The following is a 54131-nucleotide window of genomic DNA, read 5'->3' on the forward strand; positions in this document are numbered from 1 at the left end:
GCCACTAATCAGACCGAGCAAGCTCGGTCGTCATCGTTCGACTTGCATGTGTTAAGCACGCCGCCAGCGTTCGTCCTGAGCCAGGATCAAACTCTCCATGAAAAACATGAAAAACTATAAACCTGACAAAAAACAAACAACCAGCATGTAACTGCTAATCATCCGTATATTCTGCCAATCAAATATTGGCATCAACAAATAGACACGCTATTGAGATATCAAGCAACACGCGCACTCAGTATCAGAACCCTTCCGAGTTCCTCGCTCCGAGGCAACCCCTATAACTTAGGGGATCCGGTTCTCCATGTCAATTCGATGCGGTGTGAACCGCGCCTCATCAGTTCTGAAGTTATCCGAAGCGCCTGGTGGGAGTCGATTTCGCGTTCCGCCACTGCTGGCCTTCCCGCTGTCCCGATCTCCCGGGCACGAGGAAGAACATTACGTGGATCCCCGGGTCCGGTCAACTTGAGAGGCCCCATTTCGGAGTGGCCTCGGCCACTTTCCTCTCGCCCTCGGTATCACCGCAGGTCAGAGGGCGATCCGAGTCCTGAACCGGCTCGGCGGAGGGGATGATCCGGGTCCTCGCCCCGCTGCGGGTGCCCGCCACGGGGAACCATCGTCGCCACCGCCGGCGCCCGCACCCCTGCATGCCGGCACGTCCGGCCCGGCCGGCAGCTCCTCAGAGCGCCTGCGGTGCCCCGTCGGACGAGGAGCCCGTCGGCCCCTCCCCCGCGGTGGGGACGTACCCGCGGTGCAGCGCGACGATCCCCCCGGTGAGGTTCCGGTAGCGGACGTGCTCGAGACCTGCCTCCTGGAACCAGCCGCGCAGCTCCTGCTGATCCGGCCAGTCGAGGATCGACTCGGCGAGGTAGTCGTAGGCGTCCGAGCTCGTGGCGAACCGGGAGGCGACCACAGGGAGGGCACGCAGCAGGTAGCGCTCGTAGACCGTGCGCACGAGCCGCGCCGTGGGCGTGGAGAACTCGCAGACCACGACCCGGCCTCCGGGGCGCACCACGCGCGTCATCTCCGCGATCCCCCGGCGGGGGTCCTGGACGTTGCGCAGGCCGAAGGAGATCACTGCCGCGTCGAAGGAGTCGTCCGCGAAAGGGAGGTGATGCGCATCGGCCCCCACGAACGGAACCGGCGCGCCGCGGCGCCTGCCCTCGGTCATCATGCCGAGGGAGAAGTCTGCGGCCACGACTCGGGCCCCCGCTCGGGCGATCGCGGTCGAGGAGGTGCCGGTGCCCGCGGCGAGATCGAGGACGGCGCCCCCGGCATCGAGCTCGAGGGCGTCCACCATCAGCTCGCGCCACATGCGCACCTGGCCGAGCGCCGCCAGGTCGTTCATGAGGTCGTACCGCCCGGCGATGCTGTCGAACATCCCGGCGACGTCGTAGGGCTTCTTGTCCAGATCGGCACGGCTCATGCCCCGATCATGCCAGGGAATCCTCCACGTCGATGCCGGGCGCACCGCGGCCCGCAGCCCGGACCGGCCGCGGCGATCGTGCCCCGCGCTGGCAGGATGGGCCTCGACCTCGGCCCGCCCCGAAGAGCATCCGGGCCGACGACACGGAGGAGCACATCCATGACCGATCCCCGCACCGCCCGCGCCGAGGCGATCCGCGCCCTGAGCATCCCGTCCTCGCTGCTGCCCGCCGACGGCCGGTTCGGCTCCGGTCCCTCCCGGCTGCGCGACGAGCAGGTGGACGCGCTCGGCACGACCTACCGCGGCGTCCTCGGGACGTCCCATCGTCAGAAGCCCGTCAAGGAGCTCGTCGCCCGCACGCGTCGCGGGCTGGCGGAGCTCTTCTCGCTCCCCGAGGGCTACGAGGTCGTCCTCGGCAACGGCGGCTCGACCGCGTTCTGGGACGTCGCGGCGATCTCCCTCGTCGAGCGACGCTCCGAGCACCTCGTGCTCGGCGAGTTCTCGCAGAAGTTCGCGACCGAGACCACGAACGCCCCTCACCTGCTGGACCCGCTCGTCGTCACCGCGGAGCCGGGGAGCCTGCCCCGCCCCGTCGTCGACGAGGACGTGGACGCCTACGCGTGGCCGCACAACGAGACCTCCACCGGGGTGATGGTCCCCGTGGAGCGTCCCGCCGGTGCCCGCGAGGACCAGCTCGTGCTCGTCGACGCGACGTCGGTCGCCGGTGCGGCCCAGGTGGACGTCTCCCAGACTGACGCGTACTACTTCGCGCCCCAGAAGGCCTTCGCCTCCGACGGCGGGCTCTGGCTGTCGCTCCTCTCCTCCGCAGCGATCGAGCGCGCGGGCCGGCTCGAGGCGCAGTCCGACCGCTGGGTCCCCGGCTTCCTCTCCCTGCAGGCCGCGATCGACAACTCCCGCAAGGACCAGACGCTCAACACGCCTGCCGTGGCGACGCTCGCCCTGCTCGCCGACCAGGTCGAGTGGCTGCTCGAGCAGGGCGGTCTCGCCTGGTCCGACGCCCGCACCCGGGCGACCTCCGGTCTCCTGCACCAGTGGGCGGAGCGTCGACCCGAGGTCACGGCCTTCGTGAGCGATCCGGCCGCCCGCTCCCAGGTGGTGACGACGCTCGACATCGACGAGTCGATCGACGCCACCGCGATCACCTCGGTGCTGCGCGCCCACGGCGTCGTCGATGTCGAGCCGTACCGCAAGCTCGGGCGCAACCAGCTCCGCATCGCCACCTTCCCCGCGGTCCCCGAGTCCGACGTCGAGGCCCTCGTCGCCGTGCTGGACCACGTGCTCGACGCGACCGCCTGAGATTTCCGGGCATCGCGCCCTCCCCGCACGACGAACGGCCGGCCCCCTGAGGGGCCGGCCGTTCGTGCATCCGGGCGCGGGACGTGACCCGGGAGGAGTCTGCTCCTCAGCGGGGGCCGACGAGGGTGCGGCGCAGGATCGCGACCGCCTCGCCGAGCGTGCGCCGCTCCTCGTCGGTGATCTCCCCGATCCGGCCGCGCAGCCACTCGTCCCGCTCCTCGCGGCCGCGTCGCACGAGCTCCGACCCGGTCGCCGTGAGCGAGACGAGGACCTGACGGCCGTCCTGAGGATGGGCGCTGCGGGCGACCAGGCCGGCCTCCTCGAGCCGCGCGAGGATGCGGGTCATCACCGGCGGGGAGACGTGCTCGAAGCTCGCGAGCGCCCCGGGGGTGGACTCCCCCGAGCGCTCGAGGTACGCGAGGACCGAGTACTGGGAGGCGGAGACCTCGTCCGAGGCCGTGTGCGAGCGCAGCACACGCGAGGAGACCAGCAGCACGCGGCGCAGCTCCGCCGCGAGCTGCTCGTCGCCGACCCCGGGGGTCCCCGCCTCCGCGCTCACAGCAGCAGACCCTCGATCGCGCCGCGCAGGAAGTACACGACGAACATCGCCGCGATGACGTACATGAGCCAGTGCACCTCGCGGACCTTGCCGCGCACCAGGCGGATGAGCACGTACATGACGAACCCGGCGCCCATGCCGACGGTGATCGAGTAGGCGAAGGGCATGAAGATGATCGTCAGGAAGGCCGGGATCGCGATCTCGGGATCCGTGAAGTCGATCGAGGTCACGTTGGTCATCATGAGGAAGCCGACCATGACCAGCGCCGGGGTCGCCGCCTCGTAGGGCACGGCCGCGACCAGCGGGGACAGGAAGGTCGCGAGCAGGAACGCGACGCCCGTGACGACCGAGGCGAGGCCCGTGCGGGCGCCGTCGGCCACGCCGGAGGTGGACTCGACGAAGCTCGTGTTCGAGGAGACGCCGCCGACGCCTCCGCCGAGCGCCGCGAGGGAGTCGACGACGAGGATGCGCTGGGAATGGGGGATGTCGCCCTTCTCGTCGAGCAGGTCGCCCTCGCCGGCGACGGCGACCATCGTGCCCATCGTGTCGAAGAAGTCGGCGAGCAGCAGGGAGAAGACGATGACGGAGGCGCCGACGACGCCCGCCGCCTGGATCCCGCCCCACGGGTCGACCTGGAACAGCGTCGCGAAGTCGGGCAGGGCGATCGGGGAGCCCTGGAGCGCCGGGACGTTCATGCTCCAGCCCTCGGGGTTCGCGGCGCTGAGGGTGCCGTCGGAGTAGGCGCCGATGCCCGTGACCGCCTCGATGATCGTCGCGAGCACGGTCGCCGTGACGATCGAGATGAGGATCGCGCCGGGCACCTTGCGCACCCAGAGCACGAGCATGAGCACGAGGCCCACGACGAAGACGAGGGTCGGCCAGCCGGTGAGGGAGCCGTCGTTGCCCAGCTGCACGGGCGTGCCCGCGGCGTGGGTGATGAAACGGGCGTTGTACAGGCCGATGAAGGCGATGAACAGGCCGATGCCCACGCTGATCGCGGTCTTCATGAAGGCCGGCACGGCGTCGAAGACCGCCTTGCGGAACCCGGTGAGCACGAGGACGAGCACGAGCACGCCCTCGATCGCGACGAGGCCCATCGCCCCGGCCCAGGTCATGCCCGGCAGGGAGACCACGGAGTAGGCGAGGTAGGCGTTCAGCCCCAGGCCCGCCGCGAGCGCGAGCGGAAACTTCGCCCAGGCGCCCATGAGGAGGGTCAGCACACCGGCCACGAGAGCGGTGCCGGCGGCGACCGCCGCGAGGTTGGGCTCGGTGCCGCCGCCCAGGTAGTGCCCGGTCGAATCGGGCACGGTGCCGATGATGAGCGGGTTCAGCACCACGATGTAGCACATCGAGAAGAAGGTGACGAGGCCGCCGCGCACCTCGCGCGCGACGGTCGACCCGCGCTCGCTCAGGTGGAAGTAGCGGTCCAGGGGGGATCGGGTCGCGACGCTCGCTGCGCCGCCGGAGGAGGGATCAGCCTGCATGCAGGAATCGTATCGGCCACGTCCTCCGCTCCCCCTCTCGGGACCGCCCGGGGCCCCGAACTGTGACCAGCCTCCGCCCGCGCCCGGGACGGCGGCCGTCCTGGGCGCGGGCCCGCCGGTCAGCGGGCGGCGCGGTAGTCCTCGGCGAGCTCGAGCCGGGACGCGGCCGCCTCGTCCACGACCACGGTCACATGCGGGTGCAGCTGCAGCACGGTCGCCGGCCAGCGGGCGCTCACCGCGCCCTCGACGAGCTGGGCGACAGCGGCGGCCTTCTGCTCCCCCGTGGCGGTCAGCACGATCCGGCGCGCCTCGCGGATGGTGCCGAGGCCCTGGCTGAGAGCGTGACGTGGGACGTCCTCGGCGCGGTCGAAGAAGCGGGCGTTCGCCTCGATCGTCGAGCGCGTGAGGGCGACGACGCGGGTGCGGGAGGCGAGCGAGCTGCCCGGCTCGTTGAAAGCGATGTGGCCGTTGACGCCGATGCCGAGGATCTGGAGGTCCACTCCCCCGGCGGCGGCGATCGCGGCGTCGTAGCGCTCGGCCTCCTCGGCGGGGTCCGCCGCGGCGCCGTCCGGCGAGATCACCGTGGAACTGTCGAGGTCCACGTGGTCCACGAGCTGCTCGCGGATGAAGCGGTGGTAGCTCTGCGGGTGGTCCGCGGGCAGGCCCACGTACTCGTCCAGGAGGAAGGCGCGCGCGCCCGCGAAGGAGAGGCCCTCCTCCCGGTGGCGGCGGATCAGCTCCGCGTAGGCGGCGACCGGTGAGGAGCCGGTCGCGAGGCCCAGCACCGCGCCGTCCCCGGCCCGGAGGACCTGCTCGAACTCGTCGGCCACGGCGCGTGCTCCGGCGGCTGCGTCCTGCGCGATGACGATCTCCATGGCCGTTCTCCCTCTCCCCACCCGAGATGACCGTTCATGCTCGGGTGCTGCGTCTGCTGATCACATTCGGTCACAGCATAGCGCGTCCCGTCGCCCGCGGGCGCCGGAGGTGACCGACGGGACGCGGGCACGGCGAAGGGCCCCGGACACGAGGTCCGGGGCCCTTCACGAGCGGCGCCGACGAGGTCGACGGGGTGGGCGGCTCTGCCGCCCTGCGGTCACTTCTTCTTGGGACCGGAGTTCGCGGCGAGCTCGAAGGCCGCGCGGGGATCGGCCGACTGCGGGATGCCGATGATGTCGCGGCGCGAGACCAGGTTCGAGGCCCAGCCCGCGAGCACGGCGGCCTTGCGGCCCAGGGTCGGCATCGCGTACACGTGGTACGCACGGGCCATGGCCCAGGCCGGGAGACCGCGCACGTCGATCTCCTTGTCGCCCAGCATGAGCCGGCCGACGCCCTTGTACATGCCCAGCGTCGCCATGACGCCGAGGTTCTTGTGGTAGTAGTCCACGAGCGGGCGACCCTGGACGGAGCGCGCGACGTTGTCCGCGATCCGCTTGCCCTGACGCGTCGCGTGCTGGGCGTTGGGCGGGCAGAACTTGCCCTCGCCCGAGGCGAGATCCGGCACCGCGGCGCAGTCGCCCCCGGCGAAGACGTTGTCGATCGGGCCCTCGGCGCCGTTCACGCGGAGGTCCGCGAGGGTGTCGAGCTTGCCCATGAGCGGGCCGCGCTCCGTGACCACGGGGAGGTCCGAGGACTCCTCGTCCATGAGGATCGGGTTCGGCTTGACGCCGGCGTTCCACACGAGGAGGTCGGTCTCGAACTCGTCGCCGTCGGACGTCTTGATGACGCCGTTCTCGGCGGAGTTCAGGAAGGTCTCGAGCTTGACCTCGATGCCGCGCTCGCGCAGCTGGTTCAGCACGTAGGCGCGCTGGTCCTCGGTGAGCTCGGGGAACACGAACGGGGCCGCGTCGATGAGCACGAAGCGGATGTCCGAGGCGTGCAGGTCGGGGTAGTAGCGCAGTGCGTCGCGGACCATGTCCTCGGCCTCGGTGACGGCCTCGCCGCCGGCGAAGCCGCCGCCGATGTAGGTGAAGGTGAGCAGGCGCTTGCGGACCTTCGGGTCCTTCGTCGAGGCGGCCTCGGCGAGGTTCGCGAGGATCTTGTCGCGGACCGTGATGGCCTCCTCGACCTGCTTGAAGCCGATCGCGTTCTCGGCGAGGCCGGGGATCGGGAGCAGACGCGGCACGGCGCCGAGGCCCACGACGAGGTAGTCGTACGCGATCTCGAGCTGGGCGCCGTCCTCGGTCGTGACGACGACGGTGTTGTCCGCGCTGCGGATCGCCGAGACGCCGCCGGTGACGACCTTGGTGCCGGGGAGGATCTTGCGCAGCGGCGCGAGGACGTTGCGGGGATCGATGCTGCCCGCGCCGACCTCGGGGAGGAAGGGCGCGTAGGTCATGTAGGGGCGCGGGTCGACGATCGTGATCGCCACCTCCGTGCCGAGGGTCTTGCGCAGCTCGGACGCGGTCGTCAGACCGACGGATCCGCCGCCGAGGATCAGGACATGGGGCTTGCCGCCGAAGGTGGTGTTCATGTCGCCCAGCCTAGAACCGTCGGGCCCCGGTTCCAAAACGGGTGCACTCCTCGGACGTCTGCTCAGCGCTCCCGGGCCTCGACGCGGTCCAGGACGTCCAGGGCGATCCCGTCGAGGATGTCGTGCTCGCTCGTCACCGTCGTCGTCACCGCGGAGAGGTCGGCGACCCGTCGGAGGATCCGCGCCCAGATGAGCGCTCCGGCGCCGATGACGTCGATGCGGCCGGGGTGGATGATCCCGAGCTCACCGCGCTCCTCCCGGGTCATGGCGAGCAGGCGCTCGCACACGGCGATCGCGTCGCCGATCGACCGCGAGGCGCCGTGGACGACGTCCGGCCGGTACTCGGTGAGCCCCTCCGCGACCGCCGTGACCGTCGTGACCGTGCCGGCCGTGCCCACGAGGGATGTCGCCTCCTGCAGCGGCAGCCGCTCCGCGGCCGTGTCCAGCAGCGCGTCGACGTCCGCCGCCGCGGCCGCGATCTCCTCCGCGGTGGGCGGGTCCGAGCGCAGGTGCCGCTCCGTGAGCCGCACGGAGCCCATGTCCAGGCTGATCCGCGCCTCCGGCTCCTCGGTGCCGAGCACGAGCTCCGTGGAGCCGCCGCCGATGTCGACGACGACGCGCGGGCCGGCGGGAAGCTGCGGCAGCGTGCTCACGGCGCCGCGGAAGGAGAGCGCCGCCTCCTCCTCGCCGCTGATGACCTCGACCTGCACGCCGAGGATCTCGCGGATGCCGTCGATGAACACGTCGCGGTTCGCGGCGTCGCGGGTCGCCGAGGTCGCCACGAAGCGCAGCTCCCGGGCCCCGTGCTGCGCGATGAGCGCCGCGTAGCCGCGCGCCGCCTCGAACGTGCGCTCCACAGCGGCGGGGTCGAAGCGGCCGGTGCGGTCCACGCCGTACCCCAGGCGGACCATCTCGAGGCGTCGCTCGAGGTCCACCATTCCGCCGGTGGACGGGTCCCGACGTGCGATCAGCAGGCGGATCGAGTTGGTGCCGCAGTCGATCGCGGCGACGGGGGCGCTCATGCGGTGGCTCCCTCGGTGCCGGCGGCGTCGGCCTCGTCCTCCGCGGAGGCGCAGCGGCAGACCAGCTCCGGGAGCACCCCGGGGATCCCCGCGAGGATCTCGTCCGCCACGGGGTTCACCCCGGGCCCCTCGGCGAGGGCCTGGCCGGCGAGCGCGTGGAGGCACTTCACACGGGTGGGCATGCCGCCCGCGCTCACGCTCGCGACCTCCTCGGCGCGGCCGACCTCGTCGCGCCGCGCGATGTAGCGCTCGTGGGCGCGCGCGTAGCCCGCGGCGAGCTCGGCGTCCTCGCCGAGCCGCTCGGTGAGCTCGGCCATGCGCCCGGTGGCCTCGATCCGGGAGATGTCCAGGGTCAGCCACGGCAGCGTCAGGTACAGCGAGGTGGGGAACGGCGTGCCGTCCTCGAGCCGGGGCCGGGTGCGGACCACCGCGGGGCGGCCGCAGCCGCAGCGCCGGGCGATCGAGACGACGCCGCGCATGTCGCGACCGAGCTGCTCGCGCATCGCGGCGAGGTCCTCGGCGGTCGCGGGCGACTCGAAGGGGAGCGGCGGCAGGGCCGCGGCGTCGGGGGCGGGGGCGGTGGTCACGGGGTGGCGTCCTCGGTGCTGCTGGGGGTCGGGGTGTCGGCGGGATCCGCGGGATCGGTGGTCTCGGCATCCTCCGGGGAGTCCGATCCGGTCTCGTCGGGGATGTCCTCCGCGGTGAGCCGGCTCGCGCCCTCGAGGCTGTCCCAGAGGGTCGAGAACCACTCACCGCTCGCGGAGGCCTCCACGGCCTTCTCGTCCTCGGTGAGGGGCACGTCCCGGCCGGAGGTGTCGGTGAGGCGGTACTGGGTCTCCCCCGGCATCGCGAACAGGAGCCGCTCGCGGGCCTGTGCGGCGACGAAGGCCGGGTCCTGCCAGCGGTCGACCTCGGACTGCAGCTCGTCGACCTCGTCCTGCTGCTGCGAGACCTGCTCGTGCAGGGCCGCGAGCTGCTGGCGCTGCGCGACGTAGGAGTTGATCGTCGGCACGAGCGCGGCGAGGGCGACCACGACGAGGGTCACCAGCACGAGCGTGCGACGCGTGATCGTGATGCCCGGACCGTCCTCCGCCGCGGCGCAGGACGAGGTGGTGCGGGGTCGGGAGGCCGCGGCGGGGCCGCGATGGCGGTCGCTGGTGGTCCCCGCGGAGGAGGCGCGGCCCGATGCCCGGGAGCCCCGGGCGGACGGGCCGGCGCCGGGCGCGCCGCCGGCGCGTCGGCCCCCGGACGCAGGGACCGGGCGCCTCGCTGATCGCGGGGCGCCCGGTCGCTTCGAGGTCATGCCCGAAGGCTACCGCCTCGACCTGAGGGCTCAGCCCTTCGCGGGCGTGAAACGCGGGAAGGCGGCGGCACCGGCGTAGGTGCCCGCCTCGTCCAGCTCCTCCTCGATGCGGAGCAGCTGGTTGTACTTGTTGACGCGCTCGCCGCGGGCGGGCGCACCGGACTTGATCTGGCCGCAGTTGGTGGCGACGGCGAGGTCCGCGATGGTCGTGTCCTCGGTCTCGCCGGAGCGGTGGGACATCATCGCCTTGAAGCCCGCGCGGTGCGCGAGCTCGACGGCGTCGAAGGTCTCCGTGAGCGAGCCGATCTGGTTGACCTTCACGAGGAGGGCGTTGGCGGCGCGCTCGTCGATGCCGCGGCCCAGGCGCTCCGGGTTGGTGACGAAGAGGTCGTCGCCCACGAGCTGGACCTTGTCGCCGAGCTGGGCGGTGATGGTCTTCCATCCCTCCCAGTCCTCCTCGTCCAGCGGGTCCTCGATCGAGACCAGCGGGTAGGAGGCGACGAGCTCGGAGTAGTACGCGGCCATCTCCTCGGAGGACTTCTTCGCGCCCTCGAAGGTGTAGGCGCCGTCGGAGAAGAACTCCGAGGCGGCGACGTCGAGCGCGAGCGCGACGTCCTTGCCCGGCACGAAGCCGGCCTTCTCGATGGCCTCGACGATGAGGTCGAGCGCCGCGCGGTTGGACTCGAGGTTCGGCGCGAAGCCGCCCTCGTCGCCCAGCCCCGTGGACAGGCCGCGCTCCTTGAGCACGGACTTCAGCTGGTGGTAGACCTCGGCGCCGGTGCGCAGCGCCTCGCTGTAGGTCTCCGCGCCGATCGGCGCGATCATGAACTCCTGGATGTCGACGTTGGAGTCCGCGTGGGACCCGCCGTTGAGGATGTTCATCATCGGGACGGGCAGGACATGGGCGTTCGGGCCGCCCAGGTACTGGTAGAGCGGGACGCCGGCGGAGTCCGCGGCGGCCTTCGCGACGGCGAGCGAGACGCCGAGGATCGCGTTGGCGCCGATCTTGCCCTTGTTGGCGGTGCCGTCGAGCTCGAGCATCGCCTGATCGATCGCGCGCTGCTCCTGCACGTCGAAGCCGACGACGGCCGGGCCGAGCTCGTCGATGACGGCCGCGACGGCCTGCTCGACGCCCTTGCCCAGGTAACGGCCCTTGTCGCCGTCACGACGCTCGACGGCCTCGAAGGCGCCGGTCGAGGCGCCGGAGGGGACCTCGGCGCGGGCGAAGGTGCCGTCGTCGAGGAGGACCTCCACCTCGACGGTGGGGTTGCCGCGGGAGTCCAGGATCTCGCGGGCGTGGACGGCATCGATCAGAGCTGCCATGTGCTGTTCCTTCCATCGGATGAAGTTCCGTCATGGCCGGTCGACGCTGACCCACCGCCGGACAGTCTAGGCGGTCCCGTCCGCATGCGTCCCGCGTGCCCGGGCGACCCGCGCATCGGCGCGGGCGAGCAGCGAGCGCAGCGCCGTCTCCGGGTCGGTGTCGCGCTCCTCCGCCGCGACGACGAGGTCGAGCAGCGCACGCGCGAGCTCGTCGTCCTCGGCCGCGGTCCCGGGCTCGCCGGGGTCCGAGGACCCCGCTGCCACCTCGGCGTCCGCGGCGGCGAGCAGCGCGTCGAGGGCCCCGGCGGAGCGGGCGCGGTGCACCATCTTGGCTCCGCGCTGGAGCGCCGGCAGCGCGGCCGGGATCCCCTCGGACCAGGCGCGCCGGGGGTCCGTGCCGTCCGTGGTGCCGTCTGCGTCCCTCGAGGCGGCGGCCTTCTCCTGCGCCTTCACCGCATGCCACTGCGCGATGATCGCCTCGACGTCCGCCGGGTCCTCGAGCGCGTCCTCCCGCCCCGCCCCGAACACGTGGGGGTTGCGGCGCTCCATCTTCGCGACGAACGAGCGGGCCACGTCGTCGACGTCCCAGGCGGGCTCCTCCTCCTGCCCGATCCGGGCGTGGAAGAGGATCTGGAAGAGCAGGTCGCCGAGCTCGTCGCGCAGCGCCACGGGGCCGTGCGCCGCGGGGTCGTCGATCACCTCGAGGACCTCGTGGGTCTCCTCGAGCAGGTAGCGCGCGAGCGAGGCATGGGTCTGCGTGTGCGACCAGGCGTCGCCGTCCGGGGCACGAAGCGCCTCCATGACCTCCACCGCCCGCAGCAGGGCGGCACCCCGCGGAGCACCCTCCCGCGGGACGGAGTGCCTGCCGGGGGTCTCGGGGGACGGTGCGGCCGGGGTCCGGTCTCGGTGCTCGCTCACGTCCCCGAGGCTACCCGCGGCGGATCACTCGCCGTCGGACCGCGAGATCTGCTCCGCGGCCGACGGCACGAGGGTGCGCAGGACCTCGCGCGCCCAGTCCAGCAGCGCGTGGTCGCGCAGCTCCGTGCCGCCGAAGCGCGCGGTCGTCGGCCGCGGCACGAGCACCTGCCGCACGGCCGGCTTGAGCATCGTGCCGGGGTACAGCCGCTTCATGCGCATCGCGACCGAGTCCGCGGGCTCGACGTGCGCGAAGCGGATCATCTTGCCCTGCGCCTGCACCTCGTCGATGCCTGCGGCGCGGGCGTCGATCCGGAACCGCGCGACGTCCAGGAGCAGGGACACCGGCTCCGGCAGCGGGCCGTAGCGGTCCACGAGCTCGGCCGCGACCTGCTCGATCTCCTCGACCTCGCGCACGGCCGAGAGCTTCGAGTACGCCTCGAGGCGCAGCCGCTCGGAGGGGATGTAGTCGTGCGGGAGGTGCGCGTCCACGGGGAGCTCGACGCGGATCTCCTTCTCCGGCGCGGTCGTCTCGCCGCGGAAGGCCGCGACGGCCTCCCCCACCATCCGCACGTAGAGGTCGAATCCCACCCCGGCGATGTGACCGGACTGCTCGCCGCCCAGCAGGTTGCCCGCGCCGCGGATCTCGAGGTCCTTCATCGCGACCCGCATGCCCGCGCCGAGGTCGGTGTTCGTCGCGAGGGTCGTGAGCCGGTCGTGGGCCGTCTCGGTGAGCGGCTTCGTGGCGCTGTAGAGGAAGTAGGCGTACGCGCGCTCGCTCGAGCGGCCCACGCGGCCCCGCAGCTGGTGCAGCTGCGAGAGGCCGAAGCGGTCCGCGTTCTCCACGATGAGCGTGTTCGCGTTCGCGATGTCCAGGCCCGTCTCCACGATGGTGGTGCAGACGAGGACGTCGAACTCCCGCTCCCAGAAGTCGAGGATGACGCGCTCGAGCTGGTGCTCGTTCATCTTGCCGTGGGCGACCTGGACGCGTGCGTCGGGGACCAGCTCCCGCAGGTGCGCGGCGACCCGGTCGATGTCCTCGACCCGGTTGTGCACGTAGAACACCTGGCCCTCGCGCAGCAGCTCGCGCCGGATCGCGGCGGTGACCTGCTTGTCCTCCTGCGCGCCGACGTAGGTGAGCACAGGGTGGCGCTCCTCCGGCGGCGTCGCGAGCGTCGACATCTCCCGGATGCCCGTGACGGCCATCTCGAGCGTGCGCGGGATCGGAGTGGCGGACATGGCGAGCACGTCGACGTCGGTCCGCAGCGCCTTCAGGGTCTCCTTGTGCTCGACGCCGAAGCGCTGCTCCTCGTCGATGATGAGCAGGCCGAGGTCCTTGAAGCGCACCTGCCCGGTGAGCAGGCGGTGGGTGCCGATGACGACGTCGACGGAGCCGTCGAGCAGGCCGTCGATCGTCGCCTGGGAGTCCGCCGCGGACTGGAAGCGGCTGAGGCCCTTCACGGTCACGGGGAAGCCCGTGTACCGCTCGGTGAAGGTGTCGAGATGCTGCTGGGCGAGGAGCGTCGTCGGCGCGAGCACGGCGACCTGCTTGCCGTCCTGCACGGCCTTGAAGGCCGCGCGCACCGCGATCTCCGTCTTCCCGTAGCCGACGTCGCCGAGGATGAGCCGGTCCATGGGGACCGACTTCTCCATGTCGCCCTTGACGTCGTCGAGGGCGGAGAGCTGGTCCGGCGTCTCGATGAACTCGAAGGCGTCCTCGAGCTCCCGCTGCCACGGTGTGTCGGGGGCGAAGGCGTGGCCGGGTGCGGACTGCCGCGCCGAGTACAGACGCACGAGCTCGTCGGCGATCTCCCGGATCGCCTTGCGGGCGCGGGACTTCGTCTTGGCCCAGTCCGCGCCGCCCATGCGGTTGACGCTCGGCTCCTCGCCGCCGACGTACTTCGTGACCTGGTCGAGCTGGTCGCTCGGGACGTAGAGGCGGTCGCCGGGCTGGCCCTTCTTCGAGGCCGAGTACTCGATGACGAGGTACTCGCGGGTCGTGGCCTTCGCCCCGGAGCCCACGGTGCGGCTCGTCATCTCGACGAAGCGGCCGACGCCGTGGTGGGAGTGCACGACGAAGTCGCCGGGCCGCAGCTGCAGCGGGTCCACCACGTTGCGTCGGCGCGAGGGCATGCGCCGCTCCTCGCCGCGGCGGGCGCCGGACTTTCCCGTGAGGTCGCGCTCCGAGGCGAGCAGGACCTTCGCGTCCTCGTCGACGAGCCCCTCGGGGAACGGGCCGACGGTGACGACCGCCTCGCCCTCGGCGACGGGGCCCTCGAGGTGGTCCGCATAGACGGCGGGCAGGCCCTCCGCGCGCAGGTTCTCGCTCGCGTGGCGGGCGGATCCCTGGCCGGTGAGCGTCGCGACGATGCGCCAGCCGTCCTTGCGGCGGCGCTCGAGGTCCTGGGCGGCGTCCCCGGGCTTCCCCGAGTAGCCGGGGTGCGTGGTCGCGGTCGTGGCCGTGAGGTCGACGTCGCTCTCGAGCCCGAAGGCGGCGAGCGTGAACCAGGGCCGGCCGCCCGCGCGGGCATGGCCCTTCGCCTCGGAGAGCGGGACGAAGCTCGCGGCGCCGACGTCGATCGGGAGCCCGCCGCCGGCGGCGGCGCTCGACCAGGCCGCCGCGAGGAACTCGTCCGTCGTCGCGACGAGCTCCGCGGCACGGGCGCGGATCTTCTCGGGGTCCATGAGCAGGAAGCGCGCGCCGGCGGGGAGGACGTCCGCCACCTGCTGCATCTCCTCGACGAGCACGGCGCTGAGGGACTCCATGCCGTCCACGGCGATGCCCGCGGCGATGCGCTGGAGCATCTCGGCGACGCCGGGGAGATCCTCCGCCATCGCCCGGGCGCGCTCGCGCACGGCCGGGGTCAGCAGGATCTCCCGGCAGGGCGGGGCGTCGAGGCCGTGCGGGGCCGGGTCCAGGGAGCGCTGGTCGGCGACGGAGAAGTAGCGGACATCGTCCACCTCGTCGCCGAAGAGGTCCACGCGCACCGGGTGCGGCTCGGTGGGCGGGAAGACGTCGAGGATGCCTCCGCGCACGGCGAACTCCCCCCGCTTCTCCACCATGTCCACGCGCGCATAGGCGGCGTCGACGAGATCCTGCTCGAGGTCCTCGAGGGCATAGGTGTCCCCCACCGCGGCGCGGACCGGCCGGAGGTCGCCCAGGCCCGCGGCGATCGGCTGGAGCAGGGAGCGCACGGGCATGAGCAGCACGTGCACGGGACGCTCGGTCTCGGGATGGGCGATCCGCCGCAGCGTCGCGAGGCGCCGGGCGACGGTGTCCGCGCGCGGCGAGAGCCGCTCATGGGGAAGGGTCTCCCAGGCGGGGAGCTCGGCGAGGTGCTCGGTGCCCACGAGGGAGCCGAGCGCGGAGCGGAGGTCCTCGGCGGCGCGCGTCGTCGGGGTGACGACGACGAGCGGGCTCTCGGCGCTCGAGGCGCGCGCGAGGTCCGCGACGGCGAAGGGGAACAGGCCCGTCGCCGCGACCATGTCGCCGCCGCTGCCGTCGGCCGTCCCGGAGGCGACGAGCTCGCGGATCGCGGAGAGGTCGCGCCCGCCGGCGAGCAGGTCGAGCAGGGGGGCGAGCGGGGCGGTGGGGGTCATCGGGCCTCCGGGGAGTGGAATCGCTGCTGGGCGGCGGTGAGGCCCTGCAGCACGAGCGCCTCGACGGCGTCCGCCGCGTCGGAGACGAGCATGTCCAGGCTCTTGCGCTCGGTCGAGCTGAACGGGGAGAGCACGAAGTCCGCGGTGTCCTTGCTGCCCGGGGGCCGGCCCACGCCGACCCGCACGCGCAGGTAGTCCTTCGTCCCGAGGGCCTTGGTGATGTCGCGCAGGCCGTTGTGGCCGCCCTCTCCGCCCCCGCGCTTGAGACGCACGGAGTCGAAGGGGATGTCCACCTCGTCGTGGACCACGACGACCCGCTCGGGCGGCACGTCGTAGTAGGACGCGAGCGCCTTGACGGGGCCGCCCGAGGTGTTCATGTAGGTGGAGGGCTTCGCGAGCACGACCCGCTCGTCCGCACCGGGGAGGCCGAGCCTGCCCTCGACGACGACGGCCTGGGCGCGGCGGGCGGCGGAGAACCGCGACCTCGTCGCGGCCGCGATGTGGTCCAGCACCATCTGGCCCACGTTGTGGCGGGTCGCGGCGTAGCGGTCCCCGGGGTTGCCGAGGCCGATCACCAGATACGTGCCCGCGCTGCGGTCGGACGTGCTCACGTGCTCCTCCTGAACATGACGAGAGGGGCCTCCGGCATACCGGGGCCCCGGGAGAAACCTACCGGGGCGCCGCGCTGCTGCGCGACGCCCCGGCGGGTCGGTGTGATCCGAGGATCGTCACTCCTGCTCGGAGGACTCCTCCTCGGCACCCTCGGAGTCGGTGTCCTCGGCGCCCTCGGCGTCCTCGGCCTCCGGCTCCTCCTGGACGCGCGGGATCTGGATGGCGACGACGAGCAGCTCGGCGTCGGTGACCAGCTCGGCACCCTCGGGGAGGGTGACGTCGCCGGCGAAGACCTGGTCGCCGTCGACCTTCTCGTCGACGGAGATCTCGACGTGCTCGGGCACGTGGAGGGCGTCGACCGAGAGGGTGAGGGCCTGGAGGTCCAGGACCGAGATCGCCGGGGCGACGGGCTCGCCGGTGACGGTCACGGGCACGTCGACCTCGACCTTCTCGCCGCGCTTGACGATGATGAGGTCGAGGTGCGCGAGGGTCCGGTGCAGCGGGTGGCGCTGGATCTCCTTGATGAGCGCCAGGTGCGAGGTGCCGTCGGCCAGCTGGAGGTCCAGCAGGGCGTTGGAGTTGCGGGCGGCCAGCGCGGTCTCGTGGCCCGGGAGCACCAGGTGCAGGGGGGCCTCGCCGTGGCCGTACAGGACGGCGGGGATCTTGTGCTCGGCGCGGATGCGGCGGGCGGCGCCCTTGCCGAACTCGTCGCGCAGCTCGACGTTCAGGGTCTCAGCCATGGGGGTTCTCCTCGTGATCGGGGGTCGTGCATCGCGGGGCGAGGACACGACGGACCCGATCCGGCGCCGGGCGCCGGAGGGACCGCACCGCGTCGATCACGGGACGCCCGGGGCGTCCCCTCGCCGAAGTGACCTCGAGAAGATAGCACGCACCCGCGCCCGGTCCGCACGGGAGGTGACGACGATCGCTGCTCGGGTGCCCGGCGCACGCGCTCCGGGCAGGGACGCTGGTCCCGCCGAGCGGCCGACGGAGCTCCCTGGTCTCGATCACGTCAGCGACAGCCGACGGAGCGAGTCTCCGTCCCGACACCGGGAAGACCATGACCACCGCCGCCCCCTCCTCCTCCACCACGTCCGCCCGCGGCACCGCCGCCCCCGCCCGCGCGGGCCTCACACTGCTCGGCGCGGTCCGCATCCTGCTGGGCCTCACCTTCCTGTGGGCGTTCCTCGACAAGACCTTCGGCCTCGGCTTCGCGACTCCCGCGGACCGCGCCTGGATCCGCGGCGACTCCCCGACCGCCGGCTTCCTCGGCGGGGCGATCGAGGCGGGCAACCCGTTCGCGGGGCTGTGGCGGTTCTGGCTGTCCCTGAACCCCGTCACCGACGTGCTGTTCATGGCGGGCCTGCTCGGGATCGGGCTGGCGCTCGTGCTCGGGATCGGCATGCGCATCGCCGCCGTCTCCGGCGCCGCGATGTTCGCGCTCATGTACCTCGCCTCGTTCCCGCTCACCACGAACCCGGTGATCGACGAGCACCTCGTGCACGGCGTGCTCGTCGTCGCCCTCGCCGCGATCGGCGCGGGGGACCACCTGGGCCTCGGCGCCACCTGGAGGCGGCTCGTCGGCGACCGGGCGCGCTGGCTGATCTGAGCCGCGCACCCGCCGGACCGGGCACGGCCCGGACGGCGGGAGGGCCCGCATCCCCGGGTGGGGATGCGGGCCCTCCCGCGCGGCGGCGGTCCCGGGCGGGGCCTCAGACCTCGCCGTCGAAGAGGCTCGTCACCGAGCCGTCGTCGAAGACCGCGCGGATCGCCCGGGCGATGAGCGGCGCGATCGAGAGCTGCGTGAGCTCCTCGAACTGCTTCTCCTCGGGGATCGGGAGGGTGTTGGTGCAGACCACCTCGCGCACACCGGAGTCGCGCAGGCGCTGCGCGGCCGGGTCGGAGAGGATCGGGTGCGTCGTCGCGATGACGACCGAGGAGGCGCCGTTCTTCGTGAGCGCCTCGACGGCCTGCACGATCGTGCCTGCGGTGTCGATCATGTCGTCCACGAGGATGCAGGTCTTGCCGGAGATGTCGCCGATCACGCGCTTCGCGACGGCCTGGTTGGGCCGCTTCGGGTCGCGGGACTTGTGGATGAACGCGAGGTTCACGCCGCCCAGGCGCTTGGCCCACTGCTCCGCGACGCGGATGCGCCCGGCGTCCGGGGAGACGACGGCGATGTCCTCGGAGCCGTACTTCCGGCTCACGTAGTCCGCGAGGATCGGGAGCGCCATGAGATGGTCCACCGGCTGGCTGAAGTAGCCCTGCACCTGCGGGGCGTGGAGGTCCACGGACATCATGCGGTCGATGCCGGCGGTCTCGTAGAGGTCCGCCATGAGGCGGGCGGAGATCGGCTCGCGGCCGCGGTGCTTCTTGTCCTGGCGGGCGTAGGGGAAGCTCGGCGAGATCGCGGTGATGCGCTTGGCGGAGGCCCGCTTGAGCGCGTCGATCATGATCAGGTGCTCCATCACCCAGGTGTTGATGGGCGCCGGGTGGGACTGCAGGACGAAGGCGTCGCTGCCGCGCACGGACTCGCCGTAGCGCACGTAGATCTCGCCGTTGGCGAAGTCCCAGGCGTCCATCGGGAGGACCTCGACGCCGAGCTCCTGGGAGACCTCCTGCGCGAGGACCGGGTGGGCCCTGCCGGAGGCGAGCACGAGCCGCTTCTCCCCCGTGGTGACGATTCCGCTCATCGCTGCCCCTGCTCCTTGCTGTCGTCGCTGTGGCCCTCGGCCGTTCCGGACGCGGCGTCGGCGGCGGAGGCATCCGCACCGTCGAGGGCGGCACGAGCCGCGGCCTCGGCCGCGGTCCCCGCACGGCGTCGCAGGGTCCATCCTTCCACGTTCCGCTGCGAGCCCGCGTTCACGGCGAGCGCCCCCGGCGGCACGTCCTTGCGCACCGTGGTGCCGGCGCCGGTCGCCGCCCCGTCGCCGATGGTGACGGGGGCCACGAGCACGCTGTCCGAGCCGACCCGGACGTGGCGGCCGACGGTGGTGCGGTGCTTCTCGACGCCGTCGTAGTTCGCGAAGATCGTCGCGGCGCCGATGTTGGTGCCCTCGCCGATCTCCGCGTCCCCGACGTAGCTGAGGTGCGGGACCTTCGCACCCTCGCCGATCCGTGCGTTCTTCGTCTCGACGAAGCCGCCGATCTTGCCCTTCGCGCCGAGCGAGGTGCCCGCGCGCAGGTAGGAGAACGGGCCGACGGTCGCACCGGGTCCGATCTCCGCGAGCACCGCGTGGGAGCGCAGCACGCTCGCCCCGGCACCCACCTCGGTGTCCCGCAGGGTCGTGTCCGGGCCGATCTCGGCGTCCTCGCCGACGTCCGTCGCGCCGTGGAGCTGGACGCCGGGGCGGATGATCGCGTCCTGACCGATCGTGACGTCGGCGTCGATCCAGGTGGTGGCCGGGTCCACGATCGTCACGCCGGCGCGCATGTGGCGCTCGAGGATGCGGCGGTTCATCTCCGCGCCGAGCTGCGCGAGCTGTACTCGGTCGTTGACGCCCTCGACCATCATGAGGTCGGAGGTGACGAGCGCGCGCACCGAGCCGCCGTCCTCGCGGGCGATCGCGAGGACGTCCGTGAGGTACATCTCGCCCTGGGCGTTGTCCGTCGTGATGCGGCCCAGCGCGTCGCGGAGGACGGCGAGGTCGAAGGCGTAGATGCCGGAGTTGATCTCGTCGATCCCCCGCTGCTCCTCCGTGGCGTCCTTGTGCTCGACGATCCCGAGCACCTCGGCGCCGTCCTGGCTGCGGAGGATGCGGCCGTAGCCGGTGGGGTCGGGGACCTTCGCGGTGAGCACGGTGACCGCGGCGCCCGCCTGCTCGTGGGCGGCGACGAGCTCGCGCAGCGTGCCCGCCTCGAGGAGCGGGACGTCGCCGTAGGTGACGAGCACGGTGCCGGTCGCGGCGGCGACCTTCTCGAGACCGCACTGCACGGCGCGGCCGGTCCCGGGGACCTCGTCCTGGTCGGCGACGGTGACCTCGGGGGCGTGGTCGGCGAGGTGGGCGGCGACGCGGTCGCGCTCGTGGCGGAGCACGACGACGAGCTCACCGGGCCCGGTGCCCTCGGCGGCGGTCACGGCGTGGACCAGGAGCGAGCGGCCCCCGATCTCGTGCAGGACCTTGGGGGTCCGGGACCGCATGCGGGTTCCGGCCCCGGCGGCCAGGACCACCACGGCGGCGGGTGCGGGGTTTTCCACGGGGGCTGCTCCTCGGGATCGACGACATCTCCATCCCCGGACGGGGAGGCGGAGGGCGTTCCGCCATCAGGATTCGAACCTGAAACATCAGAACCAAAATCTGAGGTGTTGCCGATTACACCATGGCGGAAGGACGCGCACCGGACGGTCCGCGAGCGGGCCGCAGGGGACTCCCTGCGGGGCCGACGGCGACCGGCGCGAGGCCGCACCGATCCTATCCGCCGCGGATCCCGCCCGCCGCCGGGAGCGCGCGGCCTGTGCCAGACTCGCCCCCATGGCGAACGACCAGGCCCCGCGCCCGCGCTCCGTCCGGATGACCGGCCGGGAGCGTCGTGAGCAGCTCGTGGCCGTGGGTCGTCGCCTCTTCGCGGAGAAGGGGTACGACGCCGCGAGCGTCGAGGAGATCGCCGCCCGCGCGAAGGTCTCCAAGCCCGTCGTCTACGAGCACTTCGGTGGCAAGGAGGGTCTGTACGCCGTCATCGTGGACCGCGAGGTGGGAGCGCTGCTCGCTGCCCTCGAGCAGTCCCTCCAGGACCAGCGCTCGCACCCCCGGGTGCTCATGGAGCGCGCGGCGCTCGCCTTCCTCTCCTACATCGACGACAACGAGGACGGCTTCCGCATGCTCGTGCGGGACTCCCCCGTGAGCCAGAGCGGCGGCACCTTCTCCTCCCTGCTGAGCGACGTCGCCCGCCGCGTCGAGGGGATCCTGGCCGCCCAGCTCAAGCTTCGCGGCTACCCCACGAAGGACGCCCCGGTGTACGCGCAGATGCTCGTGGGCATGGTGGCGTACACGGGCCAGTGGTGGCTCGAGACGCACAAGCCGTCCAAGGAGGTCCTGGCCGCGAGGCTCGTGAACCTCTCCTGGTTCGGGCTCGCGGCGATGGAGAAGAAGCCCGAGCTCCGTGGCGGCGCCGGCTCCTGAGCGGAAGCGGCGCGGGTCGCCCTCTAGACTCACGCCCATGTCCTCCGCCTCCACCGAGCACTCCGAGACGCCCGGAGCGGCCGCACCGACCGCCCCGTCCGACGAGGTGGAGCGGATCGTGCGCGGGTGGGCGAGCGCCCGGCCGGACCTCGACACCCGACCCCTCGAGGTCTACTCGCGCATCTCGCGCCTCGCCCGCCATCTCGAGAGCGCGCGCCGTGAGGCGTTCGCCGGGGCAGGGCTCGAGGGCTGGGAGTTCGACATGCTCTCCGCCCTGCGCCGCAGCGGGGACGACGCGCTCTCCGCCGGGGCGCTCATGCAGCAGACCCTCGTGACCTCCGGGACCATGACCGCCCGGCTCGACAAGCTCGTCGCCAAGGGCCTCGTGACGCGGGCCCGCTCCCCCCGGGACGGTCGCGCGGTCGAGGTGCGCCTGCATCCCGAGGGCGCCGCGCGCGTGGACGCGGCGATGGAGAGCCTGCTCGCGGCGGAGCGGGAGCTCCTGGCCCCGCTCGCCGACGGCGAGGAGGACCTGCTGATCCGGCTGCTGCGCGAGCTGCTGCTCACCTTCGAGGCGGACGCCCGCCCCGGGGACTGACCTCCCCGGCCCCGCGGCTCCGCTCGACACCACCCCGTCATCACCCCGTCACTTCGTCCCTGAGGACCCTCCTGCATGGCCCATCTGCTCGGCACCCAGTTGCTCCACCTCGCCCTCCCCGACCGCGTCCTCCTGGACGACGTGACCCTCGGCATCGACGAGGGCGACCGCATCGGGGTCGTGGGGCGCAACGGCGACGGCAAGTCCACCCTGCTGCGTCTGCTCTCGCGCGAGCGCACCCCCGACTCCGGCCGAGTCACCGTGCGCGGCGGGGTGCGCGTCGGCGTGCTCGACCAGCAGGACGAGGCCGCCCCCGGGGTGAGCGTCCGCGACCGCGTCGTGGGCGACCGCCCCGAGCACGAATGGGCCTCGGACCCGCGGATCCGCGACGTGCTCGCGGGGCTGCTCGGCGGCATCGACCTGGACCTGCAGCTCAGCGCCCTCTCCGGCGGCCAGCTGCGGCGCGTCCACCTCGCCGAGCTGCTCGTGGGCGACTGGGACGTGCTGCTGCTGGACGAGCCCACCAACCACCTCGACGTCGAGGGCATCGCCTGGCTCGCCGAGCACCTGCGCCGGCGCTGGTCCGTGCGCGACGGCGGGCTCGTGGTCATCACCCACGACCGCTGGTTCCTCGACGCCGTGTGCACCCGCATGTGGGAGGTGCACGACGGCGTCGTCGACCCCTTCGAGGGCGGCTACGCGGCGTACGTGCTCCAGCGGGTCGAGCGCGACCGGCAGGCCGCGGCGATCGAGTCCAAGCGCCAGAACCTCATGCGCAAGGAGCTCGCCTGGCTGCGCCGCGGCGCCCCGGCCCGCACGTCGAAGCCGAAGTTCCGCATCGACGCGGCGAACGAGCTCATCGCCGGGGAGCCGCCCGTGCGCGACACCGTCGAGCTCACGCAGCTCGCGACCTCCCGCCTGGGCCGGGACGTCATCGACGTCCTCGACGTGACCGCCGGCTACGACGGCACGCCCGTGCTCGAGGACGTGACGCTGCACATCGGCCCGGCGGACAGGATCGGGATCCTCGGCCCCAACGGTGCCGGGAAGTCCACGCTGCTGGGCCTCGTGCGCGGCACGGTGACCCCGATGAGCGGGCGGGTGAAGCGCGGGAGGACCGTCACGGTGCGCCAGGTGTCCCAGCGCCTCGAGGGGCTCGCGGATCTCGGCGAGGAGCGCATCAGCGACGTCGTCGGCCGCTACCGCACGACCTTCCGCGCCGGGAAGGACGAGGTCTCCCCCGGGCAGCTGCTCGAACGGCTCGGCTTCACCACCGCCCATCAGAAGGTGCAGGTCAAGGCCCTCTCCGGTGGTCAGCAGCGACGGCTGGACCTGCTGCTGACCCTGCTCGAGGAGCCCAACGTGCTCGTGCTCGACGAGCCCACCAACGACATGGACACGGACATGCTCGCGGCGATGGAGGACCTGCTGGACACCTGGCCGGGCCCGCTGCTCGTCGTCTCGCACGACCGCTACCTGCTCGAGCGCGTCACCGATCAGCAGTACGCCGTGCTCGACGGGCACGTGCGCCACCTCCCCGGCGGCGTGGAGCAGTACCTCTCCCTGCGCGAGCAGCAGGAGCGGACGGCCGAGGAACCGCCCGCCGCGCGAGCCGCCGCGGGCAGCCCCGACCCCGCCGGGTCCCCGGCCGCCCCGGGGCTGAGCGGCAAGGAGCTGCGGGACGCCCAGAAGGAGCTCTCCGCGCTCGAGCGGCGGATGGGGAAGCTCGCCACGCAGCGGGAGGCGCTCGTGTCACGGATGGCCGAGCACGACCAGTCCGACTACACGGGGCTCGCCGCGCTCACGGCGGAGATGAGCGACCTGCAGGACGAGAACGACCGGGCGGAGGAGCGCTGGCTCGAGCTCTCGGAGCAGCTGGGCTGAGCTCCCCCGCGGGTCAGTCCTGCGCGAGCACCCGGGCGCCGGGCGCGCCGCCACGGGCGAGGAGGCACTGCTCGACCACGCCCGCGCCGTGCACGCGCTCCGCGATCGCGCGGGCGTGCCGCTCGTCCCGGGCGAGGGCGGCGAGCGTGGGCCCCGATCCGGAGACCAGAGCGCCCGGGGCGCCCGCGTCCCGCAGCGCGTCGAGCACCGGGGCGAGCCCCGGGTGGAGGCCCAGCGCCGCCTCCTGCAGGTCGTTGGAGAGCGTCGCGGCGAGCAGCTCCGTGTCCCCCGCCGCGAGCGCGTCGAGCTGACGGGCATCGACCTCGGGACGCGCGGGCAGGGCGCGCCCGGTGGCCTCGGCGATCTCGTCGGCGCGCCGGTACACGGCCGGGGTGGAGAGGTGACCGCCGGGGACGGCGAGCACCCACCAGGGATCGCCGCCCGTCCGCAGCGGGGTGAGGTCCCCGCCCGTCCCGCGCCCCAGGGCGGTGCCGCCGAGGAGGGCGAAGGGGACGTCGGCCCCGAGCTCCCCGGCGAGCTCCGTTAGCGCGGCGGGGCCGAGGGCCAGCCCCCACAGGGCGTCGAGGGCGACGAGCGCCGCGGCGGCGTCGGCCGAGCCGCCGCCCATGCCGCCGGCGACCGGGACGCGCTTGTCGACGTGCAGCGCCGCGCCGCGCCGGGTGCCCGTGCGCTCGCGCAGCAGGGCCGCCGCGCGCAGGGCGAGGTTGGTGCCGTCCAGCGGGACGTCACCGGGGACCCTCGAGTCCACGGCCAGGGTGAGCTCCGCGCCGTCCACGGCGCGCGCGGTCACGGTCTCCAGGAGATCCACGGCGTGGAACACCGTCGCGAGCTCGTGGTAGCCGCGGCCGTCGACGGCCCCCACGGCGAGGGAGAGGTTGATCTTGCCGGGGGCCTGCACCACCACGCGGCGCGGCGGGGCCGCCGGGACGGTCATCGGGCGATCACCGCGTCGGCGCGGGCGATCGCGCGGAATCCGTCCACGTCGAGCGTCTCGCCACGGGCTCCGGGGTCGATCCCGGCCTCCCGCAGCACGGCCTCGGCCCGGGCGGGGCTGCCCGCCCAGGTGCCGAGCGCCGCGCGGAGCGTCTTGCGGCGCTGGGCGAAGGCGGCGTCGACGACGGCGAAGACGGCGATCCGCTCCGCGTCGTCCCCCAGCGGCACCTCGTGCCGGACCAGCCGCACGAGCGCGGAGTCGACGTTGGGGACGGGCCAGAAGATCTGCCGGGAGATGCGGCCCGCGAGCTCCGCCCTCCCGTACCAGGCGGCCTTGACGCTGGGCGCCCCGTAGATGCGGGACCCAGGACCGGCGGAGAGCCGCTCGACGACCTCGGTCTGCACCATCACGAGGGCCGTGCGCAGGGACGCGAAGCGCTCGAGCGCGGTGAGCAGGATCGGGGTCGCGACGTTGTAGGGCAGGTTCGCGACGAGCGCCGTGGGCACACCCGCCCGTGGCAGCACGGGCAGCTCGGTCACCTGCAGCGCGTCGGCGTGGAGCAGCCGGAAGCGCTCCTCGTCGATGCCCCGGGCGGCGAGGGTCGCGGGCAGCAGCTCCGCGAGCCCGCGGTCCAGCTCGATCGCGGCGACATCGGCCCCCGCCTCGAACAGGCCCAGGGTCAGCGAGCCGAGGCCCGGCCCCACCTCGAGCACCGCCTGTCCGGGCTCGAGGCCCGCGCGCTCGACGATCGTGCGGACGGTGTTCGGGTCCATGACGAAGTTCTGGCCGCGCTGCTTCGAGGGCCGGATCCCGGCCGCCGCGGCGAGCTCGCGGATGTCGCGGGCGCTGAGCAGGGGCCCGGGGCCCTCCGCCGCGCTCATGCCGCCGCTCCGATCGGGCCGTAGACCTGCCGGGTGGTCGCGCTCACCGCGGCGCAGGCCTCCTCGAGGGTCACCCCGGTCACCTCGGCGATCGTCGCCATGGTGAGCGGGATCAGATAGGAGGAGTTCGGTCGGCCCCGGTAGGGCACGGGGGTGAGGAAGGGGGCGTCGGTCTCGACCATCACCTGGCCGAGGCCCACCTCCGCGAGCGCCTCCCGCAGGCCGGTCGAGTTCTTGAAGGTGACGGTGCCGGCGAAGGAGAGGAGGTAGCCGCGGTCCGCGCAGGCGCGGGCGAACGCCGCGTCCCCGGAGAAGCAGTGCAGGACCGTGCGCTCGGGCGCGCCGTCCGCGTCGAGCACGTCGAGCACGTCCTGGTGGGCGTCGCGGTCGTGGATCTGCATCGGGAGATCCAGCTCCTTGGCCATCGCGATGTGCGCACGGAAGGAGTCGAGCTGTGCCTGACGTGCGGCGTCGTCGCCCCGGGAGGTGCGGAACCAGTCGAGCCCGGTCTCCCCCACGACGACCATGCCGGGGCTGCGCAGGAGGTCCGCGGTCTCCGCGAGCGCCTCGTCGAGGGAGGGCAGCGCGCGCCCCTCGTGGTCGTGGCCGCGCGCGTGCAGCGGCGCCTCGTTGGGGTGCACGGCGACCCCGCCGCGCAGGGACGGCGGGCAGTGCGGGGAGGCGACCAGCTCCGCCGTCCAGCGCGCGGCGAGCATGTCCGAGCCGATGGTGATCTGCCCCTCGATGCCGGCCTCGCGGGCGAGCCGCACGTGCTCGTGGACGTCACGCTGCTCGTCGCCGTCGGAGAAGTCGAGGTGGCAGTGGTTGTCGACCACGGGCACCGGCAACGGCGCGGGGGCCGGGGGCCAGGAGCGGTCGCGGGACCTGCCGCGGGGGTCGATGTCCTCGCGGGCGCGCACGGGAGCGGGCAGGGGGTTCTCGGCTGGCGGCATGCGCTCATCGTAGGATCTCCGGGGCGCGCGCCCCGCCGGTCCGGTCCGACCTGCGGCATACGCGACCAGGTGGGCCACCTCACCCCGCGCGAGGGGGCGCCGACCTCGGCGCTGTGGCACAATGATTCCTCGTTGCGTGTCCTCACCGGCACCCGAGCGCCCCTCTCGTGACACGGGTCCGGGTCGCTGCTCGGGGCGGACACCTTCGCTCGTTCATCCTCCGGACCGTCAAGGAGCGTTCCCATGGCAGTGCCCAAGTTCAAGATGTCCCGGGCTCGCACCCGGTCCCGCCGCTCGCAGTGGAAGGCGAACAACGCCGACCTCGTGCAGGTCACCGTCCGCGGCCGCAGCGCCGCCGTCCCGCGTCGTCTGGCCAAGGCCTACCAGCGCGGTCTGCTCTCGATCGACGACTGATCGCGGCGGGCCGAGCCCGCACCGCAGCATCCACGGAGCCCCCGGTCATCGACCGGGGGCTCCGTCGTGCTCCCCTGCTCCCCGCACGGATCAGGAGCGCGCGGCGAGGGCCAGGTCGTAGAGCTCGCGGGAGCTGACGCCCTCCGCCCCGGCGGCGACCGCCTTCGCCGCCTCCTTGAGCCGTTCCCCCGCGGCCGCCCGCTCGAGCACGACCGGGAGGAGCTCCTCGGCGCTCGCCGCCCGCGGCTCGGCGCCCGCGACGACGATGACGATCTCGCCGAGCACCTCCGTCCCCTCCGCCCAGGCGACGAGCTCGGCGAGGGTCCCCCGCACCACCTCCTCGTAGGTCTTCGTGAGCTCGCGGGCGACCGCCGCGCGCCGCTGCTGCCCGAAGTCCTCCGCCATCGCGGCGAGCGTCGCCGCCGTGCGCCGCGGCGACTCGAAGAACACCATCGTGCGCCGCTCCTCCGCGAGCGGGGCGAAGGTCGCATGGCGCCTGCCGTCCCGGCGCGGCGGGAAGCCCTCGAAGCTGAAGCGGTCCGGCGCGATCCCGGAGGCCGCGAGCGCGGTGAGCACGGCGGAGGGGCCGGGGATCACCGTGACCCGGTGCCCGGCGTCGACCGCAGCCTGCACGGCGCGGAACCCGGGATCGGAGACCACGGGCATGCCCGCATCGGTGACCACGAGCACCGAGCGGCCCGCTCCCAGCGCCTCGAGCAGCACGTCCGTGCGCTCGGCCTCGTTGTGCTCGTGATAGCTGAGCACCTTCCCCGTGAGGGTCACCTCGAGGGCATCGGCGAGCCGGTGGAGACGACGGGTGTCCTCCGCGGCGATCAGCTCCGCCTGCTCGAGGGCCCGCAGGAGCCGCACGCTCGCGTCGAGCGGGTTGCCGATCGGGGTGGCGGCGAGGGTGAGGACTCCGGGTTCGAGCATGGGGTCCATGCTAGGGCCGGTCCGCAGGTCCCCAGGGGCCATGACCTAGCATGACCGGGTGCAGACGGCCCCCGACGCGCGCCACCGCGCCGACATCGACGACGAGCCCGCCGCCGTGCTCGACTCGTACCGCCGGCGCCTGGGCGCCACGCCGCTGCCCTTCTCCCGCTGGGCCTGGGCCGCCGCCTTCGCGGTGTTCGGGCTCGCGCTCGTGCTCCGTCTGTGGGGACTCGGCTCGATCGGCGAGCTGATCTTCGACGAGACCTACTACGTCAAGGACGGCTACACGATCACCCAGCAGGGTGTCGAGATGGACTGGCCGGACGAGCCCGACGCCGCCTGGGAGCGCGGGGACGTCGACACCTACGAGGACACCGGCTCCTACGTGGTGCATCCGCCCGTCGGCAAATGGGTGATCGGCCTGGGCATGGAGCTGCTCGGGGCCGACAACCCCTGGGGCTGGCGGATCTCCGTGGCGCTGCTCGGCGCGATCAGCGTGCTCATGGTCGCGAGGATCGGCCGGCGCCTGTTCCGCTCGACGACCGTGGGGCTCATCGCGGCGCTGCTGCTCGCCGTGGACGGGGTGCACCTGGTCGAGTCCCGCACGAGCCTGCTGGACCTCGTGCTCATGTTCTTCGCGCTCGCGGGCTTCGGTGCGCTGCTGATCGACCGCGACCGGCACCGCGAGCGGATGGCGCAGCTCGCCGCGCGCCTCCACGTCGCCGCGGAGGCCTCCCCCGCGCTCGGCCTGTCGGGCGGCGTGCGCCCCTGGAGGATCGTGGGCGGCGTCATGCTCGGTCTCTCGTGCGGCGTGAAGTGGTCCGGCCTCTACTTCCTCGCGGCCTTCGGGATCATGATCGTGCTGTGGGACTGGTGGACGCGGCGCGCGATCGGCGAGCGGCGCTGGTTCACGGGCGGCCTCGTGCTCGACGCGATCCCGGCCTTCCTCTCGACCGTCGGCGTGGCGCTGCTGACGTACGTGCTCTCGTGGTCGGGATGGTTCGCGAGCACCAAGGGCTACGACCGGCAGTGGGCGGCCGAGCAGCCCGGCGGCGGCAGCGGCAATGCGGTGTTCGACGCGCTGTGGTCCCTGTGGCACTACCACGCCCAGGCCTACGACTTCCACGTCAGCCTCGACACCCCGCACCCGTACCAGGCGAACCCGCTGGGCTGGCTGCTGATGATCCGGCCCACGAACTTCTACTACCGCGGCTACGACTACGGGGAGCACGGCTGCGAGGTCGCCCGCTGCGCGTCCCACATCCTCTCCGTCGGCAATCCGCTGATCTGGTGGCTCGGCACCGTGGCGATCCTCGCGTGCGTCGTCCTCGCGATCCGGTACCGCGACGGCCGCGCGGCCGCGGCGCTCGCGGGCATCGTGGGCGGCTACCTGCCGTGGCTGATGTACATGGACCGCACGATCTTCACCTTCTACACGGTCGCCTTCGAGCCGTGGGTGGTGCTCTGCCTCGCCTACGTGCTCGGGCTGCTGCTGGGCCCGCCGGGCGCGGAGAAGGAGAGGCGTCTGGCCGGCGGGCTCTTCGTCGGCTCCCTGCTGACGCTGATCGTCATGGTCTCCGCGTTCTTCTGGCCGGTGTGGACCGGTCAGGTGATCGACCTCGAGCAGTGGCAGTGGCGCATGTGGCTGCCCTCGTGGACGTGATCCGCGCCGCTACGATGTGCGCATGGCACTGACCTCCTCCGCCCTGCGGGAACTCGCCCGTGACCTCGGCGTCGGCACCGACTACTGGGGATGGGACGGCGTGCGCCGCGACGTCGCCGACGACACCCTCGCCGCCGTCCTCGCCGGGCTCGGCCACCACGTCGAGGACGACGCCGACCTCGCGGCCGTGCGCACCGCCCGCGAGGACGCCCCGTGGGCGCGCACGCTGCCGCCCGCGACCGTGCTGCGGGCCGGAGAGGGGTCCTCGCTCCCCGTGCACGTGGACCACGGCGACGCGGTCACGGTGCACCTCGTGCTCGAGGACGGCGGCCTCCGCGGCCTCGAGCAGACCGTGGACGACACGCCTCCGCGCGAGATCGCCGGACGCCTGCGGGGTCGCGCCCGCTTCAGCCTGCCGGGCGACCTGCCGCTCGGCTGGCACCGGGTCGTCGCGGAGACCCCGCAGGGACGCGAGGAGGCGGATCTCGTCGTCACCCCGCCGCGCGTCACGACGGCGGACGCCCTCGGCCCGCGCCGAGCCGTCGGCGTGCAGGCGCAGCTGTACTCCGTGCGCTCGGCCCGCTCCTGGGGCGTGGGCGACCTCGGGGACCTCCGCGACCTCGCCGCGATCACCGGGGCCCGCCACGGCATGGACTTCCTGCTCGTGAACCCGCTGCACGCCTCCTACCCCACCCCGCCCGTCGAGCCCTCCCCGTACCTCCCGGTGACGCGCCGCTTCACGAGCCCGCTGTACCTGCGCATCGAGGACGTCCCCGAGTACCGGGACCTGCCCGAGCACGCCCGCCAGCGGATCGCGCTGCTGCGGGAGCCCGTCGCCGCCTGGAACGACCGCGTCGACCACCTCGAGCGGGACGAGGTGCTGAGCGCGAAGCTCGCGGCGCTCGAGGAGCTCTTCGCCGCTCCCCGCAGCGCAGGACGGCAGGCGCTGCTGGACGCCTACACCGCCCGCGAGGGGCAGGGCCTCGCTGACTTCGCCCTGTGGTCCACGATCGCGCAGAGCCTGCGCGGCACGCCCGAGGAGGCGCGACTGCAGGACCTCGACGAGCAGACGGTGGAGCGGGCGCGCACCGAGCTCGCCGGATCCGTCGCCTTCCACACCTGGGTGCAGTGGCTGCTGGACGAGCAGCTCGCCGCCGCCCAGGCCGCCGCGCTTGAGGCCGGCATGCGGATCGGCGTCATGCACGACCTCGCGGTGGGCGTGGAGCAGGTGGGCGCGGACTCCTGGCGGCTGCGGGACGTGCTCTCGAGCGGGCTCTCCGTGGGCGCTCCCGCGGACCAGTACAACCAGCAGGGCCAGAACTGGCACCAGCCGCCCTGGCATCCCGATCACCTGCGCGAGGCCGGCTACCGGCCCTGGCGGGACATGCTCCGCTCCCTCATGCGCCACGCGGGCGCGCTCCGGATCGACCACGTGCTGGGGCTGTTCCGCCTGTGGTGCATCCCCGAGGGGAACGAGGCGGCCGACGGCGCGTACGTGTTCTTCGACCACGAGGCGATGATCGGGATCCTCGCGCTCGAGGCGGAGCGCTCGGGCACCCTCGTGATCGGCGAGGACCTCGGCACCTTCGAGCCGTGGGTGCGCGAGTACCTCTCCGGCCGGGGGATCCTGGGCACCTCGATCCTGTGGTTCGAGCACGAGGACGGCGCTCCCCTGCCGCCCGAGCGCTACCGGCGCCTGTGCATGGCCTCGGTGAACACGCACGACCTGCCGCCGACCGCCGGCTACCTCGCCGGGGACCACGTGGCGCTGCGCCACGAGCTGGGCCTCCTCGAGCGGCCGCTCGAGGAGGAGCGGCGGATCGACGCCGAGGCCCGCGACCGGGTCCTCGACGTGCTCCGTGCGGAGGGGCTGCTCGCCCCTGGCGCGGGCACGGAGGAGACGGTGATCGCCCTGCACCGCCATCTCGCGCGGACGCCCTCGCTGCTGCTGGGCGTCTCCCTCGTGGACTGCGTGGGCGAGCGGCGGATCCAGAACCAGCCGGGCACCGACGAGGAGTACCCCAACTGGCGGATCCCGCTCGCCGATCCGTCGCTGCGGCCCGTGACCGTGGACGACCTCGCGGAGGACCCGCGCACGGCCCGCCTGCTGCAGGCCGTGCGGGAGGAGATCAGCCGGCGGTGACGGTGCCCCACTCGGCGCGGCGGTCGAGGAACGCCCGCGCCGCCCGCTGCGCGCCCTCGAGCGTGTGGTGGGCGCCCCAGCCGCACTGGACCTCGTTCGCGGCGGGCACCTCGGTCGCCGCGAGCACGTCCTCGAGCGTCGCCGCGAGCACGGGGGCGAGGTCCTCGGCGGTGTGGTCGCCGGAGAGCAGCGCGTAGAAGCCGGTGCGGCAGCCCATCGGGGACACGTCGATGACGTCGCCGGTGTGGTCGCGCATGTGCTCGGCCATGAGGTGCTCGAGGGAGTGGACCGTCTCGGAGTCGAGGTGGTCGACGTTGGGCTGCGTGAAGCGGAGGTCGAACTTCGTCAGCACGTCCCCGCCGGGGAGCACCTTCCGGTCGGCGATGCGCACGTAGGGCGCGGCCACGGTGCGGTGGTCGAGGTTGAAGCTCTCGACGTTCATGCGGGACTGCTCGTCGTGCGTGGTCTGCTCGGTCATGTCGGGTCCTTTCCGGGCCTTCTCGGGGTCGGTTCTGCGGGACTCAGCGGCTGGAGCGGGAGGTGCGCCCGCGGACGACCCCCACGAACTCCTGACGCAGATCGTCGTCGGCGGCGCGCGGCCACACCAGCGCGATGCGGGTGGGCTCGGCGTCCACGAGCGGGATCTGCCGCGTGTCCTTCCGGTGGTGCAGGCGGGCGAGGGAGAGCGGCAGGCGCGTGAAGCCGACGCCCGTGGCGACGACGGCGACGCGGTCCGCGGCGTCGTCCTCGTGGGCGGCGGGGATCTCGGTCTCCCCCTCGAGGTCCGCGAGGGAGATCTCCTCGTGCAGGCTGAGGACGTTCTCGTCGCCCACGACGATCGCCGGGCGCTCCTCCCACAGCGCGACGACGTGGAGGTCCTCCGCCGCCTCGAGCGGGAGCCGCACGAAGCACATGTCCACCTCGCCCTCGGCGAGCGCGCGGCGCTGCCCGGAGAGCGGCACGGGCACGACCTCGAGGTAGGCAGCACGGCGCCCGGTCCTCCAGCGGCGCACGAAGCGGTCGGGTTCGACGCCGGGCACGAAGCCGACGCGCAGCACGGGGCGGGTCATGTCCCCAGGGTACGGCGCCGCACGGCGGGCCGGGGCGAGGGTCAGAGGGCGGCGGGGTCCGGGAGCGCGGCCGCCAGCAGGGCCTCGAGGCCGCTCGTCCCGAGCTCGCGCACCTCGACACGCTCTCCTGCATCCTGCGGGGTGTCCATGGCGAGCACGGCATCGGTCGTCGCGACGACGGTCAGCTGGGAGCTGGTCCCGCCGTCGGCCGAGGTGACGACGGTCAGTGCTCGGGCATCCTGCAGCCGCCGCGAGATCTCCGTGGTCCCCGCGTCGAGCTCGGCGGCGGTCGCGGTCGTGGTCGCGCCGTCGGCCTCGCCCGCGACCTGGTCGGCGTCGACGTACCGGGCGAGCCGCGCCGGGACGGCCTCCCGTGCGGGGAGGCTGAAGTGGTGGAAGCCGTCGGCGGTGATGAGCTCCTCGAGGACGCCGCCGTGGGGATGGAGCGAGAGCAGCAGCGAGGTGGTCTGGTCCGCGACGCGCCGCGTGAGGTGCACGAGGGCGAGCGGGGAGGTGCGCAGGGTGAGGAGACCGGCGAGGGTGCGGTCCAGCTGCGCGGCGCGCCGAGGCTCCGCTCCGGTCGCGAGGTCCTCGCCCTCGGTCTCGCGGCCCTCGTCGGTCAGCTGCACCAGACCGCGGGCCACCAGGGAGCGCAGGGCGATCGCGGCGGCGGCGCCGCGCTCGAGCTCGGACTCGTCGAGGAAGGGGGTGCCGGCGAGCGCCGCGGCCTCGGCTCCGGCGAGGGCGGTGAGCTCCTCGTCCGTGAGGACGGCGAGGACGGCGGGGTCCTCGCTCGCCGTCGAGAGCAGCTCGTAGGCGGCGGCGGCATCGCGCTCGGTGCGCAGGGACTGCTGGGGCATGGCTCGATCCTAGGGTCGGGGGCGGTGCGGGGACAGGGGGCGGTGATCGGAGGAGGGTCAGAACCCGAAGGCGTCGCCGACCTTGCCGATCCCGTCGCTGACGGCGGAGCCGACGTCGCTGACGGTGTCCTTCACGGACTCCGCCGCGTTGCCGACGGCATCGCTCACGGTGCTCGCCGCGTCGCTCACGGCACCGGTCGTGGCGTTCCACGCGTCGCCCACCGCCCCCGTGATCCCGTCCCAGTTCTCGTAGACGAGCTTGCCGACGTCCATGCCGATCGAGACGACGCCGAGCCCCGCGCCGATCGCGCCGACGATCGGCGCGGCGGGTCCGGTGAACGGGGCGATCGCGAGCAGGGTGCCGCCCGCGGCGCCGATGCCGCCGCTCCAGCGGTCGTAGGCGTTGTCCGCGGTGAAGGCCTGGTGGAGGCCGAAGCCGATGTCGACGAAGGGCAGCGCCTTGCCGAGCAGCTTGCCGCCGGTCTTGAGGAACGGGGCGACGTCGTCGAGCTTGTTCAGCCACTTCGCCGGTTCGAACTTGCCGATCGAGGAGGGCAGGCCGAGCTTGCCGAGGAGGTTCTCCGCGGCCTTCTGCCAGCCCTTGCCGCCGTTGAAGAGCTCTTCGAGGTACGAGGCCTTCCACAGCTTCTGCAGACCTGCCTCGGCGAGGTGCGCGAACTCGTCCGCCGCGGTGGGGATCCGCTTGAGGAAGTCGAGCAGCTGGGCGCCCTTCTTGTAGAGGGACTGCCCCTTGCGCAGGAGGTCCTTGAGGAACGAGAACGGGCCGGAGCCCTCCTCGCCGTTCCCGCCGCCGTCTCCCCCGGCGCCGGAGCCGGCGTCCTGCCCGGAGGCGGTGTCCTGCTCCTCCGCCTGCACGTCGAGGTCCGCGCCGCGCCGGCTCAGCTCCTCGCCCCGCTGCGAGAGCTGCGCGGCGGTGCTCCCCGTCCACTGCGCGCGGAACGCGTCGGCGTCCGGTCCCTGCCACGCCGACTCGTCCATGACCAGCGGCTCGAGCGACTCGCGCAGCTCCATGAGACGCTGCGCCCGCTCGCGCAGCACGCCCGCGTGCTCCCGCAGCCGATCGGTGTCCGCACCGAAGAACCCGCTCATCCCGCTCCCCTTCCGAACCGCTCGGCCCGAGGGCGAGGAGCGGCGTGTCCGTGTCGAGGTCGACCGTAGCGATCCTCCGGCCGTCCGCCCATGGGGAGGACTCCCCATGGGCGCCCTCCTCCACGCCCCTCCTACGATGGACGGCATGGCCTCGACCCCCGCCTCCATGTCCTATGCCACCGCCCTGGTGAGGAACGAGCTGTTCGCCTCACCCGGCCTCCAGCGCGACGTGCCGAAGGTCCTCGACCCCGAGGAACAGGTGCTGCTCGCCCTCCCGGGCGTCGCCGGGGACTTCCCCGACGTGCTCGTCGTGACCGCGCGCCGGCTGCTCGTGGTGAAGGTGACCGGGGGCCTGAAGGGCGCGAAGGTCAAGCGCGAGGTGCCGGCGCCCGCGGTCACGGGGGTGAGCTACCGGGTGGGTGCGTTCTCCCGGGTGAAGCTCGCCGTGGAGGGGCGGCGCGACCTCGCGTTCATGCCGCACCGCAAGGCGGACGCGGAGCGCTTCGCCGGCGAGTTCGCGCATCTCCTGCGCACGGGCGAGCTGCCTGCCTGACGGCCGCGCAGGCACGATCCGCGCCCCGGCGGGCCTCAGCCCTCGCGGGCGAGCCGCGACTCCGCCCCGGCGGCCGCGGCGCGCCGCAGCACCTTCGCGAAGCGCTTGGGGCGCGACAGGTTCGCGATGTGCCCGGCGTCGTCGAGGATGACGAGCCGCCCGTCCCGCGCCGCCTCGACGAACAGCGCCTCGTGCCGCCGGAACGGGTCGTGCTCGCCGTTGACGAAGGTGACGGGCACGTCGATCGCGGCGACGTCGGTGAGGAGCTCGAGCGAGCCGATGGTCTGCACCACGGTGCGCACCACGCCGTGGGCGCGGCCGCCGCCGTAGTAGCGGCGGGCGGCCTTGTCGCTGTGGCGGCGGGCGAAGGCGCGGGCGACGCGGGCGTCGGAGTCCCCCGGCAGCCAGTCCTTCATCGTGATCCAGAGGCCGTAGAGCCGGGCGAGGGCGGGCCCGGGGACGATCGTGCAGTCCGCGGCGACGACGCCGGCGAGCCGCCCGGGGTGGGTGCCGGCCCAGTGCAGGGTGAGGAAGCCGCCGAGCGACAGCCCCACCAGCAGCGGCGGCTCCTCGCACGCGGCGACGGCCTCGTCGATCGTGGCGAGCGCGGCCTCGAGGGTGAAGGGCTCCCCGCGCCGGCGCCCGTGCCCGGGGAGGTCCGGGGCGATCACGGTGTACCCGCGCTCGCGGAGGCGGCGGGTCTGCCCCTTCCACATGGTGCGCGAGGAGCGCACGGCGTGGATCAGGACGATGCTCCGCGTCATGGTGACCTTCCCGGGGGCCGACGGCGGGGCGGCGCTCCCGCCCGAGGTGGAGGGTACCGGCCGCGCCTCGACGCCGGCCGCACGCCGGGACATGGACGGCGGGAGCGGGCCTCTCCCGCCCCCGGCGCGCCCCTAGGCTGGCCGCATGCCCAGCTATCGCCTCCACGTCCCGCTCGGCGCGCTGCGCCCTGGCGTGCATCCCCCGGACCTGCTCGACCAGGCGGCGCTCGCGCTGGGCAGCCGCCATGTCGTCGAACGCACCGACGTCGAGGCGCCGCTGGTGCACGGCCGGCGCGTGGGGCGGATCGTGCTGCGCTTCCTCGTGGAGGACGGCTCCCGCGAGGAGCAGGACGAGCAGGCGCGCGCCGCGCTCGCCGCCGTGCTCGAGCACCTCGAGGTGAGCGGCGCGGAGGTCGCCCCGCTCGACGCGCTGCTGCTCACGCGCGGGGCGCACGGGCGCTTCACCCCGATCCCCTGGGGCTGAGGGTCGGCAGGGCCGTGCCGCGGTGCGAGATCTCGCCGCCGCGCAGCGGCCCGGCGTACGGCGGGTCCCGGCGGGGGCGGCACCGGGCCGACGTCCGTGAGGATGCGCCGCGCCCCGGCACCTGCCACGATGTCCTCCTCACCCGGAGGAAGGACCGTCCCATGGCCCGACGCGCGCAGCAGGCGGATGCCGAGGAGCGCTCACGCCTCGGCGACTCCGACGAGCCGGTCGAGGACGAGCTCGTCGCCGAGTTCCGCTCGACCGTCTCCGAGGGCGCCGAGCGCCTGCACCGCACCTGGCGCGCGCTGATCATCACCGGCCTGTTCGGCGGGATCGACGTGGCGCTGGGCCTCATGGCGATGCTCGCGGTGCTCGACGCGACGGGGTCGAAGCTGCTGGGCGGCGCGGCCTTCGGGATCGGCCTGTTCGCCCTCCGCCTCGCGCACTCGGAGCTGTTCACCGAGGACTTCCTGCTGCCGATCAACGCGGTGCTCGCACGCCACGGCACCTGGGCCCAGCTGCTGCGGCTGTGGGCCGTCACGCTCGTGACGAACCTGGCCGGTGGGTGGCTGTTCACCTGGATCCTGGTCGCCGCGTTCCCACGCTTCGAGGACGTCCTCGCGAGCACGGCGGCCGGCTACCTCGAGAAGGGACCCACCGCGGAGACCGTCGCGCTCGCCCTGCTCGCGGGCTTCACGATCACCCTCGTCACCCGCATGGGCCAGGGATCCTCGGAGGGGATCGTGACGCTCGCCAACGCCCTGCTCTCGGGCTTCCTCGTCGTCGGGCTCGGCATGCTCCACGGCGCCCTGAACTCGGTGGTGATCTTCGCGGCGATGCACGCGGGCGCCCCGATCCCGTACACGCAGTGGCTGGTCTGGATGTGCTGGGTCATCCCCCTGAACATCGTGGGCGGGCTCGCGATCATCACGCTGCCCCGGCTCGTGCGCACCGCGGAGCTGCTGCGCCGCGAGCGCGCCGTGCACGGTGCGGACGGCGACGGGCACGGCTGCCTGGTCCGCACCGCGGAGGAGTGAGCCCCGCGGCTCGGACCGCGCCGCCCGCAGGTCAGCCCGCCTCGGACTCCGCTGACGGGGACGGGGACGGGGCGAGCTTGAGCCCGATCACCGCGCCGATGATCCCCAGCAGGAAGAGGATCTTCAGCGGGGAGACCTCCTCGCCGCCGGTCACCATCGCGACGCCGACGGTAAGCGCGGCGCCGGTCCCGGTCCACACGGCGTAGGCGGTGCCGAGCGGGATCTCGCGCGTCGCCCGGCCGAGGCCCGCCATGCTCAGCGCGAGGGCGACGAGGAAGACGAGCGTGGGCGCGGGACGGGTGAAGCCGTGCGACTCCCCGAGGGCCGTCGCCCAGACCGCCTCGAGGACCGCGCTCGCGAGCAGGATCGTCCACGCCATGTCAGCTCACCGCCTTCAGGCCCACCACGGAGCCCACGAGCAGCACGAGCAGCGACACGCGCAGCACGGTGGGGCGCTCCTGGTGGGTGACGTACCCCCAGATCACGGTGAGGGTGGCGCCGATGCCCACCCAGACGGCGTAGGCGGTGCCGGTGGGCAGCTCGCGCATGGCGACGGCGAGCCCGGCCATGCTCAGCACGAGACCGGCCACGAACAGGGCGGTGGGCACGCGGCGGGTGAAGCCGTGGGAGGCGGCGAGCGCGGCGGCCCAGACGGCCTCCATCACCCCCGCCGCGACGAGCAGGATCCAGGACATGACAGGTCACCTCCGTGGCCGTCTTGTCGTGGTGCGGGTACAGCTCCCTCGTCCGCAGGCCCGTCCGGGGCCTCGCTCCTCACGGTAGCGATCCCGGTGCACCGGTGGAAGAAGTGGTGACCGGGCTGACCGGCCGGGGCTCTCAGGACGGCGGGGCGAGCATGACCGCGAAGGTCTCCAGCGTGCTGCGCAGGGCGATCGACGGCTCGAGCAGCCACTGGATCTGGAGACCGTCGGAGGCGGCGATGAGCAGCGCGGCGACGTGCCCCGGGTCGACGTCGGCCCGCACGGTGCCGGCCTCCTGCTCCGCGCGCAGACCCTGCTCGAGCTCCTCCCTCAGGTTCTCGAAGCGGGGGGCGAAGTACTCCTTCGCGGGACCGGTCGCGGTCTCGAGCGAGGCGGCGACGAGGGTCGAGTAGAGCTGGACGAGGCCGGGGACCTCGACGTTGATCTCCGCGGCGCGGATCATCGCGTCGAGCGCGGCGCTCACGCCGCTGCGGTACCCGGAGCTCTCCTCGCGGCGCGCCTCGGCGTGCTGGTAGACGGCGACGAGGAGCTGCTCGCGGGAGTCGAAGTAGTGCAGCAGGGCGGCGTGGGAGACGCCGATCGCGGTCGCGATGCGGCGCAGGGAGGTGCCGTCGGCCCCGCGCTCGCGGAACACCTCGATCGCACGGTCGAGGATCTCCTGCCGACGGGCGACTCCCTTGGAGTACGCACCCGGCCGGCCGATCGGCTCGGGGGCGCGCTCGGCCGGCGCGTCCGACGGCTCCGCCGCATCGGGGTCGGGGGCCGGTGCGTCGGGGTCGGGCCCCGCGGGGAGGGAGTGCTTCGCTGCCATGGACCGCACTGTACCCGGAGAAAACCTCCACATGGAGGCTTTTGCGTGCTAGCGTTCCACCAGCACGCCTCCCCGGCGTGGTTCTCGCCCGATGATGACGCGTGAAAGCAGGTTCCCCGTGGCACTCCCCGTTGCCTCCGTTCAGCTGTACACCCTGGCCGCAGAGTTCACTGCGGACATGGACGGCTCCCTCGACAAGCTCGCGAAGATCGGGCTGGAGAACGTCGAGGCGTTCGACTTCGTCCGCCGCCCCGCGGAGATCCGCGCGGCCCTCGACAAGAGCGGCCTCGCCTCCCCCACCGGACACGCCCCGCTGCTCTCCGACGAGCTGTGGACGCCGGACGGCTCCATCCCCACCCCCTCCAACGAGGTCGTCTTCGAGGCCGCCGCCGAGATCGGCATCACGACCGTCATCGACCCGATGGTCCCCACCGAGCGCTGGATCACCGAGGACGGCGTGAAGGACATCGCCGAGCGCCTCAACGCCGCCTCGGAGAAGGCCAAGGAGTTCGGCCTCAAGGTCGGCTACCACAACCACGCCCAGGAGTTCCTGGCGAGCTTCGACGGCCAGACCGCCTACCAGCGCTTCCTCTCCCTCGTGGACCCGTCGGTCGAGATCGAGCTGGACCTGTTCTGGGCCCTCGTCGGCGGCCAGGACGTCGTCGCGCTCGTCGAGGAGCTCGGCGACCGCCTCGTCGCCGTGCACGTGAAGGACGGCGTGGCCCCGGCCTCGAACCCCTTCGCCCCCGACGCCCCGAAGTTCAACTCCTCGGACCTCGACCAGCGCCACGCCGGCGAGGGCGACGTCCCCACCGTCGAGGCCCTCAAGGCCGCGACGAACGTCAAGTACGCCGTCATCGAGTACGACAACGTGCCCGGCGACGTCTTCGAGGACGTCGAGAACAGCTACCGCTTCCTCGTGGACGGGGGCTTCGTCGCATGAGCAGCCCCATCGGCGTCGGCTTCATCGGCGTGGGCGTCATCTCCGACACCTACCTCGAGAACCTGAGCTCCTTCCCCGACGTCGAGGTGCTCATCCTCGGCGACCTCGACACCGAGCGCGCCCGCTCCCAGGCGGAGAAGCACGGCGTCCCCGCGCACGGCACGGCCCAGGACGTCCTGGACCACCCGGGCGTGCAGGTCGTCGTGAACCTGACGATCCCCGCCGTCCACGCCGAGGTCTCCTCCTCCGCGATCGCGGCCGGCAAGCACGTGTGGACCGAGAAGCCGCTGGGCCTGGACCGCGAGTCCACCGCCGCCCTGCTGCAGCAGGCCGAGGCCGCGGGCCTGCGCGTCGGCTGCGCACCGGACACGGTGCTCGGCCCGGGCGTGCAGACCGCCAAGCGCGAGATCGCCAAGGGCACCATCGGCCGCCCGCTGTTCGCGCAGACCTCGATGCAGTACCAGGGCCCCGAGGTCTTCCACCCGAACCCCGGCTTCCTCTTCGCCCAGGGCGCGGGCCCGCTGCTGGACATGGGCCCGTACTACTTCACGACCCTCGTGAGCCTGTTCGGCTCGGTCGAGAAGGTCGCCGCCGTGGGCCTGCGCGCCTCCGAGGAGCGGGCGATCAAGGTGGGCCCGAACGCGGGACAGACCTTCCCCGTCGAGGTCCCCTCGACGATCTCGGTGCTCACCCAGTTCGAGGCCGGCCAGACCGGCACCTCCCTGGTCAGCTTCGACTCGCCGCTCGCCCGCCAGGGCATCGTCGAGATCCACGGCACCGAGGGCTCCCTCGTGGTCCCCGACCCCAACCAGTTCGAGGGCCGGATCGCCTACGTGAAGCCCTTCGAGTCCTTCGGGGAGAAGCCGCCGGAGCAGGAGTGGATCGAGGTCCCGCAGAAGGGCGTGGTCGTGGGCCGCGGCCTGGGCCTGCTCGACATGGTCCGCGCGATCCGCGAGGACCGTCCGCACGTCGCGAGCGGCGAGCTCGGCTACCACGTGCTCGACGTCATGCTCTCCGCCGAGGAGTCCGCAGCCTCGGGCGAGTTCGTCACCGTCGAGAGCTCGGTGGGCACGGTCCCGCCGGTCCCCGCGGACTTCGACCCCTTCGCCAGCACCCTCTGAGAGCGGCGCCCCGGCGCCGAACCCGCACCGGACCCCCGGGGAGCCCCGCTCCCCGGGGGTCCGCCGCTTCCTCGGGGCACGACGGGCGGCACTCCCTTCCGACCCGGCGTCTCACTCCTCACCCCAATGCATCCCTTGATGCATGCATCAGCTACGGTCGATCGGGTGAACGTCGCCTACGCCCTGCCCTGGAGGGAGCCCGAGAGGGGAACCCTCGCCCACCGCGCCGCCGCCGAGGCCGCCCGCCGCATCGTCGAGGGCGCGCTGCCCGCCGGCGAGCTGCTGCGCGAGAGCGACCTCGCCGAGGCCACCGGCATCAGCCGCACCCCGGCCCGTGAGGCCATGCTCCAGCTCGAGCGCTGGGGCCTGGTGCGGCTGCTCCCCAAGAAGGGAGCCCTCGTCACCGCGGTCACCGCGCGCGAGCGCCGCGAGCTGATCGCCGTGCGCACCATGCTCGAGGCCGCCGCCGGCACCGCCCTGCTCTCCCGCCCCGCGGCGATGCCGGCCCTCGCCGCCGAGCTCGGGCGCCTGCTGGACCAGCAGCGCGCCGCCGCGGAGGCCCAGGACCCGCTCGCCTTCGCCGCCGCCGACCTCGACTTCCACCTCGCCCTCATCGCCGCCGCGGACAACAGCGTCGTCGCCGGGATCTGCCAGGACCTCGGCCCCCGCTTCGCCCGCCTCACCGCCGCCGTCCTCGACGAGCGCAGCGGCACCATGCCCGCCCTCCTCGCCGAGCACGAGGAGCTCGCCGCGCTCCTCGCCGCGAGCGACCCCGCGGCCTTCGCCGAGCGCCTGCGCGCCCACGTCGAGGACGCCTACGAGCTCGACGGGGGCGCACGATGAGCCGCACCGCGATCCGTGCCCCCTGGAGGCTCGTGGTCCCCGCGACCTTCCTGCTCGCCTGGGGCGGCAACCACTTCACCCCGCTCCTGCACGTCTACGAGTCCGTGGGCCACTACGCCGCCTGGCAGGCGAACCTCCTGCTGGGCACCTACGTCGCCGGGCTCGCCCCCGGCCTGCTCGTCGCCGCCGCACTCTCCGACCGCCACGGCCGCCGCCCCGTGATGCTCGTGGGCATGGCCGCGACCGTGCTGGGCAGCGCGCTCCTCGCCGCGAGCCCCCACGTCTTCGCGCTGCTGTGCCTGGGCCGGGTGCTCGCCGGGCTCGGGGTCGGCGCGGCCATGTCCGTCGGCACGGCCTGGATGAAGGAGCTCTCCTCGCCGCCGTACGAGATCGGCGCCCCGGCCGTCGCGGGCGCCCGCCGCCCCTCCCTCACCCTCACCCTCGGCTTCGCCCTCGGCGCCGGGGTGAGCGGGCTGCTCGCCCAGTTCGCCCCGCTCCCCGAGGTCCTCCCCTATCTCGTGCACGGCGGCCTCGCCGTCCTCGCGACCCCGCTGCTCCTGCTCGCACCGGAGACCCGTCGTGTCGAGCGGCCCGCCGCCGGGCACTGGTGGGAGGACCTCCGCGTGCCCGCAGCCGGGCACCGCCGCTTCACGCGCGCCGTGGTCCCCGCGGCGCCGTGGATCTTCGGCGCGGCAGGCGTCGCCTACGCGGTCATCCCCGCGAGCGTCGAGAGCCACCTCGGGGACGGCGCGACGCTGTACGCGACGGCGCTGACGGTGCTCACGCTCGGCACCGGGGCGGTCGTGCAGTCCTTCGTGCCGCGGCTGGACCGCCTCACCGGCGGCCGATCCCTGCCCGTGGGCCAGGCGGCGATGTGCGTCGGCCTGGTGCTCGCGGTGCTCGCGACCGCGATCGGCAGCCCGGTCCTCGGCATCCTCGTGGCGATGGTGCTCGGCGCCGCCTACGGCACCCTCGTCGTCGCCGGGCTGCTGCAGGTGCAGAGCATCGCGACGGCGGAGGATCTCGCCGGGCTCACCGGCGTCTACTACGCGCTCGCCTACCTCGGGTTCCTGCTGCCGACGATCCTCGCCGCGCTGCTGCCGCTGCTCGCCTACCCCGCGTCGCTCTCGATGCTCGTGGTGCTCTGCGCGCTGTGCCTGATCCTCGTGCGTCGCGGCCTGCGCACCGCCTGAGGCTCTCCCCACCGGGGCGACGTCGGCGGCCCGGCCGCGGACGCCGCCCCCGCGCGGGCGACGATCACGTACGGTGGCCTGCAGTGACACGGGGTGCCCGAGGACCGGGCTGAGATGACACCCGTCGAACCTGATCTAGCTCGGACTAGCGAAGGGATGTCGCCATGACACTCGCGCACGCCTCTGCCCCCACCGACCCGGCGGTCCTCGCGGCCGCCCTCGAGGAGGTCCGCTCGCGGGTCCCCCTCGTGCAGTGCCTGACCAACGTGGTCACCACGAACCTCGTCGCGAACGCGCTGCTCGCCGTGGGCGGCTCCCCCGCCATGGTCGCCGTGCCCGAGGAGGCCGGGATCTTCGCGCGGATCGCCGACGGCGTCCTCGTGAACCTCGGCACCGCCGGCGCCGAGCAGCGGGAGGCGATGGTCGAGGCCGTCGCCGCCGCGCGCTCCGCCGGCACCCCCTGGGTGCTGGACCCCGTCGCCGTCGGGACCCTGCCCGTGCGCACGGCCCTCGCCGCGCGGCTCGTGACCGAGGAGCCCGCGATCATCCGCGGCAACGCCTCCGAGATCCGCGCCCTCGCGGGGCTCTCCGCCGGCGGCCGCGGCGCGGACTCGATCGACTCCGCCGACGACTCCCACGAAGCCGCCACGACCCTCGCCCGCAGCACCGGCGCCGTCGTCGCCGTCTCGGGCGCGGTGGACCTCGTGACCGACGGGGAGAGAGTGGTGCGCGTCGCCACCGGCAGCCCTCTGCTCACGAAGGTCACTGGTGCCGGCTGCGCGCTCGGCGGGATCACCGCGGCCTTCGCCGCCGTGGTCGAGGACCGCCTCGTCGCCGCGGTCGCCGCGACGACGGTGCTCACCCTCGCCGCCGAGCGCTCCGCCCGCACCGCCGAGCACCCGGGCTCCTTCGCCGTGGGGCTGCTCGACGGGCTCCACGCGCTCAGCCCCCAGGACGTCCGCGACCAGGCGAAGGTGCGATGACGACGATGAGCACCCCTCCTGAGGTCGACCTCTCCCTCTACCTCGTCGTGGACCGCCCGCAGCTCGAGCGGGCCGGCCACGACCCCGTCACCGCCGTGCGGGACGCCGTCGCCGGCGGGGTCACCGCGGTCCAGGTGCGCGACAAGCAGCTCCCCACCCGGGACACGCTCGCCTTCTGCGCGGCTCTCACGGAGACGCTGCCCCCGTCGGTCGCGATCATCGTCGACGACCGCGTCGACGTGGTCCTCGCCGCCCGGGAGACCAGGGTGCGCCTCGCCGGGGTGCACGTCGGCCAGTCCGACCTCCCTGCGCACCTCGTGCGCCGGCTCCTGGGCCCGGGCGCCGTCATCGGCGTCTCCGCGCAGACCGCCGCCATGGCCCGCGAGGGCGAGGCCGCCGGCGCCGACCACCTCGGCATCGGCGCCGTGCACGGCACCACCACGAAGGCGGACGCCCCCGCCGCGATCGGGGTCGAGGGCGTCGCCGCCGTCGCCGCCGCGACCGCTCTCCCCGCCGTCGCGATCGGCGGGATCACCGCCGCGGACCTCCCCGCCCTGCGCCGCGCCGGGCTCGACGGCGCGGCCGTCGTCTCCGCGATCTGCTCCTCCCCCTCCCCCTTCGACGCCGCGTCGGAGCTGCGCCGCGCCTGGGAGGACGCCCGATGAGCCTGCCCGTCCCCCGCGTCCTCAGCATCGCCGGCACCGACCCCACCGGCGGCGCCGGCATCCAGGCGGACCTCAAGTCGATCGCCGCGAACGGCGGCTACGGCATGGCCGCGACGACCGCGCTCGTCGCCCAGAACACCCGCGGCGTGCGCGAGGTGCACGTGCCGCCGCCCGCGTTCCTCGACGCGCAGCTCCGAGCGGTGAGCGAGGACGTCACGATCGACGCCGTGAAGATCGGCATGCTCTTCGACGGCACCATCATCGACACCGTCACCACCTGGCTGGACGACGTGCGGCCCCCGGTCGTGGTGCTCGACCCGGTCATGGTCGCCGCGAGCGGCGACCGGCTGCTCGACGACTCCGCCGAGCAGGCGCTGCGGGACATGCTCCGCCATGCGCACCTCGTCACCCCGAACCTCCCCGAGCTCGCCGTGCTCGCCGAGCGACCCGAGGCGAGCACCTGGGAGCAGGCCCTCGCCCAGGCGCAGGAGCTCGCCGCCCATCATGCGGTGCTCGTGCTCGCCAAGGGCGGTCACCTGAGCGGGCCGGACTCCCCCGACGCCCTCGTCGGCCCCGAGGGGGTGCTCGCCGCGCTGCCCGGCGCGCGGATCGCGACGCGGAACACGCACGGCACCGGCTGCTCCCTCTCCTCCGCGATCGCGACCCTCCGCGGCCGCGGCGAGGACTGGGCCGGCGCCGTGCGCGGGGCGAAGGACTGGCTCGCGGGCGCGATCGCCGCGGCGGACTCCCTCGAGGTGGGGCGGGGCAGCGGCCCGGTCTCCCACTTCGCGGCGCTGTGGGAGGCGGCCGGCACCCATGTCCCGGCCGCGGCGACGATCGCCGAGGAGTGGTGGGAGGCGGCCGCCGAGCTGCGCACGCAGATCGACGCGCTGCCCGTGGTGCGCGGCCTCGCCGACGGCACCCTCCCGCGCCCCGCGTTCCACCGCTACCTCGCCCAGGACGCGCTCTACCTCCAGGAGTACTCGCGGGCCCTCGCCGCCGCGTCGACCCTCGCCCCCTCCGCCGAGGAGCAGGCCTTCTGGGCCGGGGCCGCGCAGGGCGCCATCGCCGCGGAGACCGAGCTGCACGCGGGCCGCCTGGGCCCCGAGGAGCTCTTCGCCGCCCAGCCCGATGCGACCACCCGCGCCTACGTGGACCACCTCCTGGCCCTCGCGGCGCGCGGTCGCTACGAGGAGCTCGCCGCGGCGCTGCTCCCCTGCTTCTGGATCTACGACGACGTGGGCGCCCGGCTCTCCCGCTCCGGGACGGGGGGCCACCCCTACGGCGACTGGCTCGCGACCTACGGCGACCCGGACTTCCACGCCGAGACGCTCCGCGCGGTCGAGCTGGTCACCGCGTGCGCGGCCCGGGCGAGCAGCCCGGTGCGCGAGGCCATGCGCACGGCCTTCCTGGTCTCGGTGCGGCACGAGCGGGACTTCTTCGCGGCGCCGCTCGGCGGGGGCCGCTGAGCGGATGCGCGGGAGCGACGTCACCCCCGAACCGACGCAGCTCCTCGGCGCCTGGGACCTGACCCGGCGCATCGAGGACCGCGTCGCCGGCGAGCGGATGAGCGTGCGCGGCACCGCGCTGCTCGAGGAGCACGGACCCGGCGAGGTGCTCTGGGCGGAGAGCGGTGAGCTGCGGCGCGAGGACGGCCGCCGCAGCCCCGTCACCCGCACGCTGCGCATCCTGCGCGGGGACGACGGCTGGACGGTGCACCTGCCGGACGGCTCCCCCTTCCACCGCTGGCAGGCGCGCTCGCCGCTCGTGCACCTGTGCGGGGCGGACGTCTACCGGGGCCGGCTCGAGCTGCCGGACGAGGATCGCTGGGCCCTCACCTGGCAGGTGCGCGGGCCGCACAAGGACCTGCTGCTCGTGAGTGAGCTCGAGCGGCCCGCGGGCCGGTCCCCCGCGATCCCGGCGCACCGGCCCGGCGACGACGGGACCGCCCGGGGGCTCCCGCCCTCCGCGAGGCCGTGATGGGATGGGGCCGGGACGGCGTGCGTCGGCGTCCTGGTCCGTTCGACGACGGCAGGGGGCGGCACATGCTGCGAGGGGTGGAGATCACGCCGGGAGCACCGAGGATCAGCGCGGTGACCGGCACCAACGGGAAGACCAGCGTCGCGAGCGCGACGGTGCAGCTGATGCGCGCCGCGGGGTGGGCGGCGGCCGGCGTGGACTCGCTCGGCGTCGCCCACGTCAACGGCACACGGGAGCCCACCCGCTTCCGGAAGTCGCCCGACCACCTGCCCGCGATCATCGCGGAGGAGTCCCGCGACGGGGCGGAGGCGGTGTCCCTCGAGGCGTTCGTCGGGATCCTCAAGGACGGCCTGCTGGACCGGGTCACGGTGGACGTCGCCGTGAGCACCGGGATCGAGAGCGATCACCTCGACACCCTCGGCTCGCTCGAGGCGTACCGCGCCGCGAAGCTGCGTCTGTTCACGGAGCATCTGCGCCCGGACGGACTCGCCGTCGTCGCGACGGACAGCGCCCACGGGGAGCTCGTCGCGGAGGCCGTCGCGCGCCGCGGGGCGCACCTGGTGACCGTCGGCGCGGGCGGCGACGTGGAGCTGCTCGAGGCCGTCGAGGAGTCCGGTGCGCTGCGGGGCCGGCTGCGGATCGGGGACGGGACGTGGGAGGCCGAGCTGCCCACGGTGCACGCGGTCGCGGTGACGAACCTGCTGCTCGCGGCGACCGCCGTCATCGCCCTCGGCGGGGACCCGGGCGCGGTCGTCGAGGGCCTCGCCCGGGTGTCGCCGCCCCCGGGGCGGCTCGAGGTGATCGGCGAGCGCGAGGGCGTGCGCGCCATGGTGGACACGGCGCACAACCCCGGGGCGCTGCGGGCGGCCCTGCGCAGCGTGCGCGAGCGCACCGCGGGGCGTGTGCTGCTCGTGGTCGGCGCGGGCGGCGAGCGGGACCGCTCCAAGCGACCGGAGATGGGCGCGATCGCCGCGGAGCTCGCGGACCTCGTGGTGCTCACGGACGACAACCCGCGCCGCGAGCCGCCCGCACGGATCCGCGCCGAGGTGCGCGCCGGCTGCCCGGACTGCATCGAGGTACCGTTCCGGGCCGATGCGATCCGGGCGGCGCTCGCGATGGCCCACCCCGGGGACACGGTGCTCGTGGCCGGCAAGGGTGACGAGACCGAGCAGCTCGTGGGCACGCGCCGGCTGCCGCACGACGACCGCGCGCTGCTGCGGGCCTGGGTCGACGGAGCCTGAACGACCTGCGGCGCCCGCCGGGAGGGCGGGCGCCGCACGTCAACGGGGTCGAGCAGGGTCAGACGAGGCCGATGCCGCCGTCCGGGTCATAGCCGCCATCGGGGTCGTAGCCGCCGTCCGGGTCGTAGCCCCCGTCCGGGTCGTAACCCCCGTCCGGGTCATACCCGCCGTCCGGGTCATAGCCGCCGTCCGGGTCATACCCGCCGTCCGGGTCATACCCGCCGTCCGGGTCATACCCGCCGTCCGGGTCATACCCGCCGTCCGGGTCATAGCCCCCGTCCGGGTCATAGCCCCCGTCGGGGTCGTAACCCCCGTCCGGGTCGTACCCGCCGTCCGGGTCGTAACCCCCGTCCGGGTCGTAGCCACCATCCGGGTCGTACGGGGAGGTCAGATCAGCGTCGGTCATGGGGTCTCCTTGCTCTCGTCGGGGTGGTGCACCTGTGATCCAACGCGCTCCGCGGCCGACACGCCAGGGAATCCGCGAACTTTTCCGGACAGGTGCCGATCTCGGTCGCGAACCTGCAGCGAGGAGAGGACGGGGGACGACGAAGGGCCCCGGCGAACCGGGGCCCTTCGACTGATGAAATTTTGTGGAGCTAGGGGGATTCGAACCCCCGACCTTCTCATTGCGAACGAGACGCGCTACCAACTGCGCCATAGCCCCATGTCAACGAGCGACTCGAGAAGGTTAGCACTGCCGGGAGGGTGCTCGCACACCAGGTCAGCCGCCGTTGACGAGGATCACACGCGCGCGCTCGCGGCGCCGGCGGCCCGAGCCTCGCGTGCCGCCTGCAGCTCGTCCTGCAGGCGGTCGAAGACCTCGATCCGCTCCTGACCGGTGCAGGCGACGTACGCGGGCTGGTGGTGCGCGGGGAGCCGGGGGTCGCCCAGCGCGGGCCAGGTGCGCAGGGATCCGCCGGCGCGCTCGAGGATGTGGAAGCCGGCGGCCACGTCCCAGGCGTTGATGGAGCCGAGGCCGGTGGCGTCCGCCCAGCCGGCGGCGACGTAGGCGAGCTCGATCGCGGCGGAGCCCAGGTGCCGCACGGCGGAGACGCCCACGTGCAGGTCGGTCGCGGCGCGGGCGGCGACCTCCGGCTCCTCCTCGATGATGCGCTGGCTCGGGAAGCCGGTGACGAGCAGGGCGTCCGCCGCGGCGTGGGTGGCCCGCGGCGTGATCTCGCGGCCGTTGAGCGCGGCGGGGCCGTCAGCCGCGGTGAAGACCTGCTCGAGGATCGGCACGTCGATCACCCCGGCGACGAGACGCTCCTGCTCCCCCGCGCCGACGGCGACGCCGATCGAGACGCAGAACAGCGGCAGCCCCGCGGCGAAGTTGCTCGTGCCGTCGATCGGGTCGACGTAGAAGCTGACCTGCTCCGGGCCCGCCTGGGCGGCGGTGCGCTCGCCGCCCTCCTCCCCCACGATCCGGCAGCTCGGCAGCGCCGTGCGCAGGGAGGCGACGATGATCTCCTCACTGCGCTTGTCGTGCTCGGTGACGATGTCGTGGCTGGACGTCTTGTACTCGCGGGCGAGGTGGTCGCGGTCCAGGGAGCGGATGTACTCGGCGGCCTCATGGGCGGCCGCGACGGCGATCGCGAGCAGCTCCTGCGGGGCGGGCACGGCGGGGACGGTGGGCACGGGGGCGGGGGTCTCGGCGTTCATCACCGCCAGCCTACGAGTCCAGCTCAGAGACGGGAACCGGCTCCCAGCAGGTGGCGCAGGTAGGGGGTGAGGAGCAGGTCCTGCGGGTCCGCCGCGGCGCGCACGGCGGTGAAGTCGGCGAGGCGCGGGTGGAGGGCGTGCAGCTCCCGTGCGCCGAGCCAGTGCATCTTGCCCCAGTGGGGCCGGGCGGCGAAGGGGGCGAGGGTGCGCTGGACGAGCAGGAGGTAGGGGCCGGGGTCCTCGCGGTGGTAGCGGTGCGCGGCGAGGTAGACGGTGTCGCGGCCGTGGGCGGTGGAGAGCCAGACGTCGTCCGCGGCGGCGCGACGGATCTCGAGCGGGAAGGTGACGCGCACGTGCTCCTCCTCGAAGCGGCGGCGCAGCGCCGCGAAGGCCTCCTCGAAGCGCTCCGCGGGGATCGCCCACTCCGACTCGTGGAAGCGCACGCGGCGCGGGGCGGCGTAGACGGCGGCGGAGTCGTCCGTCATCGGGGAGCCGGCGAAGACCCGGGAGGCGATCTCGCCGACGGGCCTGCTGAGCGCCGGGGCCGTGCTCGCCGCGCGGCACAGCAGCTCCCAGGCGCCGTTGCCGAGCACCTCCCGCTGCAGGAGGTCCGCGGCGCGCCCGGGGCGGTGCACGGGGGCGTCGGCGGGCAGGCGCACGCTGCTGCGCACGGTCGCGCGGTCGGTGCGCGGGAACCAGAAGAACTCGTGGTGGTCGACGGCGGCGGACTGCTCGATGAACCCGCCGACGGTCTCCGCGAGCGGGCGCGTCGCCTCGGTGAGCGCGAGCCGGTAGCGCGGCACGCACTGCAGCGTCACCTCGAGCACCACCCCGATCGCGCCGAGGCCCAGGCGGGCGGCGTGGAACAGGTCAGGGTCCCGCTGCGGGGAGGTCTCGACGACGGAGCCGTCGGCGAGGGCGAGGCGGAGCGCGCGCACCGTGCCGGAGAAGCCGGTGAAGGCGGCTCCGGTGCCGTGGGTGCCGGTCTGGATCGCGCCGGCGATCGACTGCCGGTCGATGTCCCCCATGATCTCGAGGGCGAGACCGTGGGGCGCGAGGAGGCCCGCGACCTCCCACAGCCGGGTGCCGCCGCGCAGGGTCACGAGGCCCGTCGTGGGATCCGCGCCGACGAGGCCCCGGTGCCGGTCCAGGGAGACGAGCACGCCGTCGGTCGCGGCGAGCGGGGTGAAGGAGTGCCCGCCGCCCACGACCCGCAGCGTGGTGCCGAGCGTGCGGGCGAGGGCGATCGCGTCGAGGACCTCCTCCTCGCTCGCGGGCGTGAGCACCTGCTGCGGGGTCCAGCGGTGGGCGCCGCTCCAGGTGCGGTGCGGGACGGGCGGCATGCGCATGCGGGGCTCCTTCGCTCCGGGTCGGTCGGGAGGTCAGCGGCTCACAGGAACACGGCGCCCTCGCCGCGGTAGGTGGGCAGCCAGCCCTGGACGCGGATCGGGTCCGCGTCGGTGCCCGCTCCGGCCACGAGGACGTAGCCGTTCGTGTGCTCGGCGGGCTCGCCGGCCTTCGCATGGCGCAGCCACACGGTGTCCCCCACCCGGAGCCGCTCGGCCTCGGGGCCGAGCACGGGGGTCTGCACCTCGCCGGCGGCCTCCTGCGGGGCGAAGCGCAGACCGGCAGGGTGCGCGATCGTGGGCAGGCGGTCCGGCCCGGGCGGCCCGCTCGCCACCCACCCGCCGCCCAGCAGCGTCGCGACCTCCCGCGCGGGACGACGGACCACGGAGAGCCCGAGGTGGAGGGCGGGGCGCGGGGTGAAGTCGCGGTAGCCGTCGAACAGGCCGGGGCCGATGAGCCCGGACCCGGCGGCGACCTCGGTGACGGCGGGCTCCGCGGCGGTGGACTCGAGCGAGCCGGTGCCGCCGCCGTTGACGAGCTCGAGATCCGCCACCTCGCGCACCGCCGCGACCGCCTCGGCCCGCCGACGGGCGACGTCCGGGCGGGAGAGGCGCTTCATCGTGCGCACGGCGGCGCCGTAGGGTCCGCGGGCCGTGTCGGTGACCCCGGCGATCTGCCCCTCGTAGGCCATCATCCCCACGAGCCGCAGCGCGGGCCGGGCGGCGATCTCCCGGGCGAGGGCCGCGGCCTGCTCGGCGGTGCGCACCGGGGAGCGGTGGGCGCCGAACCGCAGCCCGGGCGCGGGGGCGTAGGAGACGTCGAGCTCGATCGCGACGCGAAGCGGGGGCCGGTCGCGCCCGGGGCGGAGGTCCCGTGTCGCGGCGACCATCATGTCCAGCTGGGCGGTCCCGTCGACCATGAGGGTCACGGCCTCGAGGGTGCCGGGGAGCATGCACAGGCTCCGGATCACGCCGATCTCCGCCGTCGGGTACGCGAGCAGCACGTCGTCGACCCCGCGCTGCACGAGCCAGAGCGCCTCGGGGAGGGTGAAGGCGAGCACGCCGCGGGTCGCCGGATGGGCGAGGGCCCGCTCGAGCAGGCCGCGCACGCGCAGGGACTTCGAGGCGATGCGGATCGGGGTGCCGCCCGCACGGCGGGCGAGGTCCTCGAGGTTCGCGTCGAAGGCGTCGAGGTCGAGGACGGCGATCGGCCGCTCGCGGTACCCCTCGTCGTCGAGGGCGCGGGCGATCGCGGCGATCCGCGGGCCGGCGGCGGTGGTCATCAGGTGACCTGGGAGATGGTTCCGGGTCAGGCCCGACGGCGGGCGAGGACCTCGTCGAGGCCCAGGTCCATCGCGGGGGCGGGCGCGACCTCGTCCGCCGCCTCGATCGCCTCGACGCCGTCGCGCTCGAGCGGCACGGCCGAGGCCCGCAGGGACTCGCGGTGCGCGGCGTGGCGGCTCGCGAGGTCCTCGACCTCTCCGCGCAGGGCGTAGGTGGGGCGCGGCACGGGCCGCGGCGTCCACTCGCCCGGGGCGGAGACGAGCTCCTGGGCGCGATCGGCGGTGTCCTGCAGCGGGGTGCGCGCGGGCAGCTCGGGGGCGGGACGCGGGGCCGACGGGGCGGGCCGCGACGCGCGGGCGGCGGCCTCGGCGTGATCGGCCTCCTCGAGACGGGCGAGCGCGGCGGCACGGCGGGCGCGGGTGCGGCGCTCGAGCTCGGCCCGGCGCAGCCCCACGACGTACGCGGCGAGCACCACCGCGGCCAGCAGCGGGAGCACCCAGTGGACCGCGCCGAGCACGACGCCCGCGGTGAGGCCCAGCACCGCGAGGCCGAGCACCACGAGCGCGGCCTTCATGGCGCCGCGGCGGCGGGTGCTCTCGACGAGCGGGTCCACCCGCTCCCCCGGCGTCGCGTCGAAGCGGGGGCGGCTGGTGGGATCGGCGGGACGCAGCAGCAGACGGTCCTGGGTCATGGGGGGACTCACCTCACGGGACGTACGACGGGAGTGGACGGCCGCGGAGAGGTCACGGGACTTCGCGTCGACGGGAGCGGACTCGGTCCGGCGGGCTCGGCCCATCACGTCGCGGCGGCCGGCGGTGCGCGGCAGGGCGTACAGCACCCACAGCAGCAGCAGGAGGGCGAACAGCACGGCGCCGAGGTTGATGGACTCCACGAGGACAAGCGTAATGACACTCTTGTGATTCAGCTGGTCACGCGCTGGGCGTGTCGGGCATCGAATCGATCGGGAGCACCGCCGGCCGGCCCTGCCGGAGCACGGTCGAGCGGTGGGCCCGCTCAGGCGAGGCGCCGCACGTGCGGCGGATGCTCGCGGTGCAGTCGCGCGAGGATGCCCTTCCCTCCGCGGGGATCGTGCTCCTCGCCGATCTCCCCGGCCTCCTCCGCGGTCATCGCGAAGACGAGATGGTCCCGCCAGGCGCCGTCGACGTGGATCGCACCGCGACGCAGCCCCTCCTCGCGCAGGTGGAGCTTCTCGACCACGCGCAGGCTCGCCGTGTTCTCCGGGCGCACGGTCATCTCGACCCGGTGCATGCCCATCTCGACGAACAGGTGGTCCATGAGGAGCGCGGCGGCGCGCGGGACCAGGCCCCGGCCCGCGGCACCCTCGTCGATCCAGTAGCCCAGGACCGCGGTGCGCAGCGCCCCGTACTGAAGCGGGCCCGCGGTGATCTGCCCCAGCATGCGGCCGTCGACGGTGATGACGAGCGGCACCGCGAGCCCCTGTCGCGCCTGCGACTCGCTCCAGCGGCGCAGCGCCGTGAAGCCGGGCGGGCGGCCGGGCCGGGTGGGATCCGTCGCGTCCCAGGGGCGGAGCCACTCGTGGTTGCGGGCGCGCAGGCCCTCGTGGACGAAGCGGTCACGGCGGCGCAGCGGGCGCAGGACGAGCTCCTCGTCGCGCAGGGTCAGCGGCCACACGTGCACCATCGCGCCATCGTAGACGCGATCTGTGTCACCCTGGCGCGATGGTGGACGACAGCGGCACCGGGGATCCCGCGCACGGCGCGGAGAGCGGCGAGGACGCACCGCAGGAGGTCAAGCGGCGACTGCGCCGAGCCCTGCGCGGCGCACGCCGCGCGCGCTACGCCGGGGACGCGGGTGCACGGCGGCGCGAGGAGGAGGCCTCGCGGATCCTCGCGGCGGCGTCCGGCA

The 54131-nt window shown here is 73.8% G+C and carries 54 protein-coding genes, 2 tRNA genes, 1 rRNA gene and 2 riboswitches (1 of these 59 running past the window's edge); of the genes, 21 read left to right on the top strand and 36 right to left on the bottom strand.

The genetic code is table 11. The annotated features are described in order from the left end of the window. Positions 1–102: ribosomal RNA gene (locus ABD080_RS00005) — 16S ribosomal RNA — on the bottom strand; the annotation flags it as partial. Positions 103–679: 577 nt separating this feature from the next. Next, on the bottom strand, positions 680–1426 hold the full coding sequence (locus tag ABD080_RS00010) for a demethylmenaquinone methyltransferase (RefSeq protein ID WP_264449426.1): 747 nt from the start codon (positions 1424–1426) through the stop codon (positions 680–682). A 159-nt stretch (positions 1427–1585) separates the two neighbouring features. Between ABD080_RS00010 and serC the strand changes: the two genes are divergently transcribed. Next, on the top strand, positions 1586–2743 hold the full coding sequence (gene serC, locus ABD080_RS00015; protein ID WP_264449427.1) for a phosphoserine transaminase: 1158 nt from the start codon (positions 1586–1588) through the stop codon (positions 2741–2743). Between the two features lie 106 nt (positions 2744–2849). Here serC and ABD080_RS00020 read toward each other — a convergent pair whose 3' ends face one another. From ABD080_RS00020 to ABD080_RS00075, 12 genes are all read right to left on the bottom strand, one after another. After that, on the bottom strand, positions 2850–3302 hold the full coding sequence (locus ABD080_RS00020; RefSeq protein WP_264449428.1) for a MarR family winged helix-turn-helix transcriptional regulator: 453 nt from the start codon (positions 3300–3302) through the stop codon (positions 2850–2852). After that, complete coding sequence (locus ABD080_RS00025) at positions 3299–4786, bottom strand: NCS2 family permease (protein ID WP_264449429.1); 1488 nt, start codon at positions 4784–4786, stop codon at positions 3299–3301. Before ABD080_RS00025 ends, ABD080_RS00020 begins: the two co-directional genes overlap by 4 nt. 119 nt (positions 4787–4905) lie before the next feature. Beyond that, the gene (gene nagB, locus ABD080_RS00030; protein WP_264449430.1) at positions 4906–5661 is read right to left on the bottom strand and encodes a glucosamine-6-phosphate deaminase; all 756 of its coding nucleotides are present in this window, start codon (positions 5659–5661) and stop codon (positions 4906–4908) included. A 218-nt stretch (positions 5662–5879) separates the two neighbouring features. Continuing rightward, positions 5880–7256: an NAD(P)/FAD-dependent oxidoreductase gene (locus ABD080_RS00035; protein ID WP_137770999.1), complete on the bottom strand. Its 1377-nt coding sequence runs from the start codon at positions 7254–7256 to the stop codon at positions 5880–5882. A gap of 62 nt (positions 7257–7318) precedes the next feature. Next, the gene (locus tag ABD080_RS00040; protein ID WP_264449432.1) at positions 7319–8278 is read right to left on the bottom strand and encodes a Ppx/GppA phosphatase family protein; all 960 of its coding nucleotides are present in this window, start codon (positions 8276–8278) and stop codon (positions 7319–7321) included. After that, a complete protein-coding gene (locus ABD080_RS00045) occupies positions 8275–8865 on the bottom strand; it encodes a DUF501 domain-containing protein (protein WP_377827117.1) in 591 nt (196 codons plus the stop codon). The genes ABD080_RS00040 and ABD080_RS00045 overlap by 4 nt, the downstream gene beginning before the upstream one ends. Beyond that, positions 8862–9581 carry an FtsB family cell division protein gene (locus ABD080_RS00050; RefSeq protein WP_343903214.1) on the bottom strand — a complete coding sequence of 240 codons (720 nt, stop codon included), beginning with the start codon at positions 9579–9581 and terminating at the stop codon, positions 8862–8864. The genes ABD080_RS00045 and ABD080_RS00050 overlap by 4 nt, the downstream gene beginning before the upstream one ends. 30 nt (positions 9582–9611) lie before the next feature. Next, a complete protein-coding gene (eno, locus tag ABD080_RS00055) occupies positions 9612–10904 on the bottom strand; it encodes a phosphopyruvate hydratase (protein ID WP_264449435.1) in 1293 nt (430 codons plus the stop codon). A 66-nt stretch (positions 10905–10970) separates the two neighbouring features. After that, entirely contained in the window at positions 10971–11822 is an 852-nt protein-coding gene (locus ABD080_RS00060; RefSeq protein ID WP_264449437.1) for a MazG nucleotide pyrophosphohydrolase domain-containing protein, read from the bottom strand. Between the two features lie 24 nt (positions 11823–11846). Then, positions 11847–15419 (bottom strand): transcription-repair coupling factor, encoded by a 3573-nt coding sequence (gene mfd / locus ABD080_RS00065; RefSeq protein WP_343903215.1) that lies wholly within the window; start codon positions 15417–15419, stop codon positions 11847–11849. Beyond that, complete coding sequence (gene pth / locus ABD080_RS00070) at positions 15416–16030, bottom strand: aminoacyl-tRNA hydrolase (RefSeq protein ID WP_343903216.1); 615 nt, start codon at positions 16028–16030, stop codon at positions 15416–15418. Before pth ends, mfd begins: the two co-directional genes overlap by 4 nt. Positions 16031–16147: 117 nt before the next feature. After that, complete coding sequence (locus ABD080_RS00075; protein WP_343903217.1) at positions 16148–16771, bottom strand: 50S ribosomal protein L25/general stress protein Ctc; 624 nt, start codon at positions 16769–16771, stop codon at positions 16148–16150. 320 nt (positions 16772–17091) lie between these two features. Here ABD080_RS00075 and ABD080_RS00080 point away from each other — a divergent pair, with 320 nt between their 5' ends. After that, on the top strand, positions 17092–17640 hold the full coding sequence (locus ABD080_RS00080; RefSeq protein WP_343903218.1) for a hypothetical protein: 549 nt from the start codon (positions 17092–17094) through the stop codon (positions 17638–17640). A gap of 103 nt (positions 17641–17743) precedes the next feature. Here ABD080_RS00080 and ABD080_RS00085 read toward each other — a convergent pair whose 3' ends face one another. The 3 genes from ABD080_RS00085 to ABD080_RS00095 all read right to left on the bottom strand — a co-directional run bounded on the left by ABD080_RS00085 (position 17744) and on the right by ABD080_RS00095 (position 20359). Further along, positions 17744–18724 (bottom strand): ribose-phosphate diphosphokinase, encoded by a 981-nt coding sequence (locus tag ABD080_RS00085; RefSeq protein WP_137771006.1) that lies wholly within the window; start codon positions 18722–18724, stop codon positions 17744–17746. After that, the gene (gene glmU / locus ABD080_RS00090; RefSeq protein WP_343903219.1) at positions 18721–20229 is read right to left on the bottom strand and encodes a bifunctional UDP-N-acetylglucosamine diphosphorylase/glucosamine-1-phosphate N-acetyltransferase GlmU; all 1509 of its coding nucleotides are present in this window, start codon (positions 20227–20229) and stop codon (positions 18721–18723) included. Before glmU ends, ABD080_RS00085 begins: the two co-directional genes overlap by 4 nt. Positions 20230–20287: 58 nt before the next feature. Beyond that, positions 20288–20359, bottom strand: a tRNA-Gln gene (locus tag ABD080_RS00095). Positions 20360–20503: 144 nt separating this feature from the next. On the opposite strand from ABD080_RS00095, the gene ABD080_RS00100 reads away from it, so the two are divergent. The 3 genes from ABD080_RS00100 to ABD080_RS00110 all read left to right on the top strand — a co-directional run bounded on the left by ABD080_RS00100 (position 20504) and on the right by ABD080_RS00110 (position 23633). Beyond that, on the top strand, positions 20504–21151 hold the full coding sequence (locus ABD080_RS00100; protein WP_343903220.1) for a TetR family transcriptional regulator: 648 nt from the start codon (positions 20504–20506) through the stop codon (positions 21149–21151). 37 nt (positions 21152–21188) lie between these two features. Further along, a complete protein-coding gene (locus tag ABD080_RS00105; protein WP_343903221.1) occupies positions 21189–21749 on the top strand; it encodes a MarR family winged helix-turn-helix transcriptional regulator in 561 nt (186 codons plus the stop codon). A 75-nt stretch (positions 21750–21824) separates the two neighbouring features. Further along, positions 21825–23633 carry an ABC-F family ATP-binding cassette domain-containing protein gene (locus tag ABD080_RS00110; protein WP_343903222.1) on the top strand — a complete coding sequence of 603 codons (1809 nt, stop codon included), beginning with the start codon at positions 21825–21827 and terminating at the stop codon, positions 23631–23633. A 13-nt stretch (positions 23634–23646) separates the two neighbouring features. Here ABD080_RS00110 and ABD080_RS00115 read toward each other — a convergent pair whose 3' ends face one another. From ABD080_RS00115 to ABD080_RS00125, 3 genes are read right to left on the bottom strand one after another with little or no spacing between them, the layout of a single operon-like run. Continuing rightward, positions 23647–24588, bottom strand: coding sequence for a 4-(cytidine 5'-diphospho)-2-C-methyl-D-erythritol kinase (locus ABD080_RS00115; RefSeq protein ID WP_343903223.1), 942 nt, complete (start codon positions 24586–24588; stop codon positions 23647–23649). Then, the gene (rsmA, locus tag ABD080_RS00120; protein WP_343903224.1) at positions 24585–25469 is read right to left on the bottom strand and encodes a 16S rRNA (adenine(1518)-N(6)/adenine(1519)-N(6))-dimethyltransferase RsmA; all 885 of its coding nucleotides are present in this window, start codon (positions 25467–25469) and stop codon (positions 24585–24587) included. Before rsmA ends, ABD080_RS00115 begins: the two co-directional genes overlap by 4 nt. Further along, positions 25466–26422, bottom strand: coding sequence for a TatD family hydrolase (locus ABD080_RS00125; RefSeq protein ID WP_343903225.1), 957 nt, complete (start codon positions 26420–26422; stop codon positions 25466–25468). The genes rsmA and ABD080_RS00125 overlap by 4 nt, the downstream gene beginning before the upstream one ends. 243 nt (positions 26423–26665) lie before the next feature. On the opposite strand from ABD080_RS00125, the gene rpmF reads away from it, so the two are divergent. After that, a complete protein-coding gene (rpmF, locus tag ABD080_RS00130) occupies positions 26666–26836 on the top strand; it encodes a 50S ribosomal protein L32 (protein WP_137771014.1) in 171 nt (56 codons plus the stop codon). A 90-nt stretch (positions 26837–26926) separates the two neighbouring features. On the opposite strand, the gene rsmI is transcribed toward rpmF, so the two are convergent. Next, entirely contained in the window at positions 26927–27778 is an 852-nt protein-coding gene (gene rsmI, locus ABD080_RS00135; protein WP_343903226.1) for a 16S rRNA (cytidine(1402)-2'-O)-methyltransferase, read from the bottom strand. Between the two features lie 49 nt (positions 27779–27827). Here rsmI and ABD080_RS00140 point away from each other — a divergent pair, with 49 nt between their 5' ends. Both ABD080_RS00140 and malQ read left to right on the top strand, forming a co-directional pair. After that, positions 27828–29432: a dolichyl-phosphate-mannose--protein mannosyltransferase gene (locus ABD080_RS00140; RefSeq protein WP_343903227.1), complete on the top strand. Its 1605-nt coding sequence runs from the start codon at positions 27828–27830 to the stop codon at positions 29430–29432. Positions 29433–29454: 22 nt separating this feature from the next. After that, a complete protein-coding gene (gene malQ / locus ABD080_RS00145) occupies positions 29455–31575 on the top strand; it encodes a 4-alpha-glucanotransferase (protein WP_343903228.1) in 2121 nt (706 codons plus the stop codon). Here malQ and ABD080_RS00150 read toward each other — a convergent pair. The 4 genes from ABD080_RS00150 to ABD080_RS00165 are packed head-to-tail and all read right to left on the bottom strand — an operon-like array spanning position 31562 to position 34615. Further along, positions 31562–32053: an S-ribosylhomocysteine lyase gene (locus ABD080_RS00150; RefSeq protein WP_343903229.1), complete on the bottom strand. Its 492-nt coding sequence runs from the start codon at positions 32051–32053 to the stop codon at positions 31562–31564. The two genes, malQ and ABD080_RS00150, sit on opposite strands and share 14 nt — an antisense overlap. Before the next feature lie 43 nt (positions 32054–32096). Then, on the bottom strand, positions 32097–32645 hold the full coding sequence (locus tag ABD080_RS00155) for a LysR substrate-binding domain-containing protein (RefSeq protein ID WP_343903230.1): 549 nt from the start codon (positions 32643–32645) through the stop codon (positions 32097–32099). Positions 32646–32686: 41 nt separating this feature from the next. Next, positions 32687–33505, bottom strand: a complete 819-nt coding sequence (locus ABD080_RS00160) for a hypothetical protein (protein WP_343903231.1) — start codon at positions 33503–33505, stop codon at positions 32687–32689. Between the two features lie 57 nt (positions 33506–33562). Beyond that, on the bottom strand, positions 33563–34615 hold the full coding sequence (locus ABD080_RS00165; protein ID WP_343903232.1) for a hypothetical protein: 1053 nt from the start codon (positions 34613–34615) through the stop codon (positions 33563–33565). A 145-nt stretch (positions 34616–34760) separates the two neighbouring features. Between ABD080_RS00165 and ABD080_RS00170 the strand changes: the two genes are divergently transcribed. Continuing rightward, positions 34761–35168: a hypothetical protein gene (locus ABD080_RS00170; RefSeq protein WP_343903233.1), complete on the top strand. Its 408-nt coding sequence runs from the start codon at positions 34761–34763 to the stop codon at positions 35166–35168. Between the two features lie 35 nt (positions 35169–35203). Here ABD080_RS00170 and ABD080_RS00175 read toward each other — a convergent pair whose 3' ends face one another. Then, positions 35204–35932 (bottom strand): alpha/beta fold hydrolase, encoded by a 729-nt coding sequence (locus tag ABD080_RS00175; protein ID WP_343903234.1) that lies wholly within the window; start codon positions 35930–35932, stop codon positions 35204–35206. 145 nt (positions 35933–36077) lie between these two features. Here ABD080_RS00175 and ABD080_RS00180 point away from each other — a divergent pair, with 145 nt between their 5' ends. Both ABD080_RS00180 and ABD080_RS00185 read left to right on the top strand, forming a co-directional pair. Beyond that, the gene (locus tag ABD080_RS00180) at positions 36078–36416 is read left to right on the top strand and encodes a hypothetical protein (protein WP_343903235.1); all 339 of its coding nucleotides are present in this window, start codon (positions 36078–36080) and stop codon (positions 36414–36416) included. Positions 36417–36577: 161 nt separating this feature from the next. Next, positions 36578–37453: a formate/nitrite transporter family protein gene (locus tag ABD080_RS00185; protein ID WP_343903236.1), complete on the top strand. Its 876-nt coding sequence runs from the start codon at positions 36578–36580 to the stop codon at positions 37451–37453. Positions 37454–37484: 31 nt separating this feature from the next. Here ABD080_RS00185 and ABD080_RS00190 read toward each other — a convergent pair whose 3' ends face one another. From ABD080_RS00190 to ABD080_RS00200, 3 genes are all read right to left on the bottom strand, one after another. Then, complete coding sequence (locus ABD080_RS00190; protein WP_343903237.1) at positions 37485–37832, bottom strand: DMT family transporter; 348 nt, start codon at positions 37830–37832, stop codon at positions 37485–37487. Between the two features lies 1 nt (position 37833). Next, positions 37834–38148, bottom strand: a complete 315-nt coding sequence (locus ABD080_RS00195) for a DMT family transporter (protein ID WP_343903238.1) — start codon at positions 38146–38148, stop codon at positions 37834–37836. Positions 38149–38161: 13 nt separating this feature from the next. Beyond that, positions 38162–38225, bottom strand: a riboswitch (guanidine-III (ykkC-III) riboswitch). 65 nt (positions 38226–38290) lie between these two features. After that, positions 38291–38986 (bottom strand): TetR/AcrR family transcriptional regulator, encoded by a 696-nt coding sequence (locus ABD080_RS00200; RefSeq protein ID WP_343903239.1) that lies wholly within the window; start codon positions 38984–38986, stop codon positions 38291–38293. 118 nt (positions 38987–39104) lie between these two features. On the opposite strand from ABD080_RS00200, the gene ABD080_RS00205 reads away from it, so the two are divergent. The 9 genes from ABD080_RS00205 (at position 39105) to ABD080_RS00245 (ending at position 47955) form a co-directional block, all read left to right on the top strand. Next, on the top strand, positions 39105–39929 hold the full coding sequence (locus tag ABD080_RS00205) for a sugar phosphate isomerase/epimerase family protein (RefSeq protein WP_343903240.1): 825 nt from the start codon (positions 39105–39107) through the stop codon (positions 39927–39929). Then, a complete protein-coding gene (locus ABD080_RS00210; protein WP_343903241.1) occupies positions 39926–41050 on the top strand; it encodes a Gfo/Idh/MocA family protein in 1125 nt (374 codons plus the stop codon). Before ABD080_RS00205 ends, ABD080_RS00210 begins: the two co-directional genes overlap by 4 nt. Positions 41051–41215: 165 nt before the next feature. After that, positions 41216–41893, top strand: coding sequence for a GntR family transcriptional regulator (locus ABD080_RS00215; protein WP_343903242.1), 678 nt, complete (start codon positions 41216–41218; stop codon positions 41891–41893). Continuing rightward, positions 41890–43086: an MFS transporter gene (locus ABD080_RS00220; protein ID WP_343903243.1), complete on the top strand. Its 1197-nt coding sequence runs from the start codon at positions 41890–41892 to the stop codon at positions 43084–43086. Before ABD080_RS00215 ends, ABD080_RS00220 begins: the two co-directional genes overlap by 4 nt. 79 nt (positions 43087–43165) lie before the next feature. Next, positions 43166–43260, top strand: a riboswitch (TPP riboswitch). Continuing rightward, positions 43251–44069, top strand: a complete 819-nt coding sequence (gene thiM / locus ABD080_RS00225; RefSeq protein WP_343903244.1) for a hydroxyethylthiazole kinase — start codon at positions 43251–43253, stop codon at positions 44067–44069. Its footprint overlaps the riboswitch before it by 10 nt. Positions 44070–44074: 5 nt before the next feature. Then, on the top strand, positions 44075–44734 hold the full coding sequence (gene thiE, locus ABD080_RS00230) for a thiamine phosphate synthase (RefSeq protein WP_343903245.1): 660 nt from the start codon (positions 44075–44077) through the stop codon (positions 44732–44734). Then, a complete protein-coding gene (locus tag ABD080_RS00235; RefSeq protein ID WP_343903246.1) occupies positions 44731–46203 on the top strand; it encodes a bifunctional hydroxymethylpyrimidine kinase/phosphomethylpyrimidine kinase in 1473 nt (490 codons plus the stop codon). Before thiE ends, ABD080_RS00235 begins: the two co-directional genes overlap by 4 nt. A gap of 4 nt (positions 46204–46207) precedes the next feature. Beyond that, positions 46208–46714 carry a DUF6314 family protein gene (locus ABD080_RS00240; RefSeq protein WP_343903247.1) on the top strand — a complete coding sequence of 169 codons (507 nt, stop codon included), beginning with the start codon at positions 46208–46210 and terminating at the stop codon, positions 46712–46714. A gap of 113 nt (positions 46715–46827) precedes the next feature. Continuing rightward, complete coding sequence (locus ABD080_RS00245; protein ID WP_343903248.1) at positions 46828–47955, top strand: Mur ligase family protein; 1128 nt, start codon at positions 46828–46830, stop codon at positions 47953–47955. 58 nt (positions 47956–48013) lie between these two features. Here ABD080_RS00245 and ABD080_RS00250 read toward each other — a convergent pair whose 3' ends face one another. From ABD080_RS00250 to ABD080_RS00280, 7 genes are all read right to left on the bottom strand, one after another. Continuing rightward, positions 48014–48361, bottom strand: a complete 348-nt coding sequence (locus ABD080_RS00250; RefSeq protein ID WP_343903249.1) for an ICP22 family protein — start codon at positions 48359–48361, stop codon at positions 48014–48016. Positions 48362–48546: 185 nt separating this feature from the next. Next, a tRNA-Ala gene (locus ABD080_RS00255) sits at positions 48547–48619 on the bottom strand. 77 nt (positions 48620–48696) lie between these two features. Next, positions 48697–49614 carry an inositol monophosphatase family protein gene (locus tag ABD080_RS00260; RefSeq protein WP_343903250.1) on the bottom strand — a complete coding sequence of 306 codons (918 nt, stop codon included), beginning with the start codon at positions 49612–49614 and terminating at the stop codon, positions 48697–48699. A gap of 23 nt (positions 49615–49637) precedes the next feature. Continuing rightward, on the bottom strand, positions 49638–50963 hold the full coding sequence (locus ABD080_RS00265) for a D-arabinono-1,4-lactone oxidase (protein WP_343903251.1): 1326 nt from the start codon (positions 50961–50963) through the stop codon (positions 49638–49640). A 41-nt stretch (positions 50964–51004) separates the two neighbouring features. Continuing rightward, entirely contained in the window at positions 51005–52243 is a 1239-nt protein-coding gene (locus ABD080_RS00270; protein WP_343903252.1) for an alanine racemase, read from the bottom strand. Positions 52244–52269: 26 nt separating this feature from the next. After that, the gene (locus ABD080_RS00275) at positions 52270–53136 is read right to left on the bottom strand and encodes a hypothetical protein (protein ID WP_343903253.1); all 867 of its coding nucleotides are present in this window, start codon (positions 53134–53136) and stop codon (positions 52270–52272) included. Positions 53137–53258: 122 nt separating this feature from the next. Next, positions 53259–53906, bottom strand: a complete 648-nt coding sequence (locus tag ABD080_RS00280; RefSeq protein ID WP_343903254.1) for a GNAT family N-acetyltransferase — start codon at positions 53904–53906, stop codon at positions 53259–53261. Between the two features lie 38 nt (positions 53907–53944). On the opposite strand from ABD080_RS00280, the gene ABD080_RS00285 reads away from it, so the two are divergent. After that, on the top strand, positions 53945–54131 hold the start of the coding sequence (locus ABD080_RS00285) for a 5-formyltetrahydrofolate cyclo-ligase (protein WP_343903255.1). It continues 512 nt past the right edge of the window; 187 of the gene's 699 nt are visible here — the first part of the coding sequence; the start codon lies at positions 53945–53947; its stop codon lies off the right edge, out of view.

Source organism: Brachybacterium rhamnosum (genome assembly GCF_039526185.1).
In the GTDB taxonomy this organism is placed as follows: Bacteria; Actinomycetota; Actinomycetes; order Actinomycetales; family Dermabacteraceae; genus Brachybacterium; species Brachybacterium rhamnosum.

Bases quoted from the DNA above. Each gene is read 5' to 3' on its own strand.
- nagB (WP_264449430.1), bottom strand. From the start codon at position 5,661: ATGGAGATCGTCATCGCGCAGGACGCAGCCGCCGGAGCACGCGCCGTG.
- ABD080_RS00250 (WP_343903249.1), bottom strand. From the start codon at position 48,361: ATGACCGACGCTGATCTGACCTCCCCGTACGACCCGGATGGTGGCTAC.
- ABD080_RS00260 (WP_343903250.1), bottom strand. From the start codon at position 49,614: ATGAACGCCGAGACCCCCGCCCCCGTGCCCACCGTCCCCGCCGTGCCC.
- ABD080_RS00180 (WP_343903235.1), top strand. From the start codon at position 36,078: ATGCCCAGCTATCGCCTCCACGTCCCGCTCGGCGCGCTGCGCCCTGGC.
- ABD080_RS00085 (WP_137771006.1), bottom strand. From the start codon at position 18,724: ATGAGCGGAATCGTCACCACGGGGGAGAAGCGGCTCGTGCTCGCCTCC.
- thiM (WP_343903244.1), top strand. From the start codon at position 43,251: ATGACACTCGCGCACGCCTCTGCCCCCACCGACCCGGCGGTCCTCGCG.
- rsmI (WP_343903226.1), bottom strand. From the start codon at position 27,778: ATGGACCCCATGCTCGAACCCGGAGTCCTCACCCTCGCCGCCACCCCG.
- ABD080_RS00280 (WP_343903254.1), bottom strand. From the start codon at position 53,906: ATGGTGCACGTGTGGCCGCTGACCCTGCGCGACGAGGAGCTCGTCCTG.
- ABD080_RS00240 (WP_343903247.1), top strand. From the start codon at position 46,208: ATGCGCGGGAGCGACGTCACCCCCGAACCGACGCAGCTCCTCGGCGCC.
- ABD080_RS00075 (WP_343903217.1), bottom strand. From the start codon at position 16,771: ATGGCTGAGACCCTGAACGTCGAGCTGCGCGACGAGTTCGGCAAGGGC.
- ABD080_RS00025 (WP_264449429.1), bottom strand. From the start codon at position 4,786: ATGCAGGCTGATCCCTCCTCCGGCGGCGCAGCGAGCGTCGCGACCCGA.
- malQ (WP_343903228.1), top strand. From the start codon at position 29,455: ATGGCACTGACCTCCTCCGCCCTGCGGGAACTCGCCCGTGACCTCGGC.
- ABD080_RS00115 (WP_343903223.1), bottom strand. From the start codon at position 24,588: ATGACCGTCCCGGCGGCCCCGCCGCGCCGCGTGGTGGTGCAGGCCCCC.
- serC (WP_264449427.1), top strand. From the start codon at position 1,586: ATGACCGATCCCCGCACCGCCCGCGCCGAGGCGATCCGCGCCCTGAGC.
- mfd (WP_343903215.1), bottom strand. From the start codon at position 15,419: ATGACCCCCACCGCCCCGCTCGCCCCCCTGCTCGACCTGCTCGCCGGC.
- eno (WP_264449435.1), bottom strand. From the start codon at position 10,904: ATGGCAGCTCTGATCGATGCCGTCCACGCCCGCGAGATCCTGGACTCC.
- ABD080_RS00190 (WP_343903237.1), bottom strand. From the start codon at position 37,832: ATGGCGTGGACGATCCTGCTCGCGAGCGCGGTCCTCGAGGCGGTCTGG.
- ABD080_RS00105 (WP_343903221.1), top strand. From the start codon at position 21,189: ATGTCCTCCGCCTCCACCGAGCACTCCGAGACGCCCGGAGCGGCCGCA.
- rpmF (WP_137771014.1), top strand. From the start codon at position 26,666: ATGGCAGTGCCCAAGTTCAAGATGTCCCGGGCTCGCACCCGGTCCCGC.
- ABD080_RS00175 (WP_343903234.1), bottom strand. From the start codon at position 35,932: ATGACGCGGAGCATCGTCCTGATCCACGCCGTGCGCTCCTCGCGCACC.
- ABD080_RS00040 (WP_264449432.1), bottom strand. From the start codon at position 8,278: ATGAGCGCCCCCGTCGCCGCGATCGACTGCGGCACCAACTCGATCCGC.
- ABD080_RS00185 (WP_343903236.1), top strand. From the start codon at position 36,578: ATGGCCCGACGCGCGCAGCAGGCGGATGCCGAGGAGCGCTCACGCCTC.
- ABD080_RS00170 (WP_343903233.1), top strand. From the start codon at position 34,761: ATGGCCTCGACCCCCGCCTCCATGTCCTATGCCACCGCCCTGGTGAGG.
- ABD080_RS00220 (WP_343903243.1), top strand. From the start codon at position 41,890: ATGAGCCGCACCGCGATCCGTGCCCCCTGGAGGCTCGTGGTCCCCGCG.
- ABD080_RS00050 (WP_343903214.1), bottom strand. From the start codon at position 9,581: ATGACCTCGAAGCGACCGGGCGCCCCGCGATCAGCGAGGCGCCCGGTC.
- ABD080_RS00235 (WP_343903246.1), top strand. From the start codon at position 44,731: ATGAGCCTGCCCGTCCCCCGCGTCCTCAGCATCGCCGGCACCGACCCC.
- ABD080_RS00035 (WP_137770999.1), bottom strand. From the start codon at position 7,256: ATGAACACCACCTTCGGCGGCAAGCCCCATGTCCTGATCCTCGGCGGC.
- thiE (WP_343903245.1), top strand. From the start codon at position 44,075: ATGAGCACCCCTCCTGAGGTCGACCTCTCCCTCTACCTCGTCGTGGAC.
- ABD080_RS00210 (WP_343903241.1), top strand. From the start codon at position 39,926: ATGAGCAGCCCCATCGGCGTCGGCTTCATCGGCGTGGGCGTCATCTCC.
- ABD080_RS00125 (WP_343903225.1), bottom strand. From the start codon at position 26,422: ATGCCGCCAGCCGAGAACCCCCTGCCCGCTCCCGTGCGCGCCCGCGAG.
- ABD080_RS00265 (WP_343903251.1), bottom strand. From the start codon at position 50,963: ATGCGCATGCCGCCCGTCCCGCACCGCACCTGGAGCGGCGCCCACCGC.
- ABD080_RS00195 (WP_343903238.1), bottom strand. From the start codon at position 38,148: ATGTCCTGGATCCTGCTCGTCGCGGCGGGGGTGATGGAGGCCGTCTGG.
- ABD080_RS00150 (WP_343903229.1), bottom strand. From the start codon at position 32,053: ATGACCGAGCAGACCACGCACGACGAGCAGTCCCGCATGAACGTCGAG.
- ABD080_RS00010 (WP_264449426.1), bottom strand. From the start codon at position 1,426: ATGAGCCGTGCCGATCTGGACAAGAAGCCCTACGACGTCGCCGGGATG.
- ABD080_RS00100 (WP_343903220.1), top strand. From the start codon at position 20,504: ATGGCGAACGACCAGGCCCCGCGCCCGCGCTCCGTCCGGATGACCGGC.
- ABD080_RS00080 (WP_343903218.1), top strand. From the start codon at position 17,092: ATGACCACCGCCGCCCCCTCCTCCTCCACCACGTCCGCCCGCGGCACC.
- ABD080_RS00200 (WP_343903239.1), bottom strand. From the start codon at position 38,986: ATGGCAGCGAAGCACTCCCTCCCCGCGGGGCCCGACCCCGACGCACCG.
- ABD080_RS00110 (WP_343903222.1), top strand. From the start codon at position 21,825: ATGGCCCATCTGCTCGGCACCCAGTTGCTCCACCTCGCCCTCCCCGAC.
- ABD080_RS00155 (WP_343903230.1), bottom strand. From the start codon at position 32,645: ATGACCCGCCCCGTGCTGCGCGTCGGCTTCGTGCCCGGCGTCGAACCC.
- ABD080_RS00270 (WP_343903252.1), bottom strand. From the start codon at position 52,243: ATGACCACCGCCGCCGGCCCGCGGATCGCCGCGATCGCCCGCGCCCTC.
- rsmA (WP_343903224.1), bottom strand. From the start codon at position 25,469: ATGAGCGCGGCGGAGGGCCCCGGGCCCCTGCTCAGCGCCCGCGACATC.
- ABD080_RS00165 (WP_343903232.1), bottom strand. From the start codon at position 34,615: ATGAGCGGGTTCTTCGGTGCGGACACCGATCGGCTGCGGGAGCACGCG.
- ABD080_RS00160 (WP_343903231.1), bottom strand. From the start codon at position 33,505: ATGCCCCAGCAGTCCCTGCGCACCGAGCGCGATGCCGCCGCCGCCTAC.